Raw genomic sequence first — 57,671 nt, forward strand, 5'->3', positions numbered from 1 at the left:
TCCTCGTCGGTGGGCCGGGTACAGGCAAAACACACGTCGCGACCGCTCTCGGCGTTCAGGCTATCGAGCATCATCGCCGAAAAGTTCGCTTCTTCTCGACCATCGAATTGGTCAATGCGCTCGAGCAGGAGAAGGCAAAGGGCAAGGCAGGCCAGATCGCCGAGACGCTGGTCCGTCTCGATCTGCTGATCCTTGATGAACTCGGATACCTTCCGTTCAGTGCTTCCGGCGGAGCGCTGCTATTCCACCTGCTGAGCAAGCTCTATGAGCGCACCAGTGTCGTCATCACCACCAACCTCAGCTTCAGCGAATGGGCCACGGTCTTCGGCGACGCCAAGATGACGACAGCTCTGCTCGATCGCCTGACCCACCGTTGCCACATCCTGGAAACCGGTAACGACAGCTTCCGCTTCAAAGCCAGTTCGGCTGCAGCAGCACAGAAGAGAGGAGAAAAGGCCAATCCCTTGACCAAAGCCTGATCACAAAACCATACTCAGAGGTGGCTCACTTCTCGGTGGAAAAACCGGCTCAGTTCTGCGCGGAAACCAACAGGCGTGCGAGCAAAAAGGGTTTTTGGAGAAATCTTCGCGGCGATGGACGCCTCGCGTGACTGATTATCTGCACAGGCATCCGGAGTTTGCCGAACTCCAGCGACGCCAGGAAACAGTCGACCGTTGGGGGCCGTACAAAGCTTGCGGAAATTCGATCTTCCACCCGCTCGAAATACCTTGTGGCAAGGCGCCGCTGGCTAAATAGTCAGAGAGCCTGCAGCGAAAATCCACAATCGCGGCGAGACCGCGACACTGAGAACGGTCATACGGCAGCGAATTGGTCGCATAGGGCGTCGCGATCTCCTTCTTCAAAGAACGGGTCCCGAGCGCGATACGCGTTGATGACATAATTCTCAAGTTTCGGGAAATTTTCGCGCGGAAATTTGCAGGGATAATGCGATGCCTCGAAGTTTTCGAGCGACCTGCTCGCCAGCTTATCCCACCCTTCAAGCTTGTCCTTGCCCTCGAAACGCAGTGATCGCAGTTTGGGAAGCTCCTAAAGGCGCGACACGTCGCCCGTAATCCTGCTGGACACAAGTTGCAGGACTTCAAGATCCTTAAAGCGCAGAATGTCGTCAATGTCCTTGATAGTCGACGAGATCAGAAAGAATTTTCTAATCGGTGAATTTTCGAAAAGTGCAAGCGATCCGCTGAACCCGTGGAGCGCGAGATTTTTCAAATCCGGACATCTGTTGCCGAGATACTCGACCTTATTGGTCTTCCAGTCGAGATTGAGCCAGGTCTCGAGCTTCGGAAAAAGCTCCGGTAGTCTCGACCGGAAAGAAAGGCCGTGCGTTGTGATCTTTTTGACGTTCCGGAAATTCTTGAACACGTCGAGGTCGAAATCCTCGGAGAAGGCGCCGGACCCGACTATTCCGATCTCAACGATGTCACCCTTTTTGCGAATGTTGCTGAAATCAGGAGAGAAATAGTCCTGCAGCTCGTTCTCGGCGACATCTTCAACCTCGATCGAAAATCCGGTACAGCCATGTTCGTCGATGAGGTGCGAATAAGCCATGAAGCCGGCCTTGTTGAAATAGGCTGTCTTCCGGATTGCCAGGGATCGCGCCTCCTCGATGAAGACGTATGGCCCCGTCATCAGGTTTTCCATCGTTCTTTCATCTATTTCCAAAACGATCTCGGACACTTAGCTTCTCCATTCACGGATCGGTAACAGATCCAGATACCAGACAGTTATTTCAGTAATCGGCATCGACCGAACGCAGTTATTATCCTCGTCGCAATCTGGGCACTCATTTAGTTAAAGCTCCTCTCTTGCGAACAGATAACGCGCGCGCCACGGCGCAGAATTCAAATCGAAATAGTTGGAGAATTCGTAGCCAACCGCATCCTCCCCGGGGTTGAACAACATGAAACTGTCCCGAGCGGCATCCGCCTGCTTAAGCCATTCGGCAGAACCGAGTACTACCCCATCATGGAGAGCAAGGTGATAGGCTTCCGTTGTGAACCCGTGAAAAATGGCGCCGTCGAAATGCAAGCTCAGGCTTGCAGAAAGAACTTCATGTGACCGAAGTCGCAGACTGGTAAAAACATCGGACAGCACCTCGTTGGAAAGCACTCCTTCGTCGTGGAGCAGCACCTCGCCGGCATTCCCGAGGATGATCCACTGACATCCGTTGCAGACGAGTTCCACCTCACCACCATTGGCGGCAAATAATAGATGAAAGATACTGCCGTGGATATATTTTGAATAAACAACAGGCTTGTCGACCAGATCTTGCAGGCCATCCTGGAATGTCATTTCCCAAACTCTTCCAAATGATTTTCCGGATTGCCGACGTGATCCCGGCCAACTATCCGGTCCGGCCCAGTGCAAACAACAGCGGGGTGGTGGAGCCAAGAAGATTATCGAGTTGGCTCGCGTCAAGTGCAGGAATGATCTGCGCGATCACGCCAGCATCGGCATGCCAGAAGATAAGCGCCTCATACCCGCCCCCCGTTATTCGAAGGTAATCTACGGAACGCCTTCGGCCAATCTGCCGCCATGAGCGCAGTTATCACCCAATCTTGTAATCATTTTGCCCTCTATACTGGCGACCGAAGAGCCGCCCGTGATCGTGTCCGCAGTCCCAGGGCAACAATCCAGCCGCAAGCCGGGTGCATGGTTGTCTTCGCGGTCGACATCAGGCGCCACACCGCGCTGCCATTGCGTTTCGAGTCGGTGATGGCTTGGATCAAGTAACGGTGTACACACATCCGACAATCTACGGCTTTCTGGCTTTGAAAGGACGCTCGAGCAACTCGTTTGGAATCGCATACTCTCTCCATTCTCCCTCAACGAGAGAAAAGATCCGGTTTCCGTAATCAAACACGTGCAGTCTGTCTTCCCGGGCAAAAATCGCTGATGGCTGAACCCGTTTGCTCCCGAGCTGGAGCTTCACTTTTGGTGTAAAGGTTTTTGCTAAATGTCCATCGAAACGAAACAGTTCCGAGTCAGCAATGAGGATCAACTTACCGTCGAGATAAGCAGCATCAGAGTAATGCTTTTCGCGATCCGGCAACGATGAAATCTCCGAAAAACCGCTTTCTGGTGTTCCAATCATGACCACACCGTCGGAGCCAACCAGATAATCATTGCCCTGCTTGTCGGAAGTGATGGCGGCCACCCATGCGTATGGTGGTGAAGCCTCGGCAATCCGTGCAGGCAACTCCTGACGTTTCCAACTGCCGGGTGTTCCTGTAAAAAGCGTCGTTAGAACAGGATGGGTACCCTTTCCAGCTCTCAATCTCTTTTTCAGTTCAAAGCGTTCGTCTTCCGTCATGTCACTTCGAAATAGAGGATGGCCCGGGTAAAGGGTAAAGTATCGTTGGTTCGGTCTCTGGGTCGCAACGATAAAGATCTCACCTTTGACGTTTTTGCCTAGAATGGCCCATTCAGTCCCCGAGTAGGGATATTCAGTCGTAAGCGACGGAGACACGTCCTCCCAACTCCCGCCTTTTCCGAGCTTCAAGAAGTTCTCGCTGCCTGCGACAAGCCAACGATTGTCATAAGGAAGAATGGAGCGGAAATCGATTTCAGGCGCGGTCTCGGATTCGGCTTGAGTTCCGGGGATAATGAAATGCTGTGAACCGTCCGGACCGACAACGTAAATGTCGCCCTGCAGGCTGATCGTGACATAGGAAGGCTCTATATTGTCTTTCGACGACGGTATCACTCGGATGTCGCGCAACTCCCTGCGAACATCCGATCGCGAGAATGTTTGTTCAACAGTGTCGTGCATTAGAATGATCGTGTATGGATCGTCCCAGCGCGGTCCACCCACCAGAGAAGCGAAGTGACGGTCGGTGTCTGCCATGGATGCCTGATAGAGTTTGGGCTCCCATTTGCCGTACAGTTCTTCGAAATCTTGCTCGTCATTCAGAATGTCATCCAAGAAGGTCTCACCTTTTTACGAGTATTTTCCAGCACGAAGTACATCAGCGATTTTGCCCGTTGGAAGCGGTTTGCTTCGGCGGTCTTGGACTTGCCAGAGACCTTGCCCAGCTCCTTCTCCCAAAGATCGAAGAGGCAGGCGACGATGGCCACAGACTTCTTCTGACGCAGCATGGAGCGGCTGTCGGCATTCCGACCGCGGGCCTCAAGACCGCGTCCAAGGCCGGCGTCGGCTCGGCCGATATCTGACCTTCTACAATGGTCGACGCCCACATTCATCCCTTGACCAGCAGACTTCAACCCGCTGATACCAATAATGGTGCCGGCATGATCAGGGCGGTAAACCACTTAGCGAAACGCCCAAAACTGTTCAGACAAACCAACCCAGCTCTTTCAGTCGAACGTAATCCAAGGCACTCCTTGCACCAGCCTTCCGCCATGCGCGCAGGAGTCGCCAATACGGGCAATCCTCTTGCCCTCTATCTTGGCGATCGAGGATCCACCTGTGATCTTGTCTGATGTCGTAGGCACTCCAGTGCAAAGTAGACTGTCACCGACCGTGGCCACGGGTACGCCTTCCACCGTTACAAAACTTTGCTGTGTAGAGACGACCGGTCCGCCAATATGCGGCCTAGGGCCGGGATCGATCATTGGGCAGACGTGCCAGTGTGCTTTCAACGTTACGGGCATTCCAGGCAAAGTAAAACCTCCTGAGCTTGTCACGAAAGAGCTGCACGGTCTGAGGGAGTGGAAATCATCGGGATATCGGGATTAATCTCGATGAGTCTCGCGGGCGACGTCGCATCGCTGCAATCCACGCTGATGTCCAAAAGCAAGCTCGGTAGTGGACTCGACGGGCAGAGCTTTGTCGCCGTGCGGACTATGCGCTCCTTGATCGCGAGGTCTGGACGCACACCTTGCGGGACGGACTGCCACCTTGCGTCGACCATCTCGCCGTCGCGAACCCTGACCCGCAACTCTGCGTGCGAGGCCAGATCAACTGCCGGAAAGAAGTGCAGGAACGTCGGCACCTGCCCAATCACGAAGGCTTCCAGGATGATCGCCATCCGGCTCGTCACCGATGCGAGCAGTGCAGGTATCATTGCTACGGCGTCAGACGACTCTATTATGCTAAAGGTCGGCACTTCCTTCCAACTGACCGGGCCGATCTTTGGGAACACCGGACCTCCGTAAAACTCGATTGTATGCTGGGCGATCTCCGGTATGGCGATCACCTGCTGTTTCCAGCGTGCTCGATCGGAGTTGCCGCGTAAAACGATCTCGATATCGTCTGCGCTAAGGGGAAGAGATGCCGCGGGACGCGCCAGTGCATATTCTTTATACAACGGAGGCCAGTTCTCGAACGCGGTCGTAATGATCTGGTCGGTGTATTTTTCCGCGACCGAACTCAAATGCGCATAGGCTTCCTGAAGCATCGGCCCTTCTCCAAGGTCAGAGGTAATCCGGAGTAAAATCAGCGAGGAATTCATCGAAGTCCTTCGCGACCATTCCGACGTGATCCCAACCATAGCCAGCATCACCAAAGGTCTTCGCCTTGATTACGATGTACAGGATACGACCGTAGGTATCCGCGTTCAGATCGAGCAGGCAGTGGCCATAGCCGCTATCGAATGTCAGTGGATAAACTCCTGCAGGCAACCGCTCACCGGAGTTTCCATATAGCGGGTCGATATAGCGTTGACGCGCCTCAATCATTTTGCCGGGACTGGCGATCGCACCGACATCGGCTTTCTTCTTTTTTCCATCAGGAAAAACCACCTTGGTCTTGAAAGCGAAAATCTTCTTGCTGTTAAGGTCGCGACTTCCGTACTTCGACCAAAAGCTCTTAAGTGAGTCCGGTAGAGTGACGCCTTCGGAGCGTTCAAATTCGTCGATCTCCGGGTTGGTAACCGGCCTATGTACACGTCCCATCTCGTCTGGCGTGTTCAAAAGCGTATCTAAACTTCCGTTCAACGCCCTCATCCCTTTTTAGGCGGGCCAAACGACTTGGCGAGACCTTTTTTACTGTCGATGCGACGAACGAACTCTGTGAAGCTGTCAGCGACCGTTCCTACCTGGTCCCACCCATATCCATCGGCACCAAAAGCTTTAGTCTTCACTTGAAGATAGCGAACCTTTCCGAAACCGTCCTTCGACAGATCGAGCATTACGTGACCATAGCCGCTGTCGAATGTGACCGGGACGAGATCCTCTGGGATCCGTGCGCCGCTACCGGCGTTGAGATAGGACTGCCGGGTCTCCAAGATTCCTGCTGGGCCAGCGATCTTGCCAATCTCAGCGTCGCCGCTTTTTCCTGTTTGCCAAGTCACACGAGTATAAAGTTTACCGAACCCCTCCGTCCATATTGTGAACTCGCCAAAATCGCGGACGAAATCCAGATAATCGCTGGGAAGCGTCAATCCAGTTTGCGATTGGAATTGCTCGGCTTCCTCACTACTTACCTCTTTCCAACGCGCGCCAAATTCATCGGGCGGATAAGCCTTGGCCTGTTCGTAACTTGCGAAAAGTGTCGGGTTAAGTGATTTCAGGTCCATTTTCTATCTTTCAGAACAGTTCGGAATTGATAAGAGAGTTGCCGCCGACATGCGCGACGCCACCTTGGCCGGTGTCATGTATGACTCGAGGAACGTATCCAACAGTCCCGTCTTCAAAGTGATTGAGTACATATTTTTGCGGATCTGGCGGCGGCTTCCCAAGCATATTGGACAGGGCGGTTCCGTCTGTTGCGGCATTGCCTGTAACAACCGGCAAGTCGTGTTTTTGACCGACGACATAGTTGTCGAAATTAGGGAAGCCGTCCTTATAGTCAATTCCGTCGACGGTCCTGCCGTCTGGTAGTTTTTTCGGTTCGTTGAATTTGAAGAAGCCTTCGCCGTCCGCTGGCTGATCGATTTTGTTACCGGCCTTGTCGACCCAATTCCCGTTTTCGCCATTGCGCGGCATGCGACCGTTCGGGACTTTCTTGCATTCGGCACAATTTTTCTTGGCGCGCTTTTTCTTCATCGCCTCGCGCACTTTCTCCAAAGCACGCTTTCGGGCCGCGATCGCCGCCTTGGCACCCTTCATGCCCACGAGGCTCTCCTGCAGAGCTTTGGCGCTTTTGCCGAAGTAGGAGGCGATCGCCCCGCCAAGCTTGGCACCTTTAGGCCCGTAGCGGGCCAGCAGCTTACTTTTTCCAATAAGATCGCCGAACGGCACGGCAGATACCGCGGAGAACAAGGCTCCCCACCAGTCGCCCTTCACAGCGCGGATGCCAGCGCTCGTCAGATCGGCTGCGCCCGTTGGGTCGAAAATGCCGGCGACGTCGGTGATGATGGCTGGATCGTCTTTCGCCATCTGCTTGACGTTCGACCAGATCCCGTCCTTCAGTTCTGCCTTATAAGCTTCGCTCATTGGAGAAGTTCTCCCTTGGCGTTCAGTTGTCGGGCAATCTCCTCCGGCAGCCATTCGCGGGGGTCGTCGATAGTTTCCGCGTCGTCCCAGGCGCGTGCCATGCGATCTTCGGTCATGCGGTCGAATTTCTCGTTGGTGGTGATATCCGTTCGCCTGAGAATCTGGTTGAGAGCGGGCTCCTTGTGCCAACCAGGTGCGATCCGAAACATGAAGTCTATAAAGAGTTCAATGTGCTCCACGTCGTGGATGGCATAAGAGAACATCGCCAGCGAAATGCCATGGCTGATCATCTGATCGAGCACCTGCCGATCGACCTGTGCAATTGCCGGATAGAACTCTTCGTCGAGATTCTCGACGACATGCGCGACGAGCGCTGGACGATTGTAGAGCAGCGGTGCATCGATCTGCGACTGGGTCAGGTGCATCATCGGTCGAACGCGAGCTCCCTCCACTGAAATCTGGACCAGATCCGAGGGGATGTCCTTCACGTCGGATATCTCGTTATCGGATACATCGACTTTCTCTCCGCGCGCTTCCAGCACATGCGTGGAAAGCCGTCCGTCGCCATTGCTGCGGAACCAGGCGAAGGCGTGCTCGCCCATCTCCGTACCGAGCCGCTCGATCCCACTGAGGAAATGCTCTCTCTGCTCGACCGTGAGAAACGGCAACTGGCCGGCGATAATCATCGGATCGTAGAAGCGCCAGAATATGTGGTCTCCATCGCCATCAACGACCTTCACGAACTTGCGAAAATGGGTAAAGATTTCGGCGAATTCCAGATTGCTTTCGACGAAGACGCTCCAGCGTCGGCCAAGACCTTCGCCGACAAGGTAACGGACGAGTTCTCCGCTTTCGTCGCACCTGAATAGCCACGGCGCATCGTCTTCGAATTCCTGCCGCGCATCGCCGATGAATAGGCATGCTCCTTCGTCAGTCATGCCTTGGGCGATTGTCAATAGACCAGGATTGCGAGAGGGATCGATCAGGACGAACAGCTTCGAACCTGCATATCGAGGCTGCATGAACTCATTCTGGATTTGCGTTTTCAATGTTTCGAACATAGGTCAGCTCTTCTTCGAACAATCTTCCGCAAACCCCTTGTCGGTCTTCTTGCCGGGGCCGCCGCGAGAGAAGTTTATCTGATTGCCTTTGATATCGACGCGCAGGCCCTTGATAAGTATCCCGCTTTCGTTGATCTCAATTCTGCCGCCCGGCGCCGTGAGTACGATCTTCTTGTTGGCGTTTACGTACCAGGTCTCGGAACGGCCTAGGAACTTGTCGTGCGTCCACAAATCGAAGAGTTCACCGACCTCCATTCGGATTGTTTTACCTACGGTGGTGCGCTGCTCTTTCCCGACGCTGGTAATATAGGTCTGGCCAACATTGGTGACCTTGCTCACCCCGATCTGTTCAGCCCGCGCCACACCGACGCTATCGGATTTGAACGTGCTGACGATCGTGTTCATGATGCCCGGCAGCGGAAACAGACCCGAAGCATCGGAACCGACGCCCGAGCCGGAACCGGCAAGCGCCGTACCCGCATCCGCACGCGGGCTCGGGCCGGAGACGACACCTTCGCGTGCGGAAAGACCGCCCGCACCAAGAAAACCGAGCGCAGATGAGGCGAGCGTGGTGGCGAAAGCCGCGACACCCGGGCCACCACCGCCGGCGATCTGGGCGGCCTGCGAAAGAAGGCCGGCCGTTTGCCCGGAGAGCGCCTGCACGCCCGCCATGGCCATCATCGCCATCGGCCCCGTGCCGCCGACGACCGTATTCACCGAACCACCGATCTCGTGTTTCTGGTTGCCGGAAACTTCAACGGCACGGTTTCCGCCGACCGAGGCGACCTCATGCCGGTCGATGCGCTTGGTCCGGTCATTCAATACCCGCGTCGTCTGGTCCTTCTGGGCGTGGAAGAACTGGTTCTCCTTTCCGGCCTCATCCTCGAAGGTGATTTCGTTGAAACCGTCACCCTTGTGGCTGTTGGAACGCAGCACCATGCGGGTCTTGTTGGCGGGCAGGTCGTAAGGCACGGAATTGGCGGGATTGTTGACCACGCCGATAACCAGCGGTTTGTCCGGGTCGCCATCGACAAAAGCGACCATCACTTCCATGCCGATGCGCGGGATAACCTGCGCACCCCATGTGCCGCCGCCCCATGCCTGGCTGACCCGCACCCAGCATGTATCCGTGCCATCCTTCTTCGCCTTGCGGTCCCACGGGAACCACAGCTTGATACGGCCATATTGATCCGGATGGATTTCCTCGCCTTCCGGGCCAGCGACGATCGCCACCTGCGTGCCTTCGATGCGCGGGCGTTTTGTTGACCGGTGCGGCGTCAAGGGAACGCGGGCCGGAATTGCCTCGAAGTGATTGCGGTATTCCGGTTCGTTGCTGTTTGTCTCATAGGAGAGATCGACAATGCTGTGGCTCGCCCTGATGATCACATGTTCTTCATAGGCGTGTTCGGGATGAGCAACCTCGTAAGGTGTGAAGCGGCGGCCGGCCTCCAGAATGCGCGAGGTCGACGAACCGAATACCCGGTCGTGGTCGGCCTCGATCGCCTGGGTGCGCAGTTTCTGCGCCCGCTCGGCTTCTTCCACCGTCCTGATGCGGGCCGGATATTCGTAAAGCTCGCGCTTCGTCGCATCCGGCATCTGCACCAGTGAGGGCGTCATCGTGCCCGGCACCATGCCCGGCGTTTCGAAGTTCCAGTCCGCACCCGCCCGCTGGCCCGACACATAGGAAAAGCGCCGCGCCCAGTCGTTGATGTGGTTGCGATCCGACGAGCCCTGTGCCAGACGCACCGTCCCCTCCCCCTGCGCGGCCGGTGATGGCCCGAGCCAGCCGCTGGCGCTATCGGCCACATGCAACTTGTGGGAGCCATCCTCATGGCTGAACCAGTAGAACAGCCCGTCCTCTTCGAAACGGCGGGTGAGAAAATCGAGATCGGTCTCGTTAAACTGCACGCTATAATGCTGCGCAGGCGGTGGCGAGATGATGCCGGATGTATCGGGTGCCGGAATGCCGTGTTCGGAAAACAGCGTCTCGACGATCTCGACCGCCGTCTTGTCCATCCAGATGCGGCAATCGGAACGGCGTGACAGAAGCCACATTTGCGGGCGGATCGTCAGCGCATAGGAGCGCATGCCGCGTGTGATCGGCGGGCCTTCATGCAGCTCCGTCACCAGGCCGTTGAACGGGCGGCGAACACCGCCGCCGTCACCCTCGCCCTGGCTGATCTCAACCGAAACATCGACCAGCCGCCCGATCAGTTCTTCGGGCTTGACCGCTTCTTTCTTGGCCCGCACGGTCAGGCGAATGTCGAAGAGCTGCGATACGCCCTCCTCGACGGACAGGCGCTCTGGCAGAAGCTGGTCTTCGCCCAAAGGCGACTTGACCTTGAGCACACGACTCGCCTGAATGAAGTCAGAGGATGAGGGCTGGCCATTCATTGCGAACCTCGATAGCAGAGCTCAAAAAATCAATCAGCTGTCAAAATCTCGACAGAATGCAATCAAACATTGTGGCGAAACCAAGGATTCAACATGAATTCTGCAACCTGGATACGCCAAATATCCATCGATGAAATCTGACAGGCCGGGGCACGGAGTGACGATCGAAAGAAATCCGAGACACACAAAACACGATGCCGATACCTACGGCCTTAGCCGCGAAGAAGCCGCCGGGGCTCGCCATGGCGCCGGCTGGTGGGTCAGTATCAGGCGACGTGGCCACCGGATTGTCAGGCTGTTCAAGGACAGCATCTACGGTTCCGGCGACGAAGCCTACCGTCAGGCGCGTGCTTACCGCGACGCCGTCATCCTTGCCATTCCGCCCGCCACCAACCTCGAGCAGGCCGTGCTTGTGCGCAAGAACAACCGAAGCGGAATTTCCGGCGTCAGGCGTGTTGAGACGACCGACGGCGATGTGTGGCAGGCTACCCTGATGACCAACGAGGGGCAGAAAAGAGAAAACTTCTCCGTCGCCAAACTTGGCGACGAGGCGGCAAAGTCGATGGCGATTACACAACGGCGCAAATGGCTGAGGGCACTGCCTGTGACACATCTTGCCTATGCGCATCACGCTGCCGAGGTTGCGCGCACGCAATTTGGCGACGGGCTTGCGCCGGCAGATGATGTTTTGCCCGAGGTGCGTCTGGCCGATGCTGACATCGAGGCGCGTATCAAAGAAATTAACGACCAGTTTGATGCGTCTCGCCCGAAGCGACTGCGGGTTCGGGTCAAAAGCTATTCGAAGGACAGGGTATCAATCGCGGTTTCCGACGGAGAAAGCCCCGCGCGGAAAAAGCTCATGCATCTCAACAGACGGGGCAAGACAGGGACCGAAATCATAGACGCGATCAACAGAACCGTCCGGGAAACCGTAACGGCAATTTATGATGACAAGATCGCGTGCTGGTTCAGTTCCACCTATGGGGACAAACTGCTCAATCCGCAGACATTCAATATTGATGAGGGTTTCAACCTGCTCGTTATTGTGCCCGAGGACTCGAGTTCTCGCGTAACGCGCAGGCCCGACCAATATCCGTGAGTTACCCCCCCCCCAGCTCCCACCGCGCCGGAAAGGATTGCGCGCAATGAACTTGCGGCTGCGTTTTACGAATGGCACGCTTGAATTGTTCGAATCATTCCCAACACGGAGGAAAACAAGATGGCGCATAAGTTTGAAATTTATAAAGATAAGGCTGGCGAGTTCCGCGTTCGCTTCAAATACAACAGTGAAGTGATCTTTGCGACCGAAGGCTACTCCTCCAAGGCGAGTGCGCAGAACGCAATCGCCTCGATCAAGAAGTATGGCCCGGACGCGCCTACTGAAGACAACAGCTAAGGCCATACAGCGGCCCGCCCAGTTGGGTGCGCCGCTTTTCAGGAAGGCACGGACGCCCAAGTCCTTTCCGGGGAGATGAGTTCCTTTGCGATAAAGGCCAACAGCGGAAAGTGGCGACCCGTCAGGATCATAACCGCCGAGGGGAATGTCCCCACCCTCCGCAATACATTAGTTATGATTCATAATGATAAATGGCAAGAATAAAAGCCCTGCCACATGGGCATCACGCGATTTGATTGGTGCCGACATTACCTGATGTACACGCCACGACGTCACCGACTTGAACCGATATTGATAACAGCGGAAGAGCCTACCTGAACAAAAGAATACTCGACCGCGCCCCGCTTCCACGCCGCGGTTACACTTTCGATAGCGTCATTCTTGTCGAGATTGTCTGGTGCTCCAAGCCGCTCTGATAACGCATCCACGAAACCGGCAGGCCTTGGCGTGGTAAAGGCGCACGCCTTGTGTCCATCAGGACCAGCGGCAATCCAGAACGACAATAACTCCACGCCGCCTTCTCTCTCATGTCGCCATCCGACCACATCAACAGATCCGCCATTATAACCGACGAAGCTGCGACGCCACTCCTCAATGTCGGTACTGGACAGACGCTGCCAGTCGAGTTTGTCGCCGTTCACCATCGCTTCTTGCACGGTGGGCGCTTCACAGACACCGAGAAGGCGGTCCACCGTCATATCCGCCGACGTGGCCGCGGCTTCCCCGAAACTCAAAAATGCGGCAAAGCAACTGATTGTCGATACTTTGCGGTACCGACGTCGGAACGCCCACGCTCCGTTTTTCATATCGTCACCCCGTTTTGATCCACCGCCATTTTGTCGCTGTAGACAACCCCCACGCCAATCGATCCCCCGAGAGTAGCAGACTGATCGACGTTTGCTTTCCGGCAATCTCCGCACCGATAATCTCATTGTGTACAAACGGAACGCAACCACCAGATTTCTGCATTCGGCCACCGACCATCCAAAAACAACAGGCCAGCACGACGCGATCCTCATATCTTACTTACGGAACGCTCCCCAAATCATGATAACAATACGAATATTTCAGAAATTTTTCGCCGAGCAAGCTCAGCTCGGCGTCCACGCGCCGTGATGCATCGGCGTCACATCCTGGCGTCAACTTCGGCACCTGAGCTCACCTAAGGTCTTCCATTGACGCCCGTCAGCCGACCCGGCAACCTCATGCCATGACCCTGACCAACAGTTCCATTGCCGAACTTGTCCGCGACGCCAACAGGCTCGATCACCTCGACGACTATCAGAAGCGGCGTATGCTCGAACGGGCAGTGACAACAATCCGCGACATGCGCGAAACAATCGGAATTCCATCTGGTCCCGGCCGTGACAGTCTCGTCGACATCCACACCGTGGCCCTCTCCATCGAACGCGGATGGCGCAGCGATGAAGAGGTGCGAAGCACTCTGCTGCAGGCAGCGCGACAGGAGAAATACAATGGCATCCGATACAGATCGGTTTTTCGTTTCGAGACGCAGCGTACTGATCGGAAGCATCGCACTTGCCAGCGTGAGCATTCCGGCGCTCGCCTTCTCACACAACTCTTCCACAAACAGTTCATCACAAGGAGATATCAACATGGGCTTTGTAACAACCACGGACGGAACCGAAATCTTCTACAAGGACTGGGGCCCGAAGGACGCTCAGCCGATCATGTTCCACCATGGCTGGCCGCTCTCGTCCGATGACTGGGATGCGCAGATGTTGTTCTTCGTTTCCAAGGGTTTTCGCGTCGTCGCCCATGACCGCCGTGGCCATGGCCGTTCCGCCCAGGTTGCCGACGGTCACGACATGGACCACTACGCCGCCGACGCCTTTGCCGTCGTCGAAGCTCTCGATCTGAAGAATGCTGTCCATATCGGCCACTCCACCGGCGGCGGCGAAGTTGCCCGTTATGTCGCCAAACATGGCGAACCCGCCGGCCGTGTCGCCAAGGCGGTTCTCGTTTCCGCCGTGCCGCCGCTGATGCTGAAGACCGAGGCCAATCCGGAAGGCCTGCCGATGGAGGTTTTTGACGGCTTCCGCTCGTCGCTCGCCGCAAACCGCGCGCAGTTCTTCCGCGATGTACCGGCCGGCCCGTTCTACGGCTTCAACCGCGATGGTGCGACCGTTCATGAAGGCGTTATCCAGAACTGGTGGCGACAGGGCATGATGGGCGGCGCAAAGGCCCATTACGATGGCATCAAGGCTTTCTCCGAAACCGACCAGACCGAAGACCTGAAGAATATCAGCGTTCCGACGCTGGTGCTGCACGGCGAAGACGACCAGATCGTGCCGATTGCCGACTCTGCACTGAAGGCCGTGAAGCTCCTGAAGAACGGCACGCTGAAGACCTATCCCGGTTTCTCGCACGGCATGCTCACCGTCAACGCCGACGTGCTGAACGCCGATCTGCTGGCCTTCATCAAGGGATGATCCGGCTCCGGCGTGGATGATCCATGCCGCGGCCGTCTGTGGCCGATCGAAAAAATAAAAGGGGCGTCCACGCCCCTTTTTAACGATCAACGCCCCGAAGGCCGCACTCGGCCTCGCAGTACTCTCCGTAGCGATTACTACGGCATAGCCGTTCGCCGGCTTTTCGAAGTCGCTCCTTTGCAGGGGACTGAGTTCGTTGGATCACGATAGACAAGGTCCGACGATGCGGCGCTCTAAGCCGCCGAGCTCCCTGATACTGGCAACACCACCTTCTCCACGCCTCTCCGGAATACATCATTGCCATGGCTGGTCGCCTCTAGGCGATAGGGCGGGCTTTGATGCATCGGCGCGGGCCTGTGTCCCGGCTTTAGAGCCAACGAGCGCTCTTGTTGTGATGACGGAACCGGGTTGCTGCGCATGAAGTCCATTGCGCACGGACGCACGGATGGTCCGTCTTGTTCTCGCTAGTCTCAGCATAGGCCCTCCGGTTCGGGTTCGGCATCGGGAAAGCACGTGGCAAGTTTTCGCTCGGACGCCGTATGAAACCCGTTGACACCGAAAATCATTCGACCTATTGTACCAATAAGTAAAGTCTTTACCAATTAGTACACAAAACAACTCACAAAGGAATTACTCATGTCACGCCCTCCACTCCCCCCGTTTACACGCGAAACCGCCATCGAAAAGGTCCGTCTGGCCGAAGATGGCTGGAACAGCCGCGATGCCGCCAAGGTCGCCCTCGCCTACACTCTCGACACCCGCTGGCGGAACCGCGTCGAATTCGCCACCAACCGTGAAGAAGCTCAGGCATTTCTGACACGTAAATGGAACAAGGAGCACGAGTACCGCCTCATCAAGGAGCTATGGGCCTTCACCGGCAACCGCATAGCTGTGCGTTACGCCTACGAATATCGAGATGACAGTGGTCAATGGTTCCGTGCCTATGGTAACGAGAACTGGGAATTCGCAGAGGACGGTCTGATGGCACACCGCTACGCATGCATCAACGAAATGCCGATCGCCGAGAGAGATCGCCTGTTCCATTGGCCGCTTGGCCGCCGTCCGGATGACCATCCCAGCCTTAGCGATCTGGGCCTCTGATCATGGCCCGCATGGTCGCTGAACGATCCGACGCCATCGCATCTCTGGCCGAAGTATTTCGCGAGCATGGATACGAAGGTGCGAGCCTTGCCCTGATCGGCAAGGCCACCGGCCTGGGAAAGGGCAGCCTGTATCACTTCTTCCCGAATGGGAAGGAGGAGATGATCCGGGCTGTTCTCGCCGAAATCGAGCAATGGTTTGAAGATTCCGTCTATTCACCTCTGCGAGACGGAGACGACGCCAACGCCGCAATCGCGACGATGCTCGATGAAACTGCGAATTACTTCCGGTCTGGCAGGCGCGTTTGTCTCGTTGGTGCCCTGGCTGTCGCCAACACGCGAGACCTCTTCGCCCAGGCTATCCGGGGTTACTTCGTCGCTTGGGTAGACGCTCTGCAAGCAGCGCTCGTCCGGCAAGGCCGTGACGCTGAGCAGGCGCGCCTCCTCTCGGAGGACGCCGTTCTCGCCATCCAGGGAGCGATCGTTCTGTCTCGGGCGCTCGACGATCCGACAGTTTTCCACCGTGCCATCGGCCAACTACATGAGCGCTTGATAGGCGCAGGTCCATAACCGTTTCCCACCAAGACGGTCTCGGCTCAACCACTCTATGCCGTCGAGGCATCCGCCGTGCTTACCTCGTCGCCTTGGTCTTGAACCATATCGAACCCGTGCATCCGTTTGAGTCCTCCAGATCAAATTGGTTTGATATCGCGCTCTAGATGTGAAGCATTATGACCCGTCGTAGCGCTCGGGAATTTTCCATTTTATTTGCCGGTTGATATTGCCCTGATGGCATCAACGCCCACTATGATCGCAATTTGTTCATGATGGACCACCCCATGTGGCGAAGAGCATCTGCCAGATCGCGGACGGTTCCAGCTTCTTGCGGCGCCTCGAATAGCCTTCGGCCTGACGCAAGTCTTCTTCCTTCTTTGTCTTCACCGGCATCACCTTGAGGCCGGTCAGCCACAATCGGCTTGTGAACGACGAACCGTTATGGATCGGGCACCACGACCAGACACCGGCACAATGCAGCAAGATCGTTTGTACCGGATTACGGTAGACGCGCCGATAATATCGACATCCACCGCTGCGGCGATCTGGCATATTAAAGGTTTGAGCAGAACAAATGGACGCGCCCATGTCTCGGGTGTAAGCTCACAACACACTACACGCATGCGATGAATCTCGAGGGGGACGGGAGGCGGCTATGCAGACGACGGTGTCCACAGCTTCAACAACAGCACGAGACCCTCCGGCAGTAGAGGAAATCCGGTCGCAACTCGAACGCATCGTCGCGAGCGCGGAGTTTCCCGGCTTGGGGCGAAGTGCCGCGTTTCTGCGATATGTTGTTGAAGAAGCCATCGCCGGGCGGGCCGCCCGCATCAAGGGTTACTCCATCGCAATTGAGGTATTCGGCCGCAATGAAAGCTTCACGCAGGACGATCCGGTCGTACGGATCGAGGCCGCGCGTCTAAGGCGTTCGCTGGAACGCTATTATCTGGTGGAAGGTCACAAGGACCTGGTCTGGATCGACATACCGAAGGGCGGATATGCCCCGGTGTTCTCACTGAATACTGCGGTGGTTTCCAAGAAGGTCGATAATGGGTCCGTTCCGACATCACAGCTATCGCCGATGGTCCAATGGTGGAGCGTGAGGCGGCTTTCGCTTGCTTGCCTCGTCCTGCTTATAGCTGCGTCTACCTATCAATTCTCAAGTCACTTAAGATTGGCGCCAAAGGCAGAGTTACCAGGAGGCGCGGCTCCAGACAGACCCGCCCTAATTGTGGCTCCTTTCGCCAATTTGGGCGATGGACCAAACACCCAGCTATACAGTCTTGGGCTTACGGAGGAGCTTTTGACCGCCCTGCCCCGCTTCAAGGAGATCCGGGTCTTCGGTCGCGAGACGTCCAAATCGTTGCCGTCGGACATCGATGTGTCCAAAGTTCGGGAGGAACTTGGGGCCCGTTATCTCCTGACCGGAGGTGTGCGAACTGCTGGAAACAGCCTGCGCGTGACAGCTCGTCTGCTGGACACGGACGACGGCGAAATAGTCTGGTCGCGGGATTATGATAACGATCTCGGATCGAAAGACCTTTTTTCCATACAGGCGGACGTGGCCAGAAGGGTCGCCACCGCCATTGCGCAACCATATGGCGTGATTGCACAGGTCGATATGACAAATCCTCAACCGCAAGATCTTGGTACTTACGAATGCAGCCTGCGTTTTTACGCATATCGGACCGAACTCAGCCCCGAAGAGCATGCACACGTTCGCGAATGCCTGGAAACATCCGTCGCACGGTATCCGACCTTTTCAACTGCCTGGGCGATGCTATCGATTATCTATCTCGATGAAGACCGTTTCAGGTTCAATACGGGTCAGGGTCCGGAGACACCAGTGCAGCGGGCGCTTCGCGCGGCGAGACGGTCGACGCAGCTTGATGCGAGCAACACGCGGGGGCTTCAGGCGTTGATGATGGCCCTGTTTTTCAACCGGGAGCTTACCGAGGCGATTAGAGCAGGAGAGGAGGCCCTCGCTACCAATCCCAACGACACTGAGTTGATGGGCGAGTTCGGCACCAGGCTGGCCCTTGGCGGCCATTGGCAATGGGGAGCCAACCTGCTTGATCAGGCTATCGCACTTAATCCGGGTGGCAGCGGTTATTATCACGGCACACGCGCTCTTGCCGCCTACATGCTCCATGACAATGCAACCGCCGTCCGCCAGATCACCAAGGCTGATATGCAAAGATTTCCGCTGTTTCATGCGGTTGCGGCGGTCATATACGCAGATGCCGGATTGATGGATCAAGCCCGGTACGAGGCAGAGATTTTTGTTCGAATGCGGCCGAACTTCCTACCGAACGTCGTTGAAGAACTGGCGATGCGGAACGTACAGCCAGGCGATCGTGACCGACTGATAGAGGGACTTCGCAAAGCCGGAATGCTGCCTCCCAAGGTTGAAGACCCCGCTGCGATAACCATCAGTGCTTCGGATTTGGAGCCGCGCTAGAGCCGAGGGTTAACACGCTGAAAATCACAATGCCGCTCCCTGCGACTTGCAAACGGGCAGGGAGGAAAAGTGACGCCAATATTTCTTTCCTTCATTCCTTTTTCGCACGATCGCGTCTTACGCGGATACTTCCATATCCACGCACCACTGTGGAATCAGACGAGCTGCGTTTTCATGAGTTTATCCTTTTCAGATGCGGCCTTCTGGGCCACAGAATGGTGGCGAGCAACAGAGTGTAGGTCAAAGCCACCGCGATATAGACAATGCGGGTAGCGAAGCTTTCCGCAGCGCTGCCAGGCAGGGGCGACACACCAAGCCCGAACAGGATGAGGAAAATCGTCAGAGCACCGGCAAACATCGGCGCCTCCTTGGTCCGGGCTGCTGCCCGACCTCCCAGAAAGAGGGCAACGACAAGGACAATCAGAAAGATCCAGAACAGGTTGGGGCGAAGCGTGAGGATCGCATACGCTAAAGATGCGAGGACGCCGCCGAATAGATTGACCATTATAAGCCCAACAGCTGCCCGCGTGCTTGCGGCGACGTCGAGCTGGCCGAGTAAGGATGCAACGGTGATCGGAATGACCGCCGCGGCCGTCAGATTGTCGCTCGTCAGGCAGATTACGACAGACGCCAGCAGGATCACCGTATTTGCCAATGCTCTCGACAAAGCCGGCGGCTGGTCGAAGGATGGCGCGGCACCTCCGTCCAGAACTACCGGTTCGGGAAAGATCGCATGGGCGAGCCACATCAAAAGCGTGCCCGACAACACGCCACCGACAAGGATCGAAAGGATGGAATTGGCCAACTCATCGTTCAAAATACCGAGCAGTGGCACGATGATCGCGACAACCAACACCAGAAAGACCGCAGGCCCGCCCTTTCCCGACGTCTGTAAGGCAAAACACAGGAAATAGGTTAGCCCCAGAAGCAGGAGAAAGGGAACAGGACGATTGCCGAGGCTGCTGGTCAAGACCATCATCGCCATTCCCGCGACCAGAATGACGAGCGCCACACCAAGTGTCTTGCCAAGTGGCATCGGTCGAGAGCTTCCCAGCAGAAATTGTGCGGCGAAAAGCGGCCCGAGGAACGGAACAAAAGCCCCCCAATACACCGCCAGCACGAAGCCGATCGAAACCGCAAAAGCGACCCGCAATCCTTTTCTTTTCTGCTCGGCAACGGCGCTGTCAGTTGACATAGGTGAGCACCGACATGATACGGACCCAGAGTAATCCCCAAGCATTAGTAACCGGATTGTTACCAGTATAGATGATAACGGTCGCCTGCGAACCGTAGCGCACGCCGCCCTTTGGTCTTTGAGCTTCATCGATATTGAGACGGACTGGAAACCGTTGCGCCTCCTTGACCCAGCCGCTGTCACTTCGCATGGTTGGTAACCCGGTACTCGGATCTGTGCTCCCTTGCGAAACACCGAAGCCGACGCTTTCTACCGTGGCAGGGAACAGTCGGCCTGGAAGGGCATCAAAAAGGATTTCCGCCCTGTTGCCGACGACGACATTTTCCAGACTGTTCTCCTTGAACGCGGCATTGATCCAGATGGTGCCTACATCGATAAAGGTCATGGCCGGTTGGCCGGCTGGCAAAACCTTACCACTGGTGAGCTGAAGGTTTGTCACGACCCCGGACGAAGGCGCCCGCACTGTGGTATGCATCAGGTCCAGCCTGGCCTTCTCCAATCCAGCAAGAGCTGCGCGCAGTTGCGGATTGTCGTTTCCGGAAGGGCCGAGTTGCTCGCGGGCCTTGGTGAGATCAGCCTGCGCACCGGAGACCGAGGCCTCTGCCTGATCCAAGGCAGATTTGGCGGCGTCGAAACGGGCTTTTGAAAACACGCCGTTTTTGAGGAGTTCGGAGGCCCTGGCATATTGGTCGCGAAGGTTGTCCCTGTCGGCACGGATCTGGACAAGCTTTGCCTGGGCGGCATCCACCGCAGCGGTCGATGCGCCGATTGACTGGCCGACACTGGCCAGACCGGCCTCCGCCTCGTTCACCGCGAGTTGGTAGCGCTGGGGATCAATTCGGAACAGGACCTGGTCGGCCTCCACCCGCGTATTGTCGTTAACGCCCACTTCCACGACGCGACCTGTGACTTCAGGCGCGATACCAACGACATACGCCTGGACCTGCGCTTGAGATGTTAATGGTGTCCGCCGCTCCATGAAGACTGACAGCACGAACAGGACCAGCGCCAGACAAACGACAGCGAAAGCGATCCTCCGCAGGGGATTGCGGGGTGGCGGGGTAGTTACAGGCTCGTGTGATATCTCGGAAGCCACGATCTTGTTCCTTCGAAGTTAACCGCTCATCCGGCGGAGTTACACCGGGCGCGGACCGGGTGAGCGATGAAGAGAGACAACGGTGGCTCGGGTGAGAGCATCTTCAATCTCTCTGCCAAGGGCCGCCAACAATTCCCTGTATTCGGCCACACGGTCATCTCGGACCGGATCGGAAGAAGCCGCCTCCCATCTTGCCAACTCCGTCTGGGCTTCGGCAAAATCCTGGCAGATTTCACAGAATATGACGTCCCGCGACGCAAGCTCGTTGATGGCCTGAACTCTTGTGGGAAACCGCAGCCTGACCGCAGCCACACCTTCATCCATTGTCCTCTCCCACCGTCACAGCGTCACGGCGACGCCGAATGTCTCGATGGCATATTCTTTGATGAAGCGCGGCTCGTGCAGTATGTTACCGTAATATACGCTGGTGCGGTCAGCTTACCGGGGTCAGATTGCAGCACCGTCAAGGCCTCGCATGTCTTACCACGCTGGCGAGCGGGCGAGAAAGACGACGGTTACGGGGCCGCGTGTAATTGTCTCTGGCAACTTCGACACTTTCACGCATTCAGATGACGGCATCGCCCGCCGGATGCCCGTAACATACCCGATGTTACGGGAAAACAGCCCGTCATTCGCATAGTTTTTTTGTGCGCCGACGTGGCGAGGACAAAGCTGTGACAAATGGCGGCGGGCGATCTGGTGAACGGCAACGATACAAGGGACCTCCGTAACGGACGCTTTCCATATCGAATGGGAAGGCTCCCTTTTTGTGTGATGTTCGCAGCTCTCGTTGGTTGCGGCGGCCACGCGAAAAACGTTCTTGTCCCTGTTGCCGATAGCGCCCCCACATCCACCAAGGTGGACATGCTGATCACAACAACGCGTAGTCGCTCCGCGAACAAAGGCGAGATGTTTACGGGTGAACGCGCAAGGGATGCGGCCTTCGCGGAGATCACCGTGTCCATTCCTCCGGGAAATGTCCGCAAGATTGGTAATGTTGCCTGGCCGAAAAGGATTCCTCCCAATCCAGCCACTGATTTTGCGACGTTAAAGGCACAGGAAATCAGTCGCGACGATGCCCGGAAATGGCTGAGCGCTTCCGTTAGAAAGAGCCGTGACGGCAGCGTGCTGGTCTTCATTCACGGCTTCAACAATCGATTTGAAGACTCGGTCTATCGCTTTGCCCAGATCGTCCAGGATTCCGGCGTAGCGAGCGCTCCCGTACTGGTCACCTGGCCGTCGCGCGGAAGCCTACTTGCGTACGGCTACGACCGCGAAAGCACCAACTATACGCGCAATGCCCTGGAGTTGCTTTTTCAATATCTGGCCAGGGATAAGCAGGTGAAGGAAGTTTCGATCCTTGCTCATTCCATGGGTAACTGGCTCGCGCTCGAGGCGCTTCGTCAAATGGCCATTCGCAATGGAAGCCTTCCGGCCAAGTTCAAGAATGTGATGCTCGCATCTCCCGACGTCGACGTCGACGTCTTCCGGCAACAGATCGCCGACATGGGCAAAAAGCATCCGAAATTCACTTTATTTGTCTCCCGGGATGACCGGGCATTGGCCGTGTCCCGCCGAGTGTGGGGCAACGTCGCGAGGCTTGGCGCTATCGACCCTGAGCAGCCTCCCTACAAGAGTGAATTGGCCGAAAGCCAGATCTCGGTAATCGACCTCACCATGATCAAAGCCGGGGACAGCCTCAACCACGGGAAGTTCGCGGAGTCGCCAGAGATCGTCCGGCTGATTGGAGCCCGGATTTCTGATGGACAGACTTTGACGGACAGCAAGATTGGCCTTGGAGATACGATCCTTGCAGCAACAACCGGCACGGCAGCGGCAGTGGGCAGTACCGCAGGGCTGATCCTTGCCGCTCCGGTTGCCGTCGTCGATGCCGACACCAGAGACAATTATGCCGGAGGGGTTCAGTTCCTCCTTGGTTCAGGTGGCACGGCACGGAAATCATCGCGCTGCAACACACCGAATACTTCGACTGAAGCATGTCATCAATAGCTGGTCGAGCGTCCTTCGGAAGGGCGCCGAGGTACCACAACAGGGACAGACAATGGTAATGCGTCTGAAATTTTTGCTGATGAAAATATCTCGCACGTCTATTGCGGCGATGCTCATCCTGTTCGTTGGCATCTCAGCCGCAACAGCGCAAATGCCTGACGCGCCCGCACCGGCGGAACAACCACCCAATGTCCAGCACTTCATCACCCTAATGTCGGATCCCGATGTTCAGAAATGGTTGCAGCACGTCGCTCGTGGAGCGAATCCTGAAGCGCCGCCTTCGACCAGCGCAGAGGTCGGTCCCTCGTTTGCCGCATCGACAATGCGTTTCCGCGCCCATGCCGCCGCAATGGTCGACTCTGCACATTCTTTTCCGTCCGAAGCAATGCGTGGCGCCGCCTTGCTTGAGCAGGACATCAAGACGATTGGCGGGACCCGGCCCATCGTGCTGGTGGTCGCGTTTGTTGCCGCAGGGCTTGCCGCTCAATGGGTATTTTGGTGGATCAGTGCTGGCTGGCGGTCATGGATGGCAGAAGCCTCGTTCACTACCGTTTGGCAGAGGATTATTGCCCTAACCGCCCGGCTGCTCTGGGCGGCTTTTTACGTGCTGTCGTTCGGGCTGGGCAGCATCGGTTTCTTCCTGCTTTTTGACTGGCCACCGATTGTCAGGGAAATCGTCGTCGGCTTCCTGTTCGCTGTCGTCATTTACCGCCTCGCCAGCGCAGTACTGGATGTGTTTCTGGCGCCACGCTCGAACGAGAAAGGCCATTTCCGCGTGGTTCCGATCTCTGACGAGACGGCAGGTCACTGGGCAAAACGACTGAGCTATCTCGTGGGTTGGTACGCCTTTGGCTGGGTGACCATCCGGCTTCTCGGTACGCTTGGCCTATCGATCGCGGCGCGGCAGCTCGCGGCCTACTTCCTGGGTTTCATTCTTCTCGGCATTGCTATCGAGGCCATATGGCGACGCCCGCCTCATTCCTCCGCGCTACAGGGCAGCCGGATTGGATTGAATGGTCGCAACTGGCTTTGGACTGCCTATTTAACCGGTATCTGGTTGCTCTGGGTGGCGGGCGCGACGACGCTTTTCTGGGTTATGGTCGTCTGCGCCGCATTGCCAGGCGCGATCGTTCTTACCAAAGCATCCATAAACAACATTCTGCGCCGCTCCGGCGTTGAAGAGGACGGTCATAACCGTGTCACAGTGGCTTCGGTTGTCGTCGAGCGTGGGATAAGGGCAGCCCTGATCGTTGCAGCCATCCTCTTCCTCGCCGATGTCATGGACGTTCGACTGACCGAGATGACGATGCAGGATTCACCCGCGCTACGGCTCTTACGTGGAGTGCTGAGCGCCGGCATCATTCTCCTTGTCGTCGATCTGGCATGGAATGTCGTGAAAGTGCTGATCGATCGGAAAATGGGAGACACGGAAGCCGCGCTTGAGATTGGAAGCGAGCGGGAGCGGCGGCGTACCCGTTTGAGAACCCTTCTCCCGATCCTGCGCAACTTCGTCATGATCCTTTTCGCAGCGATTGCGATCATGATGGCCCTGTCTTCACTCGGAATCGAGATCGGACCATTGATCGCCGGTGCTGGCGTTGTAGGCGTCGCCATTGGCTTTGGCGCGCAGACCGTTGTCAAGGACATCATCAGCGGCATGTTCTATCTACTCGACGATGCATTCCGGATTGGTGAATACATTCAGAGTGGCAGTTACAAAGGAACCGTCGAGGCGTTCAGTCTCCGCTCGGTCAAGCTTAGGCACCACAGGGGCCCGATATTCATCGTCCCGTTCAGTGAACTGGGTGCCATCCAGAACATGAGCCGCGACTGGTCAGTGGTCAAATTCCTTCTGTCCGTGTCCTACGAATCCGACGTCGCCCAGGTCAAGGCAATTACCAAGGCCGTGGGTAAAGCCCTGTACGATGACCCCGAATTCCAGCCGTTCATTATTGAGAACCTCAAAATGAAAGGCGTCGAAGAGATCACCGACATTGGAATAAAATTGAGCTTCGGAATGACGTTGAAACCTACCCAGCTGCAATCCGCCATCCGTCGCAGAGCTTATGCGATGCTGCGGGAAGCATTCAACGCCCAAGGCATCAAGATCGCCGTTCCGACTGTGCAAGTCGCAGGCGGAAAGGAAGAGGGTCTTGCTGCCGCTGCCCAGCAGGCGCTGGCAAAACACAACGCCGTGGCCGTGCCCGGGCCAGCTTGATCACGAAGTGAACCAGGCGAAACGTCATCAAAAATCACAAGGAGGATATGAAATGAAAACCTCAAAAATCGTATCACACCTACTGAGCCTGATCGCCGTGCTGATGCTGATCAGCATACCGGTTCTTTTACCCTCGACCGCTGAAGCCCGCCGTGGGGCTGCAGCCTGTGGCCCCCGAGGCTGCGGTGTGGCGGCGTGCGGACCGCGCGGTTGCGCTGCTGCCGGACGTCGTCATGCACCCGCATATCGCCCTGCCCATCGGCCTGCGGCCCCGGCCTACCGACCAGCGCGGCGCGGCGTTGTCGTTGTCGCTCCCCGCCGGTACTGGCGGCCGGGCGCCGCGATAGCTGCAGGCGCAGCCATTGGCGTTGTTACCGGTGCAGCAGCTGTCACACTGGCTGGTACACCGCCGCAGCCCGGCCAGTGCTGGTATTACACGTCTCCAGCCAAAACGACCGGCTTCTGGGACGTTTGCCCGCACTGAAACTGCTTGGCTGGGATAATCATGCTGCTCGCGCACGCGCAGATCATCAACGAAGGGGATCTTCCATGGACTTCAACACCATCGACGCCACGCTTGTCGGAAAGCTTCTTCTTTTGCTTTTGATCGGAATGGGTCCAAAAATTGCCCTCGTGCCATTTCTTGAGAAAACCCATAGTTTCGACACCGCGACCAAAGTGCGCATCGGCCGCCAGATGGTACTGACAGCACTCGTCACAGCACTGATCCTCTTTGCGACCGGCGCGCTTCTGATGCGACTTCTCCACATAACCGGCGGCGCCGTCGCTGTGGCAGGAGGCATCATCCTTGCGCTCATAGCGATCAAGATGGCCTCCGGACCGACGGAAAAGCCGCATGACGAGCTTGCCGATCCGATCGATCCGGACAAACTCGCAGTGTTCCCGCTTGCGGTTCCCTATTTGCTCAACCCCGTCGGCATAACCGTCATAATCCTGGCGTCTGGCGAAGTTGTCTCAGTCGCCAGCGCGGTAGTTGTCGCTGTTCTGATCCTGATTGTGGCTGCTTTCGACTATGTCGTCTTTACCAATACCGACAAGCTGTCCAAACACATGAAGCCGGCGAGCATGGTCGTCTCAGAGGTCGTGTTCGGGATATTGCTGACCGCTGTCGCAGTCCAGCTGATTGTCAGCGGGCTGGGGCGTCTAGGGATCATTGCGCCGGCGGTGGGCCATTGACCCATAGGGCGCAGCCTCTCCAGGCGGCTCGAAGGGAATGCGCATGATGACTGATCGAAGGAAAAATACTCTCGCTTACGGATCACTCATCGTGCTCCAGTCCCTGGCGGTCGCATTCCTGCTCCGGGTTATCTTCCCGATCTTTTACGCCGTCGTCACCCATCTTGGCGAACGCCAACAAGTGCCTGTGTCGACATTGCTCACAATCCTTGCGGTTGCGCTGCTTTTACAGGCAAGCTACTGGACAAGAATGCGTTGGGTCGAGGTCCGCGCACCGTTCCACTCCATATTCGTATCTCACCTCTTATCGTTCGCTGCACGCCTGGCCTTCCTGTTCGGAGGCGTCCTGTTCTCAACAATCTTCTTTCGGCACTTGCCGGAATCCAACACGCTGCCCCCGCTTGGTCATACGGTTCTGCAGGGGGCTTTGATCCTGTTGGTACTGTTCAGTTTTTTTTGCTACTCCGTCGAACTAGAGCGCCTTGCGAAGGCAATCGAGGATGCACCTGACACATGAATTCCCTCCGGCACCATTTTAGCGCGCATTAACTGACCTGAGCCCCATCTTCCCTCCAGTTTTCAGGAGAGTCTTGGGTTTTCTGAACCGCCCCAGGTTTCTGGACCAACTGAGGCTAGAGTTTTCCGACTTCATTCAGGGAGGCGGGCTGGTTGAGCCTCCTGATTTCATCAGCGAGATCGGCACCTTATTGCCGATCGCGCTGTGTGGCCGGAACTCGTTATACAACACGACGACAGAACACCCACGGGACCGAGGTTCGCGAGCTTTTGTATCCGTGGCATCCTTGGTCCGGACGATTTGTTCACGTCCATGAGGCGCTGTCCAAAAGGACGCATATTTTCCGCTGCAGCCTTTCTGGTTCTTCTTCTGATCGACTTCTTGAAGTCCCGGCATGGATGTTCGACCGATCTGTGAGTGGATCCTGGCGCAGCCTGCCGGTTCCGCACGTCGATCTCGCAAGCCTGCATATTTTGGCAAGATTACTGAAGGACGCTGATGTCTCATCGCAATCTTCGGTAATACATGCAGATGTACCCGGACGTGTGGGTAGAGCTCAGTCGCCATAGATGCGCCGGACGGTCGCATCGCCAAGCATCGCAATCACACCGAACAGCCCGTCCACCTCCCTTGACGAGACATTGTCACCGTCAATCAGCACTGCCAGTCTCTGCCTGTGCCGGTCTGTTCCGGTGGCGGTATTTTGCCGGACGCCCGTTGTCCCTGACCGTCGTTTCGTTTCCCCGGACCTGACCGCATCCATCACCATCTCCATTGCTCCCGGTGTCACAGGGCCGATGGTAGCGGGGATCAGTTTGCAGCGCATTCTGGTGAATTCACCATAGAGCCAGCCATCCCCCGACCCGCTAGACAGGAAACAACAAGGGCGCACTTACGAGTTGGCGCACCGGCGGCAGGCAACATTGCCGGATCACCAGAAAGACCAGTGCCGGATCAGACGCCATCGGTTTTGGCCCGGTAGTTGTCTTTCTGCCAGCGATGTTTATCGGGAGACCGGCATGGCGATCTATCATTGCAGTGTAAAACCGGTCGGCCGCAGTGCCGGCAAAAGTGCCGTCGCCGCCATCGCCTATCGCACCGCCAGCAAAATCCTCAACCAGCGTGACGGCATTATCCGCGGGGGCGATGCCGATTGTGAGCACCCTTCAACGCCTTGGGCGGGTCAATGATACGGTGGTCATCACGCACGAACTCACTCCTAATCGACGAATGCTACTGAAATCCAGGAAGATCAACGCGGTCATTGACCAAAGGCCGCTCTTGGAGGCGCGGCTTGCCGTCGAGACGATCTCGAAACTCCTAGGCCGATTACCGGGTGATGGAGTTTCAATTGCGACCGACATTCAGATCTTTCTGCCTGAAAATGCATAGCGAAGGATTAGAACCGCAGAATCCTTTGCATCGATCTCTTTCGTGAAAGCTGCTCGTGCGAGTGCTCTTGATCGGCATCGAACGACGACCGAACTAGTTTCAAATCTACGCTCTTTAAGGGACTCGAACCCTCAACCAACGCCTCAGATTTTCTAAGCACTTGATACTGCACTCGCTTTAGAGCGATGAAGGCGGCCTGTGGCTAAGCGCTATTACGGAACCAGATTGTTATCTCCGCTGCGATCTCACCCTGTTTGACGCCGCCATCCTGCGAGGTCGGCTCCACAAAGTTCAAAGATCGTTTTTGTCGGTCGATGCCCAGCCCATTGCGAGACATCTACACCGCCTAAATCGAAGATTTTGGTTGCGGATAACGGCGCAGAAAATCCTCGCCCCATCCGAGCGCATATGGAATGACAGATCGTCAGCCTGTGCGCGGATGTATAGGAGCCCTTTGTACCAAGCGGTCCAGCCGATTACCCGATGAATAGCTCGCGCAGATAAACTCTTTCGGGACGACTGGAGGAACTACCCCTCTAGCAATAAAACGTGCCGCTCATAACCACCACCCGCATTCATTCCGTCCAAACCAATGACCTTCAAGCAAGACTCCATGTATGCGAGTCTGTCAGATTATTTTTTGACCAGATGGTCAGGTTTTGATCTGCCTCCGGCAAGTTGAATAAGTTACATCATGCAGAAACAATCAATAATTCAAACAACTAGCTGACTGGCACGAATTTTGCTGTGTTTCTTACGGTGCAAACACTGCCATCAGGGGAACGTCATGACCACCAAACCTCAGTTGCCAAAGACCACGCCATCAGAATCCAGCCAGATCACGCGCCGCACGCTTCTTGGCAGTGCTGTGGCGGGAACGGCTGCCGCCACTTTCGGGAATTTCACCATCTTCTCGCGCCACGCGCAGGCGGCCGAGCCGCTGCGCATTCTGTGCTGGCCGGGTTATGAAGAGAGGGACGTGATCGCCGAGTTCGAGGATCTCCACAAGACCAAGGTCGAGTTCAAGATCTATATCGGCGGCGAGCAGATGCTGCAGTTCTTCGCCCAGACGCCGCCCGGCACATTTGATGCGATTATCTCTGACGCCGAATATGTTCAGAAGCTGAAGGCCAACAAAGCGATCGAAGCCTACAAGACCGAAGGTTTTGCGGAACTCGCCAACTACCACCCGAAATTCCGCGATTTTGCCCCGACCAGGGGCGAAACGGCCGGCACGGTTTACGGCATCCCGACCCGCTTCTCTTTCTACGGCATTTCCTACAATACCGAAGAGATGTCTGCCGAGCAGGCCGCCGACTGGAATTCGCTGCTCGATCCGAAATATGCGGGCAAGATCGGCATGTTCGACTGGTACCTACCGAACCTCGGCAATGCCAGCCTGGCGATCAATCCGGGCAACCAGACGCCTTACGCAATCACCGACGACCAGCTGAAGCAGGTCAAGGAGTTCCTGACCAAGCTGCGGCCGCAGATCGGCATGTTCGGCTCGTCCAACCAACCGATCGCCCAGGCGATGCTGGCCGGCGACATCATTGCTTCGCCGACCGGCGACCTCGACGTCGACCTGAAGCTTGCAGGCTACGATAATTTCTCCTCGACGATCCCGAAACAGGGCGGCATCCGCTGGCAGGAAGTTGCCTGCGTCTGCTCGGCTTCGAAGAACAAGGATCTGGCGATGGAATGGGTCAAGTACATGACCTCCCCCAAGATCCAATCGAAGCTCGTTTATACCAAGGCGTTCAAGGCCCGCGGCCCGAACATGAAGATCGTCGACTACTGGGATGACGACCAGAAGAAGCTTCTGTCCTACGTTCCGGATCCGGCCAATCCGGGCAAGATGCTGGTCGAGACGCTGATCGACCGCTCCATGCCGCGCGGTCTGCCAAGCAACCAGCCGGAACAGGCGTGGATCGACGTGTTCAACGAGTTCAAGACGGCCTGAGGTCGGTGGTTCTGAACGCCCGGGGCTTAATTGAGGTCGTCATGCTCGGGACAAGCCCGAGGATGACGCCACAAGGCACCACGCCAGCCAACTACTCACAAGCGTCCCGGAGTGCCGGGGCGCTGCTCCACTCTTAAATGGGACATTCCATGACCACCACCCCCGATCTCGAACTTCTCGCCATTACCAAGAGCTTCGACACCTTCACGGCCGTCGACAGCATCAATCTGAAGGTCGGCCGGGGTGAATTCGTGGCGATCATGGGGCCTTCCGGCTGTGGCAAGACGACCCTTCTGCGCATTCTCGCAGGCCTCGAAAATGCGTCTTCCGGCCAGCTCTATATCCGTGGCAAAAACGTTTCCGATGTGCCGGTGAACCTGCGCTCCACCCGGCTTGTCTGGCAGAATTACGCGCTTTTTCCGCATCTCGACGTGGCCGGCAATATTGCCTTCGGCCTGACGTTGAAGCCTTATGACAAGGCCGTCGTCGCCGGCAAGGTGAAGGCGATGGCCGAGCTTGTCGGCCTCTCCGAGCTTATGGGCCGCAAGATCAGCCAGCTGTCCGGTGGCCAGAAGCAGCGCGTCGCGCTTGCCCGTGCACTCGTGACCGAGCCGGAAATCTTGCTGCTCGACGAGCCGCTTTCCGCGCTCGACGCACATCTCAGAATTCGAATGCAAGGCGAGCTGCGCCGTATCCAGAAGCAACTCGGCATGGCCTTCATCTATGTCACCCACAATCAGGTCGAGGCCTTTTCCATGGCCGACCGCGTGGTGGTCATGAACAAGGGCAGGATCGAGCAGATCGATGCCCCGGAAGAAATGTATGCCCGCCCCAAGACGGAATTCGTCGCCCGTTTCGTCGGCACCAACAATCTCTTTGCCGGCCGCATTCAGGAAGTCGGGCAAGGCCATGTCATCGTCCATTGCGCCCATGGTCAGGTCGTGGTCTCGACCGACGATCCGCCGCCGATCGGCGCCTCCGTCTCCGTCGTTGTCCAGGCAGACAAGCTGACGCCGGCTCCGACGGGTATTGCCGGCGAAAACCGGCTGGATGCAACGCTGCGCGGCCGCGAATATGCCGGCTCTCACAACATCTATCTTCTCGATCTCGTCGACGGGACCGAAGTGAAGATGACCGTGCAGCAGGTTCTTGCCGTCGAGATAAACCAGAAGATCACCAGCTGGTTCTCGCCGGCCAATGCCTCGCTCATCCGGGGGGCGGCATGACGACAATGGAACCCACGGGCGAAACCCCGACCGCAAAACGCATGAAAACGCCGAACGACAGCCCGCTAAAAATCTGGTTCCTGGCGCCGCTCGCCATCTGGCTGACGGTCCTCTTCCTGCTGCCGCTGATCTTCCTGCTCTGGATCGGCTTCTGGCGCGTCGAGAATTTCCAGACCATTCCGGATTTTTCGCTCGGCAATTACAGCGAAATCTTTTCGAGCTTCTTCTCGAAATCGCGTTACGGGCTGGCGCTGATCCAGTCGCTCTGGGTGGCGATCACCACCGCCTTCTTCGCGACCATCCTGTCCTACATGGTGGCGCTTTCGATTGCCTTTGCCGTGCCGGCGCGCTGGCAGCGGCTGGCGCTGCTGTTTGCCATCGCCCCGTTCTGGTCGAGCTATGTGCTGCGGCTCTATTCCTGGCAGACGATCCTGTCGCGCAACGGCGTCATCAATTCGGTCCTGAAACAGTTCGGGCTTTCCGACTACCGGATCGACGTCATCTATACCCAGATCGCCACCCGTATCGGCCTGATCCATTATCTGGCGCCGATCCTGATCGTCATTCTCTATGTCAGCATCCTCGCCATCGACAAGGTGCTGATCGAGGCGGCGCGGGAACTGGGCTGTACGCGCTGGCAGGCTTTTACACGCGTCATCCTACCGCTTTCCCGCTTCGGTCTCATGACCGCAGCAAGTTTCGCCGTCATCGTTTCGCTGGGTGACGCGCTTTCCGGAAACCTGCTCGGCGGCGGCGCCGGCACGTCGATCATCGGCAAGCTGCCGACCTATGCCTCGATGATTATGTCGGATTATTCGAGTTCCACCAACCTGCCGCGCACCTCGGCGTTGGCGACGATCCTGATCGTTGTCATGGTTCTGGCGCTCGCCGCCGGCTTCGTGGCGGCCGACCGAGCCCGGCGGAGGACAAGCTGATGACCGCAATATCCAAAAGCAATCCCTGGATATTTTTAGGGCGCCTCTGGCTCGGCATTGCCTATGCCTTCATGTTCCTGCCGCTCGTGGTTCTAGTCCTCTTCTCCTTCCAGAAGAACCGCTTTCCGGGCTTCCCGCTGCAGGGGTTTACGCTGCAATGGTATGACAAGCTGTTTTCCGACGGCACGCTGCTCAATGCGCTCGGCAACACGATGATCGTTTCGCCGGCAGCCGCAACGATCGCGACCGTCATCGCCTTTTTCGCGGCCTACGCCTTCAACCGCTTCGCTTTCCGCGGCAAGACGACCTTTCTGGCACTGGTGACGCTGCCGATCCTGATCCCACCGCTCATCCTCGGCGTCGGTTTTCTCGGGCTTCTGGCCCGCATTCACCTATCCGGCACGCTGTTTGCGGTCTTCCTCACCCATGTCGTGCTGATCACAGCACCGGCGCTTGCCATTATCCAGCTGCGGCTGGCGCAGATGCCGGCCTCTCTCGAAGAAGCGGCTTGGGATCTCGGCGCCACCGAATGGCAGGCGGTGACCAAGGTCGTGCTGCCCTTTGCGCTGCCCGGCATTTTCGGTGCCTGGCTGCTCGCCTTCACCTTCTCCTTCGACGAATTCATCATCGCCTGGTTCGTCTCCGGCTTCCAGCCGACCCTGCCGGTGGCGATCTATTCGGTTCTCGTCGCCGCCATCGATCCATCCTTGAATGCGATTGGTACGATCGTCTTCGGCATTTCCTGCCTCCTCCTCATCGGCCTCGAACTCGTCCTGCTGCCGCTTCTGGTCGGCAGGTCCAAGAATCAATCATAGAGTTTTTTTCATGCGCCTCCTGTTCCGGAACGCCACCCTTCTTTCCATGGACAAGACCCATGGGGCCACGCCCTTCACGGGCGACCTTCTCGTCGAAGGCGACCGGATTTCGGCGATTGGCACGGATCTTCCGCTGCCGCCCGAGGCACGCGTCATCGCTGCATCCGGCAAGCTCCTGATGCCCGGCCTCGTCAATGCCCACCTGCATTCGTCCGAAACCTTCTTCAAGGGCCGTTATCAGGGCACGCCGCTCGAAGTCTGGATGCTCTATTCCTATCCGATCCTGATGAACGACCCTCTTTCGGAAAGGCTGCTTTACCTGCGCAGCCTGCTGACGGCGATGGAATCCCTGAAGGCCGGCGTCACGACGCTGGTCGACGATTTCTTTGATCCGCCCGGTTTCGAAGCCGGCCGCCTGAAACTCGTCTATGACGCTTATGACCACGCCGGCATTCGCGCCAATGTTTCCCATTGCGTGATCGACAAACACGTCTTCGACACCATGCCCTATCTGCGGGAGATCATGCCGGCTGACCTGCAGGCCGAGGTCAAGGGCCCTTCCATCACTACGGCCGATTACATGGCGTATTGCCAGGACATCTTCGCGTCCCAGCACGGCCGTGCCGGGCGGCTTGGCTTCATGGTCTCGGCCTCCGCCCCGCAGCGCTGTTCTGTAGACTTGATGCAGGCCTGTGTGGCGCTGGCTCAGGAAAAGAGCGTGCCCTACCACACCCATGTTCTGGAGACGAAAACACAGGCCGTGACCGGGCCGGAATTCTACGGCAAGAGCCTGATCCGCTACATGCACGATCTCGGCCTGCTGACGCAGAACACGACGATTGCCCATTCGATCTGGGTGAGCGATGACGACATGGCGCTGATGGGGGCTGCGGGCTGTTCGGTCGCCCACAACGCCGTCTCCAACCTGAAGCTCGGTTCCGGCATCGCGCCGGTCCGTCGCCTGCTTGATGCGGGCGTGCATGTCGGTCTCGGCACGGACGGGCTTTCCAGCAACGACACTGCCCGCATCTTCGACGTGATGCGGTTCGCCGCATTGCTGCACGATATCGCAGCGCCGGATACGGGCGGCTGGATGACGGCCGTCGAAGTCCTGCGTTCGGCAACAATCGAGGGCGCGCGAACGGCCATGCTCGACGAGAGCACCGGCTCGCTCGAAATCGGCAAGCGTGCCGACCTGATCATGCTCGATATCTCCGGTTACGACTATATGCCGATGAACCGGCTCGACCACCACCTCGTCTATTGCGAGAACGGCTCGAACATCCGCATGGTCGTCGTCAACGGCGAGATCACCGTCGAGGATGGCAGGCTGCTGACAGTTAACGAGGCGGAGATTTTCGCCGAACTGCGCGCGATCCTGCCCGCCTACATGTCCGAACATGCGGAACTCGAAAAGCTCAACGCCCGCTTCGAACCCTACATGCGGGAAATGTATCGCCGCGCGACGATCCAAGACATCGGCATGAACCGCTATCAGGGCGACCTGCCGCTCTGGCGCGGTGCCAATCATTGAGGACGCTGGCATGAGCATGTTTCTTCCGGCACAGATGATCCGCGCCAAGCGCAATCGCGAGGTCCTGTCCGATGCCGATATCCGTCGCTTCGTTGAGGGCATCGGGGCTAGCGAAGTCTCCGAGGCGCAGATCGGCGCCTTCACCATGGCCTGTTTCCTGAACGGAATGACACCGCAGGAGACGGCGGCCCTGACGCTCGCCATGCGCGATTCCGGCGATGTGGTGGACTGGTCGGGAAGCGGTTTTGCCCCGGAAACGATCATCGAAAAACATTCGACCGGCGGCACGGGTGACGAGAATGTCAGCCTGATCGTCGCCCCGCTGGTGGCCGCCTGTGGAGTCGCCATGCCGATGATTTCCGCACGCGGGCTTGGCCATACCGGCGGCGAGATCGACCTGATGGAGGCGATGCCGGGTGTTGCGATCGCACCTTCGACCGAGATGTTTCGTCAGGCCGTGATTTCGGCAGGTGCCGCGATCATCGGCCCGACGCCAAAACTCGCGCCGGCGGATGCGGCGATCTATTATGTCCGCGATGTCACTGCGACGGTGGAATCGATCCCGCTGATCACCGCCTCGATCCTGTCGAAGAAACTTGCCGCCGGCGTTTCCGGCCTTGTCATGAGCGTCAATTACGGTTCCGGCGCCTTCATGCCGACCTACGCGGAGGCGGAGGCGCTGGCAAAAAGCCTGATCGCGGTTGCCCGCATCGCCGGCCTGCCCATGGTCGCCCCGATCGTCGAGATGGACGAGATCATGGGCGATGCGATCGGCAGCCGGCTGCAGCTGCGCGAGGTGATCGAATTCCTGTCGGGGGACAAGCAGGAGAGCCGCATCCGGGCGCTGGTGATGGATATTTCTGCTGAAATCCTGGTCATGGCCCGGCTCGCCGCCTCGAAGGATGAGGCAATCGCCTTGGCCGAAGCACGGCTTATGGATGGATCGGCCCTCGACCGCTTCCAGCGCATGGTCACGGCGCTCGGCGGCCCGGCAGATCTTGTCGCAAATCCCGATACCTATTTCCCGCCGGCTCCCGTCATTGCGCCTCTCCCTTCACCGGCGACCGGCTTCGTCGAAAAGGTCGATGCCTATGCGATCGGCATCGCGATGGTCGGCCTCGGTGCCGGCCGCAAGCTGGCGAGCGATCCCCTCGACCAGGATGTCGGCCTGACCGGCATGGTGCATATCGGCGATGCGGTCGCCGCAGGTGAGCCGCTCTGTTTCCTTCATTGCCGCAGCCAGGCCGATTTCGATACCGCGGCCCAAGCAATCACCGCGGCCATCACCATCGGCGACACACAACCGGACTGCCGGCCGGTCGTCACCGGCCGCCTTTCCACCCTCGATTAACAAGAGCTTGAGAAAACCATGGCATTTGCCCAAGAATACGCGATCACCGACATCTGCCTTCTCGTCAAGGACACCCAGCGCTCGATCGACTTTTATGTCGACAAGCTCGGTTTCGAGATCAACCGCCGCGCCGAGGGCTTTGTCGAGTTCAACGGCGCCGGCCTCACCCTCGCCTGCTGGGAGATCGATCACCTGAGCGACAATACCGGCGTTTCGAATGCCAAGGCGGAAGGGCCGCACAAGGCCTGTATCGCCGTGCGTGTACCTTCGCCGGAAGCGGTTGATGCCTCCTATGCGGAGCTGAAGGACAAGGGCGTGGCCTTCTACGGCGAGCCTGCCGACTATGTCTGGAATGCCCGCGGCGCCTATTTCATTGGCCCCGACGATGAGCTCTGGGAAATCTACGCCTGGAAGGATGGCGGCTCGATGGGTAATTTCTGAGCCGCCCGCCTTTTTCTCAATTGGCGCCGGCTTCGACCGGCGCGTAACGCCAGGGCTCGATGGTCGCGGGGCGACCCTGCAGCGACAGCGTCGCGGTGCGCGGCGCGGTTTCGGCGATCACCTTGCCGCGACGGATGACGGCAAGCCGGTTGGCTTTCATCCTGACGGCCTCTATCGTGTCGCGGGCCTCTAGCAGGACGAGATCGGCATTGCAGCCAACCGCGATGCCGTAACCTTCAAGTCCAAAAGTTTTTGCTGGGTTTTCGGTGATCGCCTTGAAGCAGGATTTGACCGCATCGCGGCTGGTCATATGGCCGGTATGCACCGCCATATGCGCGACTTCCAGCATGTCGGCGCTGCCAAAGGAATACCAGGGGTCCATGCAGCTGTCCTGGCCGAAGGCGACATTGACGCCGAGCGCCATCAGTTCCGGCACCCGCATCATGCCGCGCCGCTTCGGATAGGCGTCATGCCGACCCTGTAGCACGATATTGGCGAGCGGGTTCGGCACGCAATGAATCTCGGCCTCGGCGATCAGCGGCAGCAGCTTCGATGCGTAATAATTGTCCATGGAGTGCATGGAGGTCAGGTGCGACCCCGCCACCCGGCCCTTGAGACCAAGCCGCTGGGTTTCGTAAGCCAGGCTCTCGATATGCCGCGACATCGGATCGTCGGTTTCGTCACAATGCAGATCGACCATCAACCCGCGTTCGGCGGCGATTTCGCAGAGCGCCTTTACCGAAAGCCGGCCATCCTCCATCGTCCGCTCGAAATGCGGAATGCCGCCGACCACGTCGACGCCCATGTCCAGCGACCTGATCAGGTTTTTGGCAGCTGTCGGCGAACGATAAAAACCATCCTGCGGGAAGGCGACCAGCTGCAGGTCGAGATAGTCCTTCACCAGATCCTTGACCTCAAGCAGCGCCTCGACGCCGACCAGCCGGTCGTCGCAGACATCGACATGGGACCGGACGGCAAGCAGGCCCTGCGAGACGGCGAGATCGCAATAACGCAGCGCTCGCTCGATCACGGCTTCCTTGGTCAACAACGGCTTCAGCTCGCCCCAGAGCTGGATGCCTTCGAGCAGCGTGCCGGAGCGGTTGAGCCGTGGCGTGCCGAGCGAAAGCGTCGCGTCCATGTGGAAATGAATGTCGATGAAGGGCACCGTCACCAGCTTGCCGCCGGCATCGATGACGCGGCCTGCCTCGGCAGAAATCCCGGCCTCCACGGCAACGATCTTGCCGCCCGAAACGGCGATGTCGATGCCGGTCCGGTCATCGGGAAGATTGGCGTTCTTGACGAGTAGATCGAAGGTCATCAGTTGACTCCAGACATGTTGGTGGTGTCGCTCCCCAGACGAGCATCGATCGCCGGTTCTCCTGATCGAACCAGTCGTTGTTATGGCCGCAGACTAGATGTAACCTGACTAGGTCGTCAATTTTTTAGATCGCTCCGGCTTGAGGAAATACAACTCCGCGCGCCTACCTCGCAAACGGCAGTTCGATTATACCCCTGCGAAATAAGGACACGTGGCAGATGCCGCGTCGGAAAGGACGGAACATGGCCCGGACAGCGGAAAAACTCGACGAGAAGATCCGTGCCCGCAACATCAGGATCATCCTCGATGTCGCCATCGACGTGTTCTCACGCAAGGGTTTCGACGGCACCCGGATTGCCGAGATTGCCGAATTGGCAAAACTCCCCAAAGCAAACATCTATTATTATTTTTCCTCCAAGGAGGAAATTTACTCGACCATTATCGCAAACCTTATCTCAGGATGGGACGATGCCCTGTCGAATTTGCGTACCGATCGGGATCCCGCAGATGCCCTACGCGACTACGTCTGCGCCAAGCTTGAATATACCCGCAAAAACCCGCGGGAATCACGGCTTTTTGCCAGCGAAATCATACAGGGTGCCCGCTTCCTGAGTGAGAAGGATCGTGCACACATGCGTGCTGCCACCGACAAATATGTGGCAGTTCTTGACCGTTGGATGCAGGAAGGGAGGATGGCAAAAGTTGATGCCCGGCATTTCTTCATCATGCTCTGGGGCGCAACACAGTTCTACAGCGATTTCGAACCGCTCGCCTGCGACGCGCTTCACAGCAGGAGTATCTCCAAGCGGGACTACGACACGGCGGCGGAGACCATCATGAATTCCATCGTTCGCGGCGTCATTCCTTCATAGGATACGCGCTGACCGGCGCCACTCGTGCCCTTCGGCCAGAGCGATTTCAAAACGAATGCTTCGGTTGGGGTGAAAACTTGGGGGGCCGCCTTACCCATCCCCTACCCTGTAAAACAGGCATGATGCACTTGGGGAAGATTCTCCAAAAGCTAATGGGATGGTCCGCCCTGTCTCTCGAGAGCATAGTGGAGATGGGCAAAGGAGGGCCCTGATTATGAATCGTAACCAACCGCAGGAGTGCGCCGTCTTTGGAATAGATATTGGAAAGAACCTCTTCCATGTCGTGGGCCTTGATTGCTCAGGCGCGATCATTCAGCGCGTCAAATTCCGACGTGAGACTTTGTTGCAGTTTTTCGAACTGGCGCACCGGACGCTTGTTGGAATGGAAGCCTGCCCGGGATCGTAATGGCTCGCGCGCAAACTGCAGACGATGGGCCACTCCGTCCGCATTATCCCTGCACAATTCGTCAAGCCCTATGTGAAGTCGAACAAGAATGACATCATCGATGCCGCGGCAATCGCCGAGGCTGCAACGCGGCCGACAATGCGTTTTGTTGGTGTCAAGCAAGCGGATCAGGTTGACCTACAAATGCTGCACCGGGTTCGTAGCCGACTGGTATCGGCCCGGACGAACCTGATTTGCCAAATGCGCGCCTATTGCCTCGAGCATGGCATCGCGATGCGGCAGGGAGCTGGCGTATTCAAGGTCGACATTTGCCGGGTTATGGATGACCTCGACAATGATCTGACGCCTATGGCGCGATCTGTTCTACGAGATCTGCATGATGATTTCCGCCGGCTCGAAGCCCGGATCAGACAGGTCTCCGACGACATTGAGAAGATCGCCGATACCGACGAACGCGCAAGACGCCTTATGACAATTCCGGGGATCGGGCCGCTTAGCGCAACCGCCATTCTTTCCGCGATCGGTGATCCGACACGCTTTTCCAAAGCCCGGGATATTGCGGCCTGGCTGGGCCTGGTGACTCGACAATATTCCACTGGAGGGAAGCAGAACCTCCTGGGCATCAGCAAACGCGGCAACAATTATCTTCGTCGCTTGATCATTCATGGAGCACGGTCATGCATGCTGCATCTCGATCGCGGCAAAGATCGTCTTGGCGTCTGGATCGATACCTTGCGACTGAGAATGCACGTTAACAAGGTGACCGTAGCTTTGGCTGCCAAGCTGGCCCGTATCGTTTGGGTTGTCCTGACAAAGCCGGGGCCACGTACATGCGTCAGGTCGCAGCTTGACCCAAGCGCCTTTCTGGCCGTTGAGGCCGGACAGATTGCGAGGTTCGAGGGTGATGACGAGACAGTTGATCGACATTCTGTAAATCCTGGTCGAAAGCGGGCTTCGTGCCCGAAGAAGCTATTTGGAAACAGAATGTGCGGATCTCATCAGGGCCTGGCTGCAACAGCAGTCCACTCGCGAGAGGCCGGATACATTTACGCAAACTGCTATCGCCGGAACCTAGAATCCTTGCAATGACAGGGCGGACCATACATTTCGCCGAATGACATCCTGCAACATCTCACGGTCCAGCGTCAGGTCCGCGACGATCTTCTTCAACCGCGCATTCTCGTCCTCGAACTGCTCTAGCTTCTTCATCTCCGGCGGTAGCATGCCCGCGTATTTTTTCTTCCAGTTGAAATAGGTCGCCTGGCTGATCCCTGCCTTCCGGCAGATCTCCGCCACCGACACTCCTTCATCACCCTGCTTCAGAATGAATGCCTTCTGTGCGTCCGAAAACTGCGATGCTTTCATCGTCTTCCGTTCCTTTCCCAGCCAGGAAAATGCTCCGGAAAACTCTAACCAAAAACGGTCCAGTTTGAAGGGTTCAGATCAAAACCGCTGGAGCGAACTCAAAACTGGATAAAACTTGGGGGCAACGTCACAAGATATATGCATTCGGGGTTGGCGCTTTTGGCCTATGAAGGAGGCCGTTGACCTACAGCCAGGTTGTATGCTCATCGGACACGCGCTTCATCCGCACGAAGGTGCGCTCCCCGCTTTGCTCCTGTGGGTTTTGGAATTTGTTTTTTATGACGGGGATTTAGCGTTAGATCGCAGTACGGTGGCGTACTGTATCGTAGTTTTGGGCAACTGCCGGATAGCATGTCGTGCTGTAGAGTGGTTGCGGGGGCCTACAACCAACGATCCCTGCGATTGGTTGAACGGCCAATCCCAAGGTTAACGGCTTAGGCTCTCGACGTGATCCAGTTCGAAGAGCTTTTCGGCCGCCACGGCCGCCACGGCCGCCAGTGGAATGCCTGCTGCGTGCTCGTAAGCCAATGAAAATTGTAGAAGCTCCCGATCACCGCGCGGTTTGCCGACGATCTGAATACCGTTGGGCAAGCCATTGGAACCAAAACCGGCAGGCATGGCCGCCACCGGCAACCCGGCCATGCTCGGCCCGATGACCACCTCCATCCACCGGTGATAGGTGTCCATCTTGCGACCAGCGATCTCATCCGGCCATTTTTTGGTCACGTCGAAGGGGAAGACCTGCGCGGATGGCATGACGAGATAGTCATATCGCTCGAACAGCCTGCAGACGAACTTGTACCAGTCGCTGCGAATGACGGACGCTTCGAAGATTTCTCCGGCCGTTTGCGAAAGGCCACGTTCGATTTCCCATATGGCCTGGACATTGATGAGGTTGCGTTTTTCAGGAATGTCGTAAAGCGGGCGCAAACCATTGGCGACATTGAAGGTGCGCAGCGCAATCCATGATTTCCATAGCGCATCCATGTCGAACTCGGGAACGATCTCGTCGACCTCGCAGCCCATTGCGGCGAAAACATCCAGAGCCTTGCGATCGACCTCCAGAACACCTTGCTCGAATGGCAAATAACCGCCGAAATCCCCGAACCATGCAATTTTGGTACCCGCGTGACCGGCCTTCGGCAGAAGATCCAACGCTTCGTCCGCCAGCGATTGGGGATCCCGCATGTCATACCCGGCCTGCGTCGCCAGAAGCAACGCTGCATCCTGCACATTGCGGGCCATCGGCCCCGCAGCACCCAGCTGTCGTAAGAATATCTCGTTGCTCTTGCCGGACGGTACCCGCCCGAAGCTGGGACGAAAACCGACGATGTTGTTAAAAGCGGCCGGGTTTCTGAGCGAACCCATCATGTCGCTGCCATCGGCAACCGGCAAAAGGCGGGCAGCAACGGCAACCGCTGCCCCACCGCTGGAGCCGCCCGCACTGCGGCTGTTGTCGAAAGGATTACGTGTGGCACCGAACACGGAATTGGTGGTGTGCGAACCGAGCCCCATTTCCGGCGTGTTGGTCTTTCCGATGATGATAGCACCAGCGGCACGAATGCGCTCGACGTGGATATCATCGGTCTGGCCCATGAAGTTTTCGAAGAGTTTGGAACCCCATGTGCACGGAAGGCCCTTTGCTTCTGAGAGATCCTTGATGGCGATCGGGAAACCATGCATCCATCCACGCGAATGGCCATCCGCCAGCTCGCGGTCACAGGTGCGGGCGTCATCGAGAATAGTTCCCCGGTCGCGCAGGCTGATGATGGCGTTCAGCGATGGGTTCAACCGGTCGATGCGATCGAGATAGGCTTCCATTACCGCAACGCAGGAGATGCTGCACGCATGGATAGAACGCGACAATTCAGCCGCTGTCAGCCTGGTGATGTCTTGCAATTGAATTCTCCCCGCGGGTCAGTTGAGCGTCGCGAAAAGACCCGCCAGCAGGCGCCCACGGTCTATCAGACTGTCGATTTCGATATATTCTTCCAGTGTGTGGTAACCGTTACCCCGGACGCCGAGCCCACACAAAGTTGCGATGCCGAGTGCGCCGGTGAAGTTGCCATCCGAACCTCCCCCGGAACTTCCGTGCGGCAGATTTTTGCCGAGTTGCCCGGCCAGTTCAAGCGCCAGCTTGTACAGGGCCATAGTCTCCGGTTGATCAGGTTTCCAGACGGGACGAGTCATACCACGCGTGACGTTAAACTCGACACCAGTTTCGGCACCGGACAAAGCCAGCATGCGACTGATGCCCGCTTCGAGATCTTCATCGGTCTTGGCCATGCTTAGTGCTTGGCCGGTGCAGAGCGACGAGACGCAATTGACCCATTGCCCACCATGGATGACACCGACGGAGAAGGTGCAATCCTCACTGCTCATCGCATCGATCTCCAGCAGTTTGCGCGCCATTTCGCGGATGGCAGAGCGACCCTTTTTGGGATCGACACCGGCATGCGAAGGTTTACCACGTGCTTCCAGATTGTAGCGGGCGATGGCGTAACGACCGGTCACGACGCCGTTGTCTTCCCGCCCCGGCTCTGGCACGAGGACGTATTTGTTGCGCAAGGCGTCGGTCTCGATCAGCTTGCGGGTGGAGGGCGTGCCGATCTCCTCGTCCGGCGTCAGCAGGAACGTGACCGGCAACGGAGTCTGCATTCCTTGCCGGATCAGCTGACGCATGGCTTCCAGCGCGATGTAGTTTCCGCCCTTCATGTCCAGAATTCCGGGGCCATAACACCGATTGCCTTCCATCCTGAACGGCAGGGCAGACAGCGTGCCGACCGGATGCACGGTATCGAGATGGCCGGCCACAAGAATGCCCGGCTCTCCCTGTCTGGAATGCGGGAAGCGGGCGCGCAGGGAACCGCCGAGCCCGAGACGCCCGGGAATACGCTCGATTGTTGCCCCGGCGGCGGCGAAATCATGCGCCGCCAGATCCATCATGCGATCGACGGCAACGGCATCATAGGTAGGGCTTTCGCACTCGATCCACGGGCGCAAGCCCTCGAGCATGACGTCTGCCTCGAAAGGCAGTTGCGTGAAGTTCATGATGCGGCTCCCTTCAAAAATCAGGCCGCCAGACGGCGCTCGACGATGCGGGCAAGCAGGCTGGCGCCAACTGGTAGAATGCCGTCATCCAGCACGAAACCGGGATTGTGCACAGGCACATTGCCGGAGTGTCCCACTGTGCAATAAACGCCTGGAACCTTGTGCAGCATATCGGCAAAATCCTCGCTGCCCATGATTGGTTCGCTCTTGGTATATACCATAGCATCACCGACGATATCGCGGGCGGCCTCGGCAAAACCTTCGACCAGATCTTCGGTATTGAACAACACGTCGAAGACGTTCCGGATATCGACTTCGATTTCAACCTCGAAGGACGCAGCAAGCCCGGCAGCGATCGACCGCATGCGTTGGCGGATCATTTCGTTTACCTCGCGGTCTAGAAACCTCACAGTACCGGAAACCGTCGCCTCTTGCGGAATGACATTATAGGCACTGCCGGAATGGATCTGCGTGACCGACAGGACTGCGCTTTTCAACGGGCTGACATTTCGGCTGACGACAGACTGTAGAGCTTGAACCAGAGCTGTCGCGACAATGATCGGATCCTTGGAGACCTCCGGCATTGCGCCATGGCTGCCACGTCCGTTGATACGGAAATCGAAGAAATCGGCGCCAGCCATGCTGGTGCCCGGTTTGATGCCGATGCGATATGGCTCGTCATAGGGAGAGTTGTGCAGGCCATAGATTTCATCACATGGAAAACGGTCGAACAGGCCATCGGCGAGCATGGCGCGTGCACCGCCGCAGCCCTCTTCGCCCGGCTGGAAGATAAAAATGGCCGTTCCGGCAAAGTCACGCGTTTCCGCCAGATAACGCGCAGCGCCCAGCAGCATTGTGGTGTGGCCATCATGACCGCAACCATGGAACCTGTTGGGGATTTTCGAGGCGTAACCGAGATTAGTATGTTCTTCCATCGGCAAGGCATCCATATCAGCGCGTAAACCAATAGTCTTGCCTTCACCGCGACTGCCCTTGAGGACGCCGACGACGCCTGTCTTGCCAATACCGCGATGCACCTCGATGCCATAGCCCGCCAGCTTTTCAGCGACGATGCCAGAGGTGCGGACCTCTTCAAAACCGATTTCCGGATATTCGTGAATATCGCGACGGATAGCGGTCAGTTCTTCCTTGAAAGCTGCGATCTTCTCTATGACGGGCATGGGTACATCCTTGCAGTATGATGGAATGACTGTGTTGAGACCTTCAGACGAAGGCGGGGCCGTTGGGCGAGAGGCGGATGCCTTTTTTCAGATGTTGCCAATGCAGCGTGGCGGGATCGACAGCCATCGGACCCGGGGCAGCGCAGACCAGAATGGTTTCTGCGATGGGTGCGAAATCGGCGCGGAAATGCACAGAGCTTTTATTGACGAGAATAGCCTCCTCCTTCGGTTCGATACCGAGATATCGGAAGAGGCCCTGGTCGGCCATTTGCACTTTATGCGAGGCAACCGCTACCCGCACGCCGCCAATGCGCAGGCAGGCCGACGGGCCAAGGTCCATTTCGCTGTGGCCGTAATAGGGGCCATGCACCTCGAACCGGCCGTTCGAGAGAGCCTCGACCGTGAACTCTTCAACGAATGGGCTATCGCCTTCGATGTGGGAATGGCCACCGAGCGCTAGATGGATGGTGCTACCGACACCGGAGGCATGTGCCGCAAGCGCGGCCACCGGATCGTACATCAGCCCGAGTGCGGCGTTCTGCGCGTCATTGGCGACAAGTGCACGCAACATGCCGGTGGTGTCGGAGTTGCCGCCCGCACCCGGATTGTCCTGCGTATCGGCTATGACCACGGGCTTTTGCGCAGATCTGGCAATGCGCATGGCCTCTTTCACGCCCTCGTCGGGTGTGTAGACCTTGCCGGCGAATGCACTTTCGCTGGCATTGACCAGCGCTGCGAGATCATCCACGGCGGCATCAGCTGCCGCCTGTGTCAGGCCGTAACCGAGAACGGTAGCGCCGCATTCGTCAAAATCCGCGGCTGGAAAACCCGGCATGAAGGACAATGAACTGACATCCAGCGTTTCCAGAGCGCCCAGCCGAGCATATATCGAATGGCACGGTTCCATTTCCGTGCATTGCCATGAAATCGGGATAAGGTACGGAATAGTGCGAAACGCCTTGAAGAGCATGTCACCGTCCATCAGGCGTTGAAGCTGGCGCGCTGCCCGGTAACCAGTCTTCGTCATATCGACATGCGGATAGGTGCGGTATGCGACCATGACATCGGCTTTTTCCATCATCAGCCGTGTTGTATTGCCGTGCAGATCAAGGCTGACGGAGATGGGAACATCATCGCCGACGGCTGCGCGCAGCCTTGCCAGAAGCTCACCCTCGCCATCATTCACATGCTCGCAGACCATGGCTCCGTGCAGGTCGAGATAAATCCCATCCAGCGGCCCCGCCTTGACGATGCCGTCGATGATTTCGGTGGCAATCCGCTCATAAGCATCCCGTGTGACATGCGCGGATGGTACGGCACCGGCCCAGATGACGGGCAGAACCTGCCAGTCTGCTTCACCGGCGAACTCCAGCGCACCGGCAACACCGAGATTGGCGCCCCTGGAGCGTGCGATGATCTCTTCACCACGGCTCATGGCCATATGGCCGCCGCCTTTGACGAAATCCTCGTAAAAAGCCTTGGCAGGTGCGAAGGTGTTGGTCTCGTGCATGAAACCGGCAATGGCGACACGGCGGTTGCTCATTGTCATGCCTCTCCTGCTGTTGCGGTAGCCATGTCCAGCGGACGAAAGTTGGCGAAGTCCCAATGTCTGCCGGGAGCGGCATCGATAAGCTGGCGCGTATAGGCATCGGTCGGCTTGGTCAGCACGTCGTAACCGGTGGAGTATTCGACGATCTTGCCACGCTGCATGACGATGACGTCGTCGCAGATCTGTGCGGCGACACGCAGATCATGGGTGATGAAGAGAATGGCGATACCGAGCTTTTCCTGAAGTTCCGCCAGAAGATCCAGCACCTGTGCCTGCACCGAGACATCCAGCGCCGAGACAGCTTCATCCGCCACCAGAACCTTTGGTTTCATGGCGATGGCACGGGCGATGGCAATGCGTTGGCGCTGCCCACCCGAAAACTGGTGCGGGTAACGGCTGATTGCATCTTCCGGCAGGCCGACAAGGCCCAGCAGTTCCTTGGCTTCCTCCCAGGCGACCGCACGCGATTTTCCGTAATTGACCGGTCCCTCGACAATGCTCTCGCCCACTGTCACACGCGGATTGAGTGACCGATAGGGATCCTGAAAGATCATCTGGATGTGCTGGCGATAAGGGCGCAATGCACGGCGGGAAAAATCGGCGATCTCGCTGCCGGAGACACGGATGCTTCCCGATGTCGGGTCAATCAGCCGCATGATGCAACGAGCGACGGTCGATTTTCCAGACCCGCTTTCACCGACGATGCCGAGGGTCCGACCGCGCTTCAAAGTGAAAGACACCATGTCAGCCGCCCTGGTCCCGTCGATCTTTTTTCCAAACAGGCTGCGCTTTGTATAAACCTTGTCGAGTTCGGAAACAGAAAGGACAATTTCCTGACTGATCACCGGACGCGGGTCGCGCGGCACCAGGCTTGGAACGGCCATTAGCAAACTCCGCGTATAATCTTTTTCCGGGCTGCGTAGAATCTTGTCGATCGGCGCGTGCTCAACCACCTTGCCATGGTGCATGACATAAACCGTATCGGCGATCTCGGCGACGACACCCATGTCGTGAGTGATGAACAGCACCGCGGTTCCCTGCTTCTCTTGTAACTCGTCGATCAGCTTCAAGATTTGCTTCTGGGTCGTCACATCAAGCGCTGTCGTGGGCTCGTCAGCGATCAGCAACCTGGGTTTGAGGATCAGCGCCATGGCAATCATGATGCGCTGTCGCTGGCCGCCGGAGAGCTGGTGGGGATAGGAATCGAAGATGCGCTGGACATCCGGTAGATGCACATGCTCCATCATGGCCAGAACCTGTTCACGCTGTTCACGATGGCCAAGGCTCGTATGTTCCTGAAGCACTTCGCATATCTGTTGCCCGACAGACAGAACAGGGTTCAGCGCCGTCATCGGCTCCTGAAAAATCATGGCGATCTGGCTTGAACGCAGGGAACGCATGCGTGCACCGTCTGCCTTCAGCAAGTCTTCGCCTTCAAACATGATCTGGCCACCCTTCGGTTCTAGCGACTGGCGTGGCAAAAGTCCCATTGTTGCCAGCGATGTCACGGATTTTCCCGAACCGCTTTCGCCCACAAGGCAGACGGTCTCGCCCGCCCGAATGGTAAGCGATATGCCGTCCAGCACTGGCTTGTTCGTATCATCATCAGTCAGGCCAACAACGAGATCACGAATGAACAGTATCTCGGCCGCGCCGTCTTTCATGGCTGTCGCACTCATTTGGCGGCCTCCCTTTTTTTCATGCGAGGATCGAGCAGGTCACGCGCCGTATCGCCCAGCAGGTTGATTGAGAGGATGCAAAGTGACAGCAGCAGCCCAGGCCAAAAGATCAAAGTCGGGTTGATCTGGAAGTAAGCGCGACCCTCGGCCATGATGTTGCCCCACGTCGGAATTTCGGTCGAAACACCGGCACCAAGGAAGGAAAGGATCGCTTCCGTCAAAATTGCCGAGGCACAGACATAGGTACCCTGCACGATAAGTGGTGCCAGTGTGTTGGGCATGAGGTGTCGCCAGAGGATTTTCGTCAGGCTGGAGCCGACGGCGATCGCCGCCTCGACATAGGGTTCCTCACGCGCCGAAAGAACCACCGAACGCACCAGCCGCACGATACGCGGGATTTCCGGAATGGTGATGGCGAACATCACGGTCCAGATGCTGGCACCCGTCAGCGAAACTACAGCGATGGCAAGCAGCAGGCTGGGAATGGCCATCAGCGCATCCATGATACGCATGACGATGGCATCGAGCACCCGGAAGAAACCGGACATCAGCCCGATCGCGAGACCAATACCGACAGAGATAATGGCAGCACCGACGCCTATCAGCAACGAGATGCGCGCGCCATACAACACACGCGACAGCAGATCGCGACCATACGCATCGGTCCCGAGTGGATAGATGTCACTTGCGGGTTTCAACCGAGCTGAGGGTGTCATCGTTATGGGATCGTGCGGGGCAAGCAGCGGTGCGAAAATCGCCAAGAGAACGGTCATGACGAGTACGATGCAGGCAATGACAGGAATGACGCCGATACGCGAGTTCGACTTTTCCGAGGTTTTCGTGAACGGCAGGCGAAGCGCTGCGCCGAAAGGACGTGAAGCAGCCATCAGTACCGGATCCTTGGGTCAAAGAAGGAATAGGAAAGGTCGATCAACAAGTTCAGCAGAACGTAGATACCGCTGGTCAGCAGGATCATTCCCTGAATGACCGGGTAATCCCGCGCCAGAATGGCATCGACCGTGAGCCGACCGATACCTGGAATGTTGAAGACACTCTCGGTCACAACGACACCTGAGATCAGCAAAGCAAAGCCAGTGCCGATGATGGTCAGGACAGGCACGGCTGCATTGCGCAAGGCATGGCGGAACAGCACGATGTTCTCGCGCAATCCTTTGGCCCTGGCTGTGCGGATATAGTCCTCACCCAGCACGTCAAGCATCGATGCGCGGGTCATACGGGCAATCAACGCTATATAAATTGACGACAAGGTAAGGGATGGCAGCACGGCGCGCTCCAGAAACGGCCCTATGCCTCTGGTGATGCTGCGGAAGCCTTGCACCGGAAACCATTTCAGGTCGATGGCGAAAAACTGAATGAGGATGTAACCGATAACGAAAACCGGCACTGAAAAGCCGATGACCGACAAGGACATGACAGCGTAGTCGATCCACGTTCCATGGCGCCAGGCCGCGAGCACACCAAGGGGCACAGCGATGACGATAGACAGGGTGATCGTCATGAGAGCAAGGCTAATGGTTGGTTCAATATGCTTGGCGATCATTCCCGTAACGGGAGTGTTCGATATCAGCGAAGTACCGAGATCACCTTGGATTAGCAGCATGATCCAGGAAAAAAATTGTACAAGAAGTGGCTTGTCGAGGCCCAGTGATGTTCTGATCTTTTCGAGTTGTTCCGGTGTTGCCATGTCGCCAGCGATAATCGCGGCGGGGTCGCCCGGGGTCAGTCTCAGCAGCAGGAAAACGAAGACGGCAACCGTCACCATCACGGGGATGGCCGACAGCACACGTCGTAAGGTGTAGGCCAGCATTTGGCGCTCCTCGTATGTCCGGTCTGTATTGCCTACCCGGCGGCAAACGTCGCCGGGCGGAATTGCATTTGCTCAGTTTCAATCCTGCGGGACTATTCCTGCTTTTCGATGTTCCAGAACACGGGAACCGGAGCTTCGAGCAAGCCGGATAACTCGTTACGCCATACGGATGGAAGCTTGTACTGACCGAGAGGAATGTAGTTGACGGTTTCCATGGCGTGCGCCTGGATTTCACCGGCAACCTTTTTCTGTTCTTCCGGTGTCGTTGCCTTCACATATGAGGCCCGCAACTCTTCAAGCTTGGCATCTTCTGGCCAGCCAAAGAAGCCCTTGGTCCCACGGCCGTTGAGCATCGGATTGTTCAGCGGCGTCATGATTTCCGGCACGATCCAGTTGGTAAAAAACATGTCCCAGCCGCCTTCCGAGGTCGGCTTTTGTGACGCACGGCGTGTCACCACCGTCTGCCAGTCCATGGCCTGCAGATCGACGGTGAATCCTGCAGCACGCAGGGCGGCCGCGGCGACGACTGGCTGAGCCTTGACGGTGACGACATCCGTAGGCTGCAGAATGACAACCGGTGTGCCGTCATAGCCTGCCTCTTTCAGCAGCGCCTTTGCACCTTCCACGTCGCCTTTGCCAATCAGTGTTTCGGCACCGGTTTCGCTTGCCAGCGGCGTATCGCAGCCCATCATTGCGCCGCAAACTGTGTAATAGTCCGGGTTACCGATCAGAGCATCCAGAACATCCTTCTGGTTCATGGCCATCATGGCCGCCTTGCGGATCTTGGGATTGTCGAAGGGTGCATGCAGGAAGTTCATGCGCCCCATCGTCTGGGAGCCGAGTTTGGCAAGCAGTTTGACCGTCAGCTCGTCATTGCCTTCAACAAGCGGCAAAAGATCGACTGACGGGGCTTCAACATAGTCCACTTCGCCTGACTGAATAGCGTTCATCGCCGTTTGTGCATCGGGCATGGAGACCCATTCCACCCGATCAACCTTGACGACCTTGCCACCCGACAACCAATCCGGCGGCTCGGAGCGCGGCACATATTCCTCGAACTTGTCGTAAACAGACTTCACGCCCGGCTGATATTCAGCTTCGACGAATTTGAACGGGCCTGAACCGATATGCTCCGTAATGGCCGTATCTGCCGGTGTTTCTGCGATGCGCTTCGGCATCATGAATGGCACAACGGACGAGGGCTTTGCCAATACGTCAAGCACGAAGGGAAACGGTTCCTTCAGGGTCAGCGTAATGGTCTTGTCGTCCGTAGCGACCAGGCTCGCCGTCTTGTCAAACATGACCTGGCCTGAGGTATCACGCGCACCCCAGCGCTTCAGGGAAGCAACACAATCCTCTGCGGTGACGGGCGCGCCATCGTGCCACTTCAAACCGTCACGCAGGGTAAATGTGTAGGTAAGGCGGTCCTCAGAAATGACGTATTCTGCCATCTGTGGCCTGGGCGTGAAGGTCGAGTCAAGTGATAGAAGTGTATCGTAAACCATATAGCCATGATTGCGGACGATATGCGCAGTGGTGATGATAGGATCGAGAATACGAAGACCGGAATGAGGTACGGCAACCATCGTCTGGGCTTGCGCTTGGGTCGCAATTCCACTGACACAGGCAGATAGCACGAGCGCAACCGCCGTGACATGTCGTTTGATACTGCCGTTTCTGTTGGATTTAAGAGCATACATTCTTGTTAGTTCCCCTTTATTCGAAGTCTGAAAACGAGGCGCAAGAAACCGGAGCCAGGACGCGCGCGCCAGAACCTAAGTGATTTCTTCCAGAATGGTTTTGCTGATTACCGCGATAAATCGCGACCAGCCTAAAGTCAGCATTCGAGAGACACCGAAGTGCCTGCCAATATCAATGCTGCCAACAGAAATCTCATCACACATGCAAGGCATGCGTCCGGATAACGTTATGATTGTATACTGTAAATGCAGATCGTGCGAATTTACGGCTGCGCCATTCCTGTCGTTTGAAGCATGCGTTCCCCTTTGTAATTTTACCGCGATGCGATTGCTCTTATTGTCTAACGATTATATGGTGTATCAAAAGGTTGTCAACGCCGCATGAGAAATGAAAGAGCAGAATGAGTGGACATGGAAGCGACCATCGCAAAGGTCAGATCGTAGCTCTGGAAAAGGCTCTGTCCGTTCTCGAACTCTTCGGCCCCGAAAGGCCAGAACTCCGGATCACAGATATAGCGCGGATGGCCGAGATGAACCGCTCAAGCGCCCAGCGCATCGTTCATACGCTGGTGGAAACCGGGCTACTACTCAGGGATGAGCACAGCTCGACACTGACCCTTTCCCACCGCGTTGCCGATCTTGCTCACACCTATCTTACCTCCAACAATCTCATCGAATTCGTGATGCCGTCTCTGGTAGACTTGAATGCTTCGACAGGTTTGAGCTGCGATCTTTGGCTTCTGGATAAAGATGATGTTATCACGCTGGCTCGCGTCCCCTCTCCCGTAGCCTCGTTGACCATCGCGCCCACCGGCCAGCGCCTACCCCTGGCAGCGTCAGCGCCCGGCCGCGCCTTGCTGGGACTGATGTCGGATATACAGAGAAACTCCTGTCTTCAGCGTCTTGTTCAAAACAACCGTCTCGCGCCCGCGTCGGCTACAACGATAGAAAAGGGCGTTGAGCAGGAGCTCGCCCAAGGTTTTGCCTTCGATGCGGCTGAGACCAAAGTAGGCCAGACCATGTTGGCAGTCGCCTTCCGCAATGCCTCTGGCGATCCCCTGGCCGCGATTTCTCTTGCTGGCCCCTCATCGAATCCTAGCGAGTTGAAGGCGCTTGGCCAGCAACTGTCGCGCGCCGCTCACCACTTGTCGGAACTTCGGATCTCCAACGGGACGCGGCCTTTGTTTCTCGAACAGAAGGCTGATCCGCATCTGCTGCCCATTCCGGCTGACACTGACCCGCTTTTCGTCAACTCGGTCGGCAAGGGCATCCATTTGCTGCGGCTTTTCAGACCATCGACTCCAGAGTTCACCCTCACAGAGCTTCACCGACTGGCAGGGTTTCCGATACCAACCGTCCAACGTTTGACAGAGACGCTGATTTCGACGGGATATCTGTTGAAAGATGATCGTCGCCGGACATTCGAGTTGTCCGTGCGGGCGCTGGACTTGCTTTTCAAGTTCCAGATGAGCAACCCGCTGCTCAAAGTTCTTTGGCCAAGGCTGATCCGTTTGCGGGAGGAATGCGGATTACGATGCTCCTTCTGCATTCTCGACGGCACGGAGATCGTGCATCTGCTGCATGTGCAGAGCCGCCCTCACCCCTCGTTCAGAACTGCTTACGCAGGCAGGCGTCTGCCTTCACTCAGTTCATCGGGCGGACGGGCGATCCTATCCTACCTCACAGACCATGAAATCGAGGCGATCCTTGGCAACAGCGTCATCGAAATGGCAACGCCGCACACCATCGCTAACAAGGAACTGATCCGCCAGGAAATCAAGGATGCCCGCCAACGCGGTTACGCTTTCACCGACCGGCAATCAATCCGCGAAGAGGTCAATGTCGCTGCCGCGATCCTCGACGCCAACCGACGGCCGCTCGGTGCCATCGTGGTGTCTGCGCCTGTCAAGAACTGGTCGATCGAGAGGCTGGACAGGGTAGTCGCGCCGCTGTTGCTGTCACATGCACGATCAGGTGGTTTTTAGCGAAATTTCGCTTTTTTTTGCCGATTCAATACAGGGTGCGCTGAAATGTTGATGGAAAAACCTCCCCTCCGAAAGGCGCCAACAGAAATACCCTATCACCGGCATGGCCGCCGGTGAAACGCCGCTCGTGCCCCCGTAACTGGCGTGGTAGCGTGTGTCCGGTTATCCTGTAGGCCGCTATGCCCTCATCACGCAACTGTACAACAAGCGCGATCCCACGCGCCGTCATCAAGGCGTGGGCGATATGGAGTTGAGGGAATAGATCCAGGCCTTGATACGATAGCGCGGAACTACGGGAGCATTATTCGTGATGCGGATCCACCCCGCCGATCAGGGGAAGCTCTGGCTGGTGGCACGTTTCAATCCAGCACCTCTGCCATAGAGCCGTGTGGGACCGGTGACCGGCATCGTTCTCCGCAAGGGGCTCGTCCGCGAAGCCGTGACATCTTCGCCGCGCTTTCACAGCCAGACATCAAGCGCACTTCGGCCAATCGAGACGGCTCTCTCGGCGTCATGGACGAGCCGATGCTGCGCGCCTTCGTCAGCGACACGATCGAGCCGACAGGCACGCGCACGACGACGCAGGGCCGGTGGGTCGGCGAAGCGGCCTGGCCTTCACCTGAAATCTCGACCCGATCACTCTATCTTGGTGGAGCCCGGGAGCTGGGTGACGCGGTGAGTGATCCTGCGATCCTTGCTATCCGTTCACCCCAGAGCCATGGCAAGGCGGGCGGGGAATGGATGGCGACCGGGTGCCCGGGCGAACATCCGACCGATCAGCGGCTCGACAATGGTGGCGCGCTGGTTTTTGAAACCGCTTTGCTAGACGAAGATTTCGACGTACGCGGTGCACCTGTTGCGCGTCTGCGTATTGCGGCAGATTGCCCCGTCGCCCAGATATCGCTGCGCCTCAACGATGTGCTTCCCGACGCTCGCATAACACGCGTTAGCTACCAGGTTTTCAACCTCACCCACCGCGACAGTCACGAAAATCCGGAGGCCTTGGAACCCGGCAAGTTTTACGATGTCACGATCAAGCTCAATGATTGTGGGTACCGCTTCACCAAAGGCCACAAACTGCAACTCGCCATCGCCACCGCATATTGGCCGATGGTGTGGACATCGCCTTACGATGCAACGATCAGCATTTCGGTTGCGGAAAGCGCGCTCGACCTGCCAGTTCGTGCTGTAGGCGACGGCAAGCAGGTTCGCTTCGAGCCGCCCGCCCATGGCCCATTGACACCTATGACGCAGATCGACCCCGGCACGGTTCGTCGCTGGACGGAACAGGACCACGAAACCGGTGTCAACACCTATATCACGGAAGGTGTGGGTGGCTTGTTCGGCGAGGGCGTGCTGCGCTTTGACGAGATCAATACCGAACTCAGCCACAGTCTGCGCCGTGAACTGAGCATTCGCGACGACGATCCCCTCTCCGCTCGCTACGTGCTCACCCAGACATACGAAATGAGCCGGGACGGGTGGCGGATCAAGATCGAGAGCCGGACTGAAATGCGCTCCGATGAAGGGTCTTTCTACTTAATCGGAGAACTCTTGGCTTTCGAGAATGGTAGAATCGTCAAGACGCGACAATGGGACGAGCGCTACGAACGCGATCTTATCTGACACTTCGGATACTGCTGCCGCAGGAGCCGATAGCGTGCCAGGCATAAGGGAGAAGAGCGTCTGCACTTTCTCGCCCGCCTATTCGAGGGCGAAGGAATGAGCGAGGTGTGCCGGGATTTAGGCATCTCGCTCAAGTCCGGCAAATCAGCGACGCGCCTTATGAAAGCGAAAAGCGTCGGACTTCGGCAATGATTGCTTGAAAACTTCGACGCGCGCGGTCGCTCATTCCACGCGCGCGCAGGAAACCGTGCGGCAACTGGGGCTCGTTGCGCCAAGTTACCGGGACACCCGCCGCTGCCAGCCGCCCGGCATAAGCTGACCCATCATCACGCAAGGGATCTACATCTGCCGTAACAATAAATGCAGGGGCAAGGTCTGAAAGATCTGGAGCCTTCAGGGGGCGGGCAACCGGATCGGTTGGCGGGGTGCGACCAAAGAGCAAGTCCTTGTAGACAATTACGTCACTGGCACGCAACAGCGGGGCTTCGGCATTTTCGCGATAGGACGCCGTGTCCCCATCACCACCAAGGCCCGGGTAGATAAGGACCTGCCCCAGGGGTTGCCTATTGCCCTTTTGCGAAAGACAAAGTGCTGCAGCAAGCAGACCGCCAGCGCTGTCGCCGACGACCACAACTGGTCGGTCCAGTGCTCGCCAAACCGCTTCAACGTCGTTTATCTGTGCCGGCCACAGGTGCTCCGGCGCAAGGCGGTAATCGACCGAGACAGTCTGCAAACCGGTCGCATCAGCGATTTCCGCACAGACGTCATCATGGCTGTCGAGCCCGCCCACGACAAAGCCTCCGCCGTGCAGGTAGAGGACGCAAACGGGTGATGCCAAGCCATATATCCGACACGCCACCCCACCGATCTCCCGATCAACGACAATGACTTTTTCTGGTCGAGGTGCTCGGAAATTTGCGCACATCGCATCGTAAAGGATGCGGTTTTCCGCAGCGTCCGCTGTGTTTGCCTGCGCTGGATAGCTGTCTTCGGTTTTGCGAATGAAGGCGAGAACCTGAGGATCACTGATCATATGGTTTGCCCCCGTTATGACGCCTTAGCCAATCCGGATCCATCTGCGGCACAGAGGCGAGCAACTGACGCGTATAGTCATGGCGCGGTGGATCCATGACCTCGGCCTTGCTGCCCTTGTCCTGCACCGTTCCACCCTTCATCACCACAACGTCGTCAGCAATCGCGCGCACTGTGTCGATGTCGTGCGTGATGAACATGTAGGAAACGCCAGTTTCGTCCTGGAGGCGACTGAGAAGACGCAGGGTGCCCTCGGCCACCAGTTGATCAAGTGCGCTCGTGACTTCGTCACAGATGATAATCTCAGGATTTGCCGCCAGCGCTCTGGCGATGCCGATCCGCTGCTTTTGGCCACCAGACAACTCGCCGGGTCGCCGATGAAGAAATTGCCTGGGCTCAAGCTCGATCTGCTCCATCAGTTCCGCAAGGCGCCTTTCCAGCACCGCCCCCTTCAAGCCCAGATAAAATTGTAGCGGACGGGAGAGAATCTGGCGGATGGATTGGCGTGGATTGAGGGCTGTGTCAGCCATTTGATAGATCATCTGGATCTTGCGCAGTTGCTCGCGCGATCTGCGACTGAGACTTGGTGGCAGCACTTCACCATTCAGCTCTATACTGCCGATGCGCGGCGGCAGTAGGCCCGTAACAACGCGGGCGGCGGTTGATTTTCCCGAACCGGACTCTCCGACGACAGCGACGGTGGCACCGCGCGGAATTTCAAACGTGACGTCACGCAAAACATCGAAGTGGCCATAAGACGCGGTGACATTGTTGATACTGATGACAGGCGCATCCTTTCTCTCCAGACGGCGTTCAGGGCGACGGAACTCCCGCACCGCCCAGAGCGAGCGGGTGTATTCGTGGCGTGGAGCCTGCATGATCTGGCGTGTAGGCGCCTCCTCCACCTCCCTGCCATGACGCATGACCTTGATGCGATCAGCCATCTGAGCCACGACGGCGAGATCGTGGGTGATGTAGATCGCTGCAGTTCCCGATGTTTCGACGGCTGAGCGGATGGCGGTAAGTACGCCGATCTGCGTTGTCACGTCGAGCGCTGTCGTCGGTTCGTCAAAGACGATGAGATCGGGTTTGCAAGCCATGGCCATCGCGACCATGGCACGTTGCAACTGTCCACCCGAAACCTGATGCGGAAATCTCAGCCCGAAATTTGCCGGATCAGGCAAATGCATGCTGGCGTAAAGTTGACGCGCAAAGATTTCGCAATCCGGTCTGCTCGCGGTGCCGTGTATGGCCGGGCCCTCGCAGAATTGATCGAGCAATCGCCAGGCAGGGTTAAAACTGGCGGCAGCAGATTGGGCGACGTAGGCGACGCGCCGTCCTCGATAGACCGATCTCTCCCGTTCGTTCAGACGCAGCAGATCAACATTCTCGACGAGAACACGCCCACCT

50 protein-coding genes and 4 pseudogenes (1 of these 54 running past the window's edge) are annotated in these 57,671 nt (G+C 57.3%); 25 read left to right on the plus strand and 29 right to left on the minus strand.

Translation table 11 applies throughout. From position 1 onward, the window contains the following. Nucleotides 1-479: ATP-binding protein (locus tag F3H58_RS21890; RefSeq protein WP_188129021.1), on the plus strand; the 479-nt coding region annotated here is incomplete at its 5' end. A gap of 568 nt (nt 480-1,047) precedes the next feature. Here F3H58_RS21890 and F3H58_RS21895 read toward each other — a convergent pair. The 11 genes from F3H58_RS21895 to F3H58_RS21950 form a co-directional block, all read right to left on the minus strand. After that, nucleotides 1,048-1,650, minus strand: coding sequence for a hypothetical protein (locus tag F3H58_RS21895; RefSeq protein ID WP_149743763.1), 603 nt, complete (start codon nt 1,648-1,650; stop codon nt 1,048-1,050). A 162-nt stretch (nt 1,651-1,812) separates the two neighbouring features. Further along, entirely contained in the window at nt 1,813-2,313 is a 501-nt protein-coding gene (locus F3H58_RS21900; RefSeq protein ID WP_149743764.1) for a hypothetical protein, read from the minus strand. Nucleotides 2,314-2,776: 463 nt separating this feature from the next. Next, a complete protein-coding gene (locus F3H58_RS21905) occupies nt 2,777-3,946 on the minus strand; it encodes a hypothetical protein (protein WP_286169923.1) in 1,170 nt (389 codons plus the stop codon). Beyond that, a complete protein-coding gene (locus tag F3H58_RS27820) occupies nt 3,931-4,293 on the minus strand; it encodes a hypothetical protein (RefSeq protein ID WP_162691586.1) in 363 nt (120 codons plus the stop codon). Before F3H58_RS27820 ends, F3H58_RS21905 begins: the two co-directional genes overlap by 16 nt. 45 nt (nt 4,294-4,338) lie before the next feature. Further along, on the minus strand, nt 4,339-4,635 hold the full coding sequence (locus tag F3H58_RS21920; RefSeq protein WP_162691588.1) for a PAAR domain-containing protein: 297 nt from the start codon (nt 4,633-4,635) through the stop codon (nt 4,339-4,341). A 29-nt stretch (nt 4,636-4,664) separates the two neighbouring features. Continuing rightward, nucleotides 4,665-5,381 (minus strand): hypothetical protein, encoded by a 717-nt coding sequence (locus F3H58_RS21925; protein ID WP_111798131.1) that lies wholly within the window; start codon nt 5,379-5,381, stop codon nt 4,665-4,667. Nucleotides 5,382-5,397: 16 nt separating this feature from the next. Next, complete coding sequence (locus F3H58_RS21930; RefSeq protein WP_188129022.1) at nt 5,398-5,919, minus strand: SMI1/KNR4 family protein; 522 nt, start codon at nt 5,917-5,919, stop codon at nt 5,398-5,400. Between the two features lie 5 nt (nt 5,920-5,924). Further along, complete coding sequence (locus F3H58_RS21935) at nt 5,925-6,500, minus strand: SMI1/KNR4 family protein (RefSeq protein WP_111798133.1); 576 nt, start codon at nt 6,498-6,500, stop codon at nt 5,925-5,927. A 10-nt stretch (nt 6,501-6,510) separates the two neighbouring features. Next, on the minus strand, nt 6,511-7,359 hold the full coding sequence (locus tag F3H58_RS21940) for a hypothetical protein (RefSeq protein ID WP_111798134.1): 849 nt from the start codon (nt 7,357-7,359) through the stop codon (nt 6,511-6,513). Next, entirely contained in the window at nt 7,356-8,420 is a 1,065-nt protein-coding gene (locus F3H58_RS21945; protein WP_111798135.1) for a DUF4123 domain-containing protein, read from the minus strand. The genes F3H58_RS21940 and F3H58_RS21945 overlap by 4 nt, the downstream gene beginning before the upstream one ends. A gap of 3 nt (nt 8,421-8,423) precedes the next feature. Beyond that, on the minus strand, nt 8,424-10,814 hold the full coding sequence (locus F3H58_RS21950; RefSeq protein WP_149743767.1) for a type VI secretion system Vgr family protein: 2,391 nt from the start codon (nt 10,812-10,814) through the stop codon (nt 8,424-8,426). Nucleotides 10,815-10,971: 157 nt separating this feature from the next. Between F3H58_RS21950 and F3H58_RS21955 the strand changes: the two genes are divergently transcribed. Both F3H58_RS21955 and F3H58_RS21960 read left to right on the plus strand, forming a co-directional pair. Further along, nucleotides 10,972-11,913 carry a hypothetical protein gene (locus F3H58_RS21955; protein ID WP_233283006.1) on the plus strand — a complete coding sequence of 314 codons (942 nt, stop codon included), beginning with the start codon at nt 10,972-10,974 and terminating at the stop codon, nt 11,911-11,913. Between the two features lie 120 nt (nt 11,914-12,033). Next, nucleotides 12,034-12,210: a YegP family protein gene (locus F3H58_RS21960; protein WP_080707349.1), complete on the plus strand. Its 177-nt coding sequence runs from the start codon at nt 12,034-12,036 to the stop codon at nt 12,208-12,210. Nucleotides 12,211-12,482: 272 nt separating this feature from the next. Here F3H58_RS21960 and F3H58_RS21965 read toward each other — a convergent pair whose 3' ends face one another. Then, complete coding sequence (locus F3H58_RS21965) at nt 12,483-13,016, minus strand: hypothetical protein (RefSeq protein ID WP_111798261.1); 534 nt, start codon at nt 13,014-13,016, stop codon at nt 12,483-12,485. 404 nt (nt 13,017-13,420) lie between these two features. Here F3H58_RS21965 and F3H58_RS27745 point away from each other — a divergent pair. From F3H58_RS27745 to F3H58_RS21985, 4 genes and pseudogenes are all read left to right on the plus strand, one after another. Then, a pseudogene (locus F3H58_RS27745) lies at nt 13,421-13,669 on the plus strand (hypothetical protein); the annotation flags it as partial. Between the two features lie 157 nt (nt 13,670-13,826). Next, the gene (locus F3H58_RS21975; protein WP_149743768.1) at nt 13,827-14,663 is read left to right on the plus strand and encodes an alpha/beta fold hydrolase; all 837 of its coding nucleotides are present in this window, start codon (nt 13,827-13,829) and stop codon (nt 14,661-14,663) included. A 636-nt stretch (nt 14,664-15,299) separates the two neighbouring features. Beyond that, nucleotides 15,300-15,764 carry a nuclear transport factor 2 family protein gene (locus F3H58_RS21980; protein ID WP_111798263.1) on the plus strand — a complete coding sequence of 155 codons (465 nt, stop codon included), beginning with the start codon at nt 15,300-15,302 and terminating at the stop codon, nt 15,762-15,764. 2 nt (nt 15,765-15,766) lie between these two features. Continuing rightward, a complete protein-coding gene (locus tag F3H58_RS21985) occupies nt 15,767-16,333 on the plus strand; it encodes a TetR/AcrR family transcriptional regulator (RefSeq protein ID WP_111798264.1) in 567 nt (188 codons plus the stop codon). Between the two features lie 252 nt (nt 16,334-16,585). On the opposite strand, the gene F3H58_RS21990 is transcribed toward F3H58_RS21985, so the two are convergent. Next, entirely contained in the window at nt 16,586-16,906 is a 321-nt protein-coding gene (locus tag F3H58_RS21990; RefSeq protein WP_149743769.1) for a hypothetical protein, read from the minus strand. A 67-nt stretch (nt 16,907-16,973) separates the two neighbouring features. Between F3H58_RS21990 and F3H58_RS21995 the strand changes: the two genes are divergently transcribed. Beyond that, on the plus strand, nt 16,974-18,779 hold the full coding sequence (locus F3H58_RS21995; protein WP_149743770.1) for an adenylate cyclase: 1,806 nt from the start codon (nt 16,974-16,976) through the stop codon (nt 18,777-18,779). A 172-nt stretch (nt 18,780-18,951) separates the two neighbouring features. Here the strand turns inward: F3H58_RS21995 and F3H58_RS22000 are convergent, their stop codons facing one another. From F3H58_RS22000 to F3H58_RS22010, 3 genes are read right to left on the minus strand one after another with little or no spacing between them, the layout of a single operon-like run. Continuing rightward, nucleotides 18,952-19,974 carry a DUF2955 domain-containing protein gene (locus F3H58_RS22000; RefSeq protein ID WP_149743828.1) on the minus strand — a complete coding sequence of 341 codons (1,023 nt, stop codon included), beginning with the start codon at nt 19,972-19,974 and terminating at the stop codon, nt 18,952-18,954. Further along, nucleotides 19,964-21,070, minus strand: a complete 1,107-nt coding sequence (locus F3H58_RS22005; RefSeq protein WP_149743771.1) for an HlyD family secretion protein — start codon at nt 21,068-21,070, stop codon at nt 19,964-19,966. The genes F3H58_RS22000 and F3H58_RS22005 overlap by 11 nt, the downstream gene beginning before the upstream one ends. Before the next feature lie 39 nt (nt 21,071-21,109). Further along, nucleotides 21,110-21,394, minus strand: coding sequence for a hypothetical protein (locus F3H58_RS22010; RefSeq protein ID WP_111798268.1), 285 nt, complete (start codon nt 21,392-21,394; stop codon nt 21,110-21,112). Between the two features lie 426 nt (nt 21,395-21,820). Here F3H58_RS22010 and F3H58_RS22015 point away from each other — a divergent pair, with 426 nt between their 5' ends. From F3H58_RS22015 to F3H58_RS22035, 5 genes are all read left to right on the plus strand, one after another. Beyond that, complete coding sequence (locus F3H58_RS22015; protein ID WP_286169959.1) at nt 21,821-23,080, plus strand: alpha/beta hydrolase; 1,260 nt, start codon at nt 21,821-21,823, stop codon at nt 23,078-23,080. Between the two features lie 52 nt (nt 23,081-23,132). Further along, nucleotides 23,133-25,298 (plus strand): mechanosensitive ion channel family protein, encoded by a 2,166-nt coding sequence (locus tag F3H58_RS22020; protein WP_149743773.1) that lies wholly within the window; start codon nt 23,133-23,135, stop codon nt 25,296-25,298. Nucleotides 25,299-25,350: 52 nt separating this feature from the next. After that, the gene (locus F3H58_RS27585) at nt 25,351-25,782 is read left to right on the plus strand and encodes a hypothetical protein (RefSeq protein WP_149743829.1); all 432 of its coding nucleotides are present in this window, start codon (nt 25,351-25,353) and stop codon (nt 25,780-25,782) included. A 65-nt stretch (nt 25,783-25,847) separates the two neighbouring features. Further along, nucleotides 25,848-26,495, plus strand: a complete 648-nt coding sequence (locus tag F3H58_RS22030) for a MarC family protein (RefSeq protein WP_003516981.1) — start codon at nt 25,848-25,850, stop codon at nt 26,493-26,495. Nucleotides 26,496-26,538: 43 nt separating this feature from the next. Next, the gene (locus F3H58_RS22035) at nt 26,539-27,012 is read left to right on the plus strand and encodes a hypothetical protein (RefSeq protein WP_149743774.1); all 474 of its coding nucleotides are present in this window, start codon (nt 26,539-26,541) and stop codon (nt 27,010-27,012) included. A 559-nt stretch (nt 27,013-27,571) separates the two neighbouring features. Here F3H58_RS22035 and F3H58_RS22045 read toward each other — a convergent pair. After that, a pseudogene (locus F3H58_RS22045) lies at nt 27,572-27,679 on the minus strand (NYN domain-containing protein); the annotation flags it as partial. A 352-nt stretch (nt 27,680-28,031) separates the two neighbouring features. Here F3H58_RS22045 and F3H58_RS27320 point away from each other — a divergent pair. The 8 genes from F3H58_RS27320 (at nt 28,032) to F3H58_RS22085 (ending at nt 36,669) form a co-directional block, all read left to right on the plus strand. After that, nucleotides 28,032-28,202, plus strand: a complete 171-nt coding sequence (locus tag F3H58_RS27320; RefSeq protein WP_188129024.1) for a hypothetical protein — start codon at nt 28,032-28,034, stop codon at nt 28,200-28,202. Between the two features lie 989 nt (nt 28,203-29,191). Further along, nucleotides 29,192-30,367, plus strand: coding sequence for an ABC transporter substrate-binding protein (locus tag F3H58_RS22055; RefSeq protein WP_149743775.1), 1,176 nt, complete (start codon nt 29,192-29,194; stop codon nt 30,365-30,367). A 149-nt stretch (nt 30,368-30,516) separates the two neighbouring features. Beyond that, entirely contained in the window at nt 30,517-31,593 is a 1,077-nt protein-coding gene (locus tag F3H58_RS22060; protein ID WP_188129025.1) for an ABC transporter ATP-binding protein, read from the plus strand. Beyond that, the gene (locus tag F3H58_RS22065; RefSeq protein ID WP_149743777.1) at nt 31,590-32,528 is read left to right on the plus strand and encodes an ABC transporter permease; all 939 of its coding nucleotides are present in this window, start codon (nt 31,590-31,592) and stop codon (nt 32,526-32,528) included. The genes F3H58_RS22060 and F3H58_RS22065 overlap by 4 nt, the downstream gene beginning before the upstream one ends. After that, the gene (locus F3H58_RS22070) at nt 32,528-33,343 is read left to right on the plus strand and encodes an ABC transporter permease (RefSeq protein WP_149743778.1); all 816 of its coding nucleotides are present in this window, start codon (nt 32,528-32,530) and stop codon (nt 33,341-33,343) included. Before F3H58_RS22065 ends, F3H58_RS22070 begins: the two co-directional genes overlap by 1 nt. Before the next feature lie 10 nt (nt 33,344-33,353). Further along, nucleotides 33,354-34,877 carry an amidohydrolase family protein gene (locus F3H58_RS22075; RefSeq protein ID WP_149743779.1) on the plus strand — a complete coding sequence of 508 codons (1,524 nt, stop codon included), beginning with the start codon at nt 33,354-33,356 and terminating at the stop codon, nt 34,875-34,877. Between the two features lie 10 nt (nt 34,878-34,887). Next, on the plus strand, nt 34,888-36,228 hold the full coding sequence (locus F3H58_RS22080) for a thymidine phosphorylase (protein ID WP_286169933.1): 1,341 nt from the start codon (nt 34,888-34,890) through the stop codon (nt 36,226-36,228). A gap of 18 nt (nt 36,229-36,246) precedes the next feature. After that, nucleotides 36,247-36,669 (plus strand): VOC family protein, encoded by a 423-nt coding sequence (locus tag F3H58_RS22085; RefSeq protein ID WP_112207879.1) that lies wholly within the window; start codon nt 36,247-36,249, stop codon nt 36,667-36,669. Nucleotides 36,670-36,685: 16 nt separating this feature from the next. On the opposite strand, the gene F3H58_RS22090 is transcribed toward F3H58_RS22085, so the two are convergent. Then, on the minus strand, nt 36,686-37,987 hold the full coding sequence (locus tag F3H58_RS22090; protein ID WP_149743780.1) for an amidohydrolase family protein: 1,302 nt from the start codon (nt 37,985-37,987) through the stop codon (nt 36,686-36,688). Between the two features lie 242 nt (nt 37,988-38,229). Between F3H58_RS22090 and F3H58_RS22095 the strand changes: the two genes are divergently transcribed. Together F3H58_RS22095 and F3H58_RS22100 are read left to right on the plus strand one after the other, a co-directional pair. Next, nucleotides 38,230-38,859, plus strand: a complete 630-nt coding sequence (locus F3H58_RS22095; protein ID WP_112207885.1) for a TetR family transcriptional regulator C-terminal domain-containing protein — start codon at nt 38,230-38,232, stop codon at nt 38,857-38,859. 211 nt (nt 38,860-39,070) lie between these two features. Further along, nucleotides 39,071-40,087: pseudogene (locus F3H58_RS22100) on the plus strand (IS110 family RNA-guided transposase); the annotation flags it as partial. 285 nt (nt 40,088-40,372) lie between these two features. Here F3H58_RS22100 and F3H58_RS22105 read toward each other — a convergent pair. The 9 genes and pseudogenes from F3H58_RS22105 to F3H58_RS22145 all read right to left on the minus strand — a co-directional run. Further along, nucleotides 40,373-40,630: pseudogene (locus tag F3H58_RS22105) on the minus strand (transposase); the annotation flags it as partial. A gap of 426 nt (nt 40,631-41,056) precedes the next feature. Then, nucleotides 41,057-42,529: an amidase gene (locus tag F3H58_RS22110; protein WP_286169942.1), complete on the minus strand. Its 1,473-nt coding sequence runs from the start codon at nt 42,527-42,529 to the stop codon at nt 41,057-41,059. A gap of 18 nt (nt 42,530-42,547) precedes the next feature. Further along, nucleotides 42,548-43,681, minus strand: coding sequence for a M20/M25/M40 family metallo-hydrolase (locus F3H58_RS22115; protein ID WP_149743782.1), 1,134 nt, complete (start codon nt 43,679-43,681; stop codon nt 42,548-42,550). Between the two features lie 20 nt (nt 43,682-43,701). Then, entirely contained in the window at nt 43,702-44,862 is a 1,161-nt protein-coding gene (locus F3H58_RS22120) for a M20 aminoacylase family protein (protein ID WP_149743783.1), read from the minus strand. A 43-nt stretch (nt 44,863-44,905) separates the two neighbouring features. Further along, the gene (locus F3H58_RS22125; RefSeq protein ID WP_149743784.1) at nt 44,906-46,405 is read right to left on the minus strand and encodes a M81 family metallopeptidase; all 1,500 of its coding nucleotides are present in this window, start codon (nt 46,403-46,405) and stop codon (nt 44,906-44,908) included. A 2-nt stretch (nt 46,406-46,407) separates the two neighbouring features. Further along, nucleotides 46,408-48,090: an ABC transporter ATP-binding protein gene (locus F3H58_RS22130; protein WP_286169943.1), complete on the minus strand. Its 1,683-nt coding sequence runs from the start codon at nt 48,088-48,090 to the stop codon at nt 46,408-46,410. After that, on the minus strand, nt 48,087-48,977 hold the full coding sequence (locus F3H58_RS22135; RefSeq protein WP_149743785.1) for an ABC transporter permease: 891 nt from the start codon (nt 48,975-48,977) through the stop codon (nt 48,087-48,089). The genes F3H58_RS22130 and F3H58_RS22135 overlap by 4 nt, the downstream gene beginning before the upstream one ends. After that, nucleotides 48,977-49,918, minus strand: a complete 942-nt coding sequence (locus F3H58_RS22140) for an ABC transporter permease (protein WP_149743786.1) — start codon at nt 49,916-49,918, stop codon at nt 48,977-48,979. The genes F3H58_RS22135 and F3H58_RS22140 overlap by 1 nt, the downstream gene beginning before the upstream one ends. Nucleotides 49,919-50,010: 92 nt before the next feature. Next, nucleotides 50,011-51,618, minus strand: a complete 1,608-nt coding sequence (locus F3H58_RS22145; RefSeq protein ID WP_149743787.1) for an ABC transporter substrate-binding protein — start codon at nt 51,616-51,618, stop codon at nt 50,011-50,013. Nucleotides 51,619-52,019: 401 nt separating this feature from the next. On the opposite strand from F3H58_RS22145, the gene F3H58_RS22150 reads away from it, so the two are divergent. Together F3H58_RS22150 and F3H58_RS22155 are read left to right on the plus strand one after the other, a co-directional pair. After that, complete coding sequence (locus F3H58_RS22150) at nt 52,020-53,603, plus strand: IclR family transcriptional regulator (protein WP_149743788.1); 1,584 nt, start codon at nt 52,020-52,022, stop codon at nt 53,601-53,603. 513 nt (nt 53,604-54,116) lie between these two features. Then, a complete protein-coding gene (locus tag F3H58_RS22155; RefSeq protein WP_502706421.1) occupies nt 54,117-55,229 on the plus strand; it encodes a CocE/NonD family hydrolase C-terminal non-catalytic domain-containing protein in 1,113 nt (370 codons plus the stop codon). Nucleotides 55,230-55,386: 157 nt separating this feature from the next. On the opposite strand, the gene F3H58_RS22160 is transcribed toward F3H58_RS22155, so the two are convergent. Continuing rightward, a complete protein-coding gene (locus F3H58_RS22160) occupies nt 55,387-56,262 on the minus strand; it encodes an alpha/beta hydrolase (protein WP_149743789.1) in 876 nt (291 codons plus the stop codon). Next, on the minus strand, nt 56,252-57,671 hold the 3' portion of the coding sequence (locus tag F3H58_RS22165; protein ID WP_149743790.1) for an ABC transporter ATP-binding protein. The gene runs 188 nt beyond the window's last position; the window shows 1,420 of its 1,608 coding nt (coding positions 189-1,608); its start codon lies off the right edge, out of view — the gene reads right to left on this strand; its stop codon occupies nt 56,252-56,254. The genes F3H58_RS22160 and F3H58_RS22165 overlap by 11 nt, the downstream gene beginning before the upstream one ends.

It is taken from the genome of Rhizobium sp. NFACC06-2 (assembly GCF_900101425.1).
Classification (GTDB): domain Bacteria; phylum Pseudomonadota; class Alphaproteobacteria; order Rhizobiales; family Rhizobiaceae; genus Agrobacterium; species Agrobacterium leguminum.

Bases quoted from the DNA above. Each gene is read 5' to 3' on its own strand.
- F3H58_RS21895 (WP_149743763.1), bottom strand. From the start codon at position 1,650: ATGACGGGGCCATACGTCTTCATCGAGGAGGCGCGATCCCTGGCAATC.
- F3H58_RS21900 (WP_149743764.1), bottom strand. From the start codon at position 2,313: ATGACATTCCAGGATGGCCTGCAAGATCTGGTCGACAAGCCTGTTGTT.
- F3H58_RS21920 (WP_162691588.1), bottom strand. From the start codon at position 4,635: ATGCCCGTAACGTTGAAAGCACACTGGCACGTCTGCCCAATGATCGAT.
- F3H58_RS21925 (WP_111798131.1), bottom strand. From the start codon at position 5,381: ATGCTTCAGGAAGCCTATGCGCATTTGAGTTCGGTCGCGGAAAAATAC.
- F3H58_RS21935 (WP_111798133.1), bottom strand. From the start codon at position 6,500: ATGGACCTGAAATCACTTAACCCGACACTTTTCGCAAGTTACGAACAG.
- F3H58_RS21940 (WP_111798134.1), bottom strand. From the start codon at position 7,359: ATGAGCGAAGCTTATAAGGCAGAACTGAAGGACGGGATCTGGTCGAAC.
- F3H58_RS21945 (WP_111798135.1), bottom strand. From the start codon at position 8,420: ATGTTCGAAACATTGAAAACGCAAATCCAGAATGAGTTCATGCAGCCT.
- F3H58_RS21950 (WP_149743767.1), bottom strand. From the start codon at position 10,814: ATGAATGGCCAGCCCTCATCCTCTGACTTCATTCAGGCGAGTCGTGTG.
- F3H58_RS21960 (WP_080707349.1), top strand. From the start codon at position 12,034: ATGGCGCATAAGTTTGAAATTTATAAAGATAAGGCTGGCGAGTTCCGC.
- F3H58_RS21965 (WP_111798261.1), bottom strand. From the start codon at position 13,016: ATGAAAAACGGAGCGTGGGCGTTCCGACGTCGGTACCGCAAAGTATCG.
- F3H58_RS21975 (WP_149743768.1), top strand. From the start codon at position 13,827: ATGGGCTTTGTAACAACCACGGACGGAACCGAAATCTTCTACAAGGAC.
- F3H58_RS21980 (WP_111798263.1), top strand. From the start codon at position 15,300: ATGTCACGCCCTCCACTCCCCCCGTTTACACGCGAAACCGCCATCGAA.
- F3H58_RS21985 (WP_111798264.1), top strand. From the start codon at position 15,767: ATGGCCCGCATGGTCGCTGAACGATCCGACGCCATCGCATCTCTGGCC.
- F3H58_RS21990 (WP_149743769.1), bottom strand. From the start codon at position 16,906: ATGGGCGCGTCCATTTGTTCTGCTCAAACCTTTAATATGCCAGATCGC.
- F3H58_RS21995 (WP_149743770.1), top strand. From the start codon at position 16,974: ATGCAGACGACGGTGTCCACAGCTTCAACAACAGCACGAGACCCTCCG.
- F3H58_RS22000 (WP_149743828.1), bottom strand. From the start codon at position 19,974: ATGTCAACTGACAGCGCCGTTGCCGAGCAGAAAAGAAAAGGATTGCGG.
- F3H58_RS22010 (WP_111798268.1), bottom strand. From the start codon at position 21,394: ATGGATGAAGGTGTGGCTGCGGTCAGGCTGCGGTTTCCCACAAGAGTT.
- F3H58_RS22015 (WP_286169959.1), top strand. From the start codon at position 21,821: ATGGGAAGGCTCCCTTTTTGTGTGATGTTCGCAGCTCTCGTTGGTTGC.
- F3H58_RS22020 (WP_149743773.1), top strand. From the start codon at position 23,133: ATGGTAATGCGTCTGAAATTTTTGCTGATGAAAATATCTCGCACGTCT.
- F3H58_RS27585 (WP_149743829.1), top strand. From the start codon at position 25,351: ATGAAAACCTCAAAAATCGTATCACACCTACTGAGCCTGATCGCCGTG.
- F3H58_RS22030 (WP_003516981.1), top strand. From the start codon at position 25,848: ATGGACTTCAACACCATCGACGCCACGCTTGTCGGAAAGCTTCTTCTT.
- F3H58_RS22035 (WP_149743774.1), top strand. From the start codon at position 26,539: ATGATGACTGATCGAAGGAAAAATACTCTCGCTTACGGATCACTCATC.
- F3H58_RS27320 (WP_188129024.1), top strand. From the start codon at position 28,032: ATGGCGATCTATCATTGCAGTGTAAAACCGGTCGGCCGCAGTGCCGGC.
- F3H58_RS22055 (WP_149743775.1), top strand. From the start codon at position 29,192: ATGACCACCAAACCTCAGTTGCCAAAGACCACGCCATCAGAATCCAGC.
- F3H58_RS22060 (WP_188129025.1), top strand. From the start codon at position 30,517: ATGACCACCACCCCCGATCTCGAACTTCTCGCCATTACCAAGAGCTTC.
- F3H58_RS22065 (WP_149743777.1), top strand. From the start codon at position 31,590: ATGACGACAATGGAACCCACGGGCGAAACCCCGACCGCAAAACGCATG.
- F3H58_RS22070 (WP_149743778.1), top strand. From the start codon at position 32,528: ATGACCGCAATATCCAAAAGCAATCCCTGGATATTTTTAGGGCGCCTC.
- F3H58_RS22075 (WP_149743779.1), top strand. From the start codon at position 33,354: ATGCGCCTCCTGTTCCGGAACGCCACCCTTCTTTCCATGGACAAGACC.
- F3H58_RS22080 (WP_286169933.1), top strand. From the start codon at position 34,888: ATGAGCATGTTTCTTCCGGCACAGATGATCCGCGCCAAGCGCAATCGC.
- F3H58_RS22085 (WP_112207879.1), top strand. From the start codon at position 36,247: ATGGCATTTGCCCAAGAATACGCGATCACCGACATCTGCCTTCTCGTC.
- F3H58_RS22090 (WP_149743780.1), bottom strand. From the start codon at position 37,987: ATGACCTTCGATCTACTCGTCAAGAACGCCAATCTTCCCGATGACCGG.
- F3H58_RS22095 (WP_112207885.1), top strand. From the start codon at position 38,230: ATGGCCCGGACAGCGGAAAAACTCGACGAGAAGATCCGTGCCCGCAAC.
- F3H58_RS22115 (WP_149743782.1), bottom strand. From the start codon at position 43,681: ATGAACTTCACGCAACTGCCTTTCGAGGCAGACGTCATGCTCGAGGGC.
- F3H58_RS22120 (WP_149743783.1), bottom strand. From the start codon at position 44,862: ATGCCCGTCATAGAGAAGATCGCAGCTTTCAAGGAAGAACTGACCGCT.
- F3H58_RS22125 (WP_149743784.1), bottom strand. From the start codon at position 46,405: ATGAGCAACCGCCGTGTCGCCATTGCCGGTTTCATGCACGAGACCAAC.
- F3H58_RS22130 (WP_286169943.1), bottom strand. From the start codon at position 48,090: ATGAGTGCGACAGCCATGAAAGACGGCGCGGCCGAGATACTGTTCATT.
- F3H58_RS22135 (WP_149743785.1), bottom strand. From the start codon at position 48,977: ATGGCTGCTTCACGTCCTTTCGGCGCAGCGCTTCGCCTGCCGTTCACG.
- F3H58_RS22140 (WP_149743786.1), bottom strand. From the start codon at position 49,918: ATGCTGGCCTACACCTTACGACGTGTGCTGTCGGCCATCCCCGTGATG.
- F3H58_RS22145 (WP_149743787.1), bottom strand. From the start codon at position 51,618: ATGTATGCTCTTAAATCCAACAGAAACGGCAGTATCAAACGACATGTC.
- F3H58_RS22150 (WP_149743788.1), top strand. From the start codon at position 52,020: ATGAGTGGACATGGAAGCGACCATCGCAAAGGTCAGATCGTAGCTCTG.
- F3H58_RS22155 (WP_502706421.1), top strand. From the start codon at position 54,117: ATGGACGAGCCGATGCTGCGCGCCTTCGTCAGCGACACGATCGAGCCG.
- F3H58_RS22160 (WP_149743789.1), bottom strand. From the start codon at position 56,262: ATGATCAGTGATCCTCAGGTTCTCGCCTTCATTCGCAAAACCGAAGAC.